Origin of the sequence: Paenibacillus sp. FSL R5-0623 (assembly GCF_037974265.1) — a bacterium.
Classification (GTDB): Bacteria; Bacillota; Bacilli; order Paenibacillales; family Paenibacillaceae; genus Paenibacillus.
In genome coordinates, this window is the sequence record NZ_CP150233.1 from 6,919,629 (window position 1) to 6,971,618 (window position 51,990).

The window sequence follows — 51,990 nt, forward strand, 5'->3', positions numbered from 1 at the left end:
TGAAGTTTGCCTTTCTGTTCAGGTTCGGCGCGTCTTGATACTTTGGTTGAATAAAAATCGTCTCCAAACAATCCCATCGTGATCCTCTCCCCTTCGTTGTCACGCATCAAGACCCTGACTGCCGCCTAAGTTGTCGCATGGATCAACGATGGAGTTCTCACATACACCACTCCGCCAACAGACGAACCTTCCGATCGCTGTTACTCACAAATTTTTTTGATCCCCTCTTCCAAGGTGAAAATTTGTTCATAGCGTATGCTTCCGAAGCAGCTTTCTTTCAGAAAGCTTTCAGGCGATCGCTCTGTTTCTTCAGGTTTCTTCTGTCGTCTTCGTTACGTGAAGACTCCACCGGTTTCCCATGCTTTTTTGCAATTTTATAAAATGGTCTTGCATATCGCCGCATCCCGGCATCAAATCAAGATACAGCGTCTATGTACAACAGAACGGACACGCCATTCTGTCAGTGACTCTATCAATCATGCTCTCGCATTCTATGACATGCCATTTCACACGCAAAACAGCCAAAATCACAATGCTCCTCATATACTAAACACGTCAAATCACAAAAAGTTGCATATTTACGAAAATTAAAGCAAATTTCCGCTATAACGCGCTTAACAATAAAGGTCCATAGTATCTATCACCACAAAATCCGGTCCGCTAAGCGCCATTTTGGCAAATTTGAAGAACTTTTTCACCCCTGCATAGTCACAGGTTCAGCATACACGTCTCATCACACAAATGTTAGCGGCAAAAAGAGGAATGTTTTCCATCAAGCCTGACTACAATAATAGTAAAAGACAATTCGAAGCTTCATAGAGGAGGATATATATGGATCGCACACGTACACTCACAGCCATGGATGAAGTTCATATGGCGGCCAAGCTGGCCGATCTCAAGGAAGAACACTATCGTAATACCCTTGCACTCAGCACCATCATTGAACTGCTTATCGATAAAGGCATTCTGACCCGCGAGGAAGTCGAGCGCAAAGCCGCCGAACTTGACAGCTTTATGGCTCACCCACCCTATCCCATGGCGTAGGACGGTCGTAATACGTATCACAGAGTTTGAACTCATGATCCCGATAAAAGCATCCACGGCTCTCCATCGCGTCGCGCACCGACATTTTCGCCAAGTCCATCATATTATGATCTCGGCTAAGATGTGCCAGATACGTGCGCTTGATGCGTCCGTTCATTAGTTCACTAAGCGCTACCCCTGCCGCTTCGTTCGACAAATGCCCAATGTCGCTCAAAATCCGGCGCTTGGTGTTCCACGGATAACGCCCCATACGCAGCAATTCGACATCATGATTCGCCTCCAGCACCAGTACGTCAGAATCAGAGATCGCATCGCGAACCTTGTCGCTCATGTACCCAAGATCTGTTGCAACAGACAGCTTCTCCGTACCATCATCGAAAGTGTACCCTACCGGCTCAGCCGCATCATGCGAGATTCCGAAGGATTCCACGCGCAGTGACCCAAAATCATGCTTTTCACCCGTCTCAAATACCCTCCGGTTTTCCTCTGGAATCGCCCCAACCGACTTCTCCAGTGCCGCCCACGTATTCAGATTTGCGTAGATTGGTAAATTATATTTCCGAGACATCGCGCCTAGTCCTTTAATGTGATCGGAATGTTCATGTGTAACCAGAATCCCGTCCAGTTCTGCCCCAGAAATCTCCCTTTCCTGAAACAGTGCATCCAATCGCTTCGCACTAAGACCCGCGTCAATCATGAGAGATGTGCCCCCATGCTGTATGACTGTGGCATTACCTGTCGAACCGCTGGATAACACGGTAAAATATATCCCCATAACGCATTACTCCCCTGGTTTGTCTGTCTTGGGACTGAATACATCCCCACTGATGCCCTGCACGTACAACACTTCGCCACTTTCCAGCACGAACCGCCATGCCGGCATCGCTACCTGTATATCTGAATTGAACAACTGGCCGTAATAGCCTAGCTGAATATCTTTGACAATTGCATCATTTGGCAAAAAGTTCTCGATCAGCGTTCCCAGCGCCTTCGACGCCGGAAGCACCTGCTGATCGCTCTCCTCTGCGGTTGTAATCCGCACTGGAGTCTGACGGTAACCCGTTATTTTCTGGTCGCTGTAGAATAGCTCCAGACTCACATTGAAGAGCGGCCATTTGCCATCCACCAGTGGGTGAAGCACAAAAGCTCCATCCTTGGCCATCAGCTGATCCAGCCGGTATGTCCCAATCTGTGGAATCTCACGCTCTAATGCATCTTCCAGTTCACTCTGCGAGAAGATCAGCTTGCTATCTACAGGCTGTTCCAGTTCCATATCCACACCAGCCTTGTCCTCTTCAATGAACTCATAGGACAACTTCGGCAGCTTCGGCGTTTCATTTGGAATCGGAGCCAGCACCTGAATGCCCTTCTCTTCCATCGCCTGCTGTGTGTTATCTGCCAGTGAGGTGAAGTCCAGATTGGCTCCGGCCGTCTCCCGCGCATCCATCCAGATCTGGTAACCCAGCACCAGATTGAGCAGCAGAAAGGCATAGATCAACACATTTTTTGCCCGTCCCCAATCCAAAACATTCACCTCCGTCCATTTGATAAAAGCAACTAATATCACACTGGCCCACTCCGCGGTCAGAACAACCTTCCGATCGCTGTTATCCCCAGATTTCTTGATTCCCTTTTCCTAAGGGAGAAATCCGGCGATAAAGGCGAAGCGTATGCTTTCGATGCAGCTTTCTTTCAGAAAGCTTTTGGCTTCGCTTCTCCAGCTTTTTTCTGCCCTCTCCGTTATCGTGTGACCTTACACCTCGCTCGGATATCGAATGACTCCATTACCCTACAACCCATCAAGAAACGGTGGTTTCCTCCCCGTTTCCAAAGCGGATCACCCATACCGGGATCAGCTTAAGTCCGTCCTCAATCGAAGAAGGACGATAAGCCGGGTATACGTCCACGACCTGGCGATTCTCACCTGCGACCTTTTTAATAAGAGCCTTCAGCTTGTCTCCGCCAGGCAACTTTACCGGTTTCTTCGTCTCTGCACCTTCGTTCAGGTATTCCAGCGATCGTTCATAACTGGATACCGTTTCCTGCTGCATCTCCATGCTGATCGTGCCAAAGCGGAACTGCATGGAATCCATAATCGGATAGCTGCCGTAATACTGCTGGAATTCAAGCTGTGTCTTGCTATCGGCGGTCTCCAGCATCATGCGCGACCTGCCTTTCCAGCCGCCATGCTGATTCACAAAATCAACCGCAGACAGTGCATCCTTTGCGGGATCAATCAGTCCCGCAGGCGGTGCCGCTGGATCAGTGTAACTGATCCAGCGCTGCTCTTGCTTCACTTGCAAACTACGTTTACTGTCCGTATAGATCTCCGACCCGTCTTTTTCCCGTATGTTCCGGGTCATGCTTGGATCGAAGAACAGACTGCGCTGCATTTGCTCAACCGTGAACTGCCCTGTTGGCACATCTGCCTCAATCGTCTCCAGAGCTTCGGCCGGGATATAATACCCGCCATCCATCAGCATATATGGCGTCCAGTTCGTACCGAAGTCAACATGCTGCTGCACGTCTTGTACTGTCAGGTCCGCCTGCGTTGCTTCGTATACCACGTCTCCCTTGGCGCTGAAGAACAGCGCATGGGCCTTCGTTTCATTTTTGGACGTATAGATCGAGATTCGGTTAATGGTCTCCCCTTGGAACAAGGAATCCGTCCCAAGCCTCATCACCCGCTGTAACAATGCTACGGGAATACCTTCTTTGAACGATAGCTCAAACCCAGGGTTCTCCTTGCGAATCTGATCCCAGTTCACCGATTGCACACTGCGGCGCTGAAAATCATCGAACGCCCGCCCCTGTAACCGCGAATAGATTAACTGATAGAACGTATTGCCAGGGTAAAATACCGTATGTTTATCCTCACCCAGATGAATAATCATCTGATCGGGGAAAATTAATTCTTCAATATTACGTTCCTGACCCATATTCTCCGTCTTCACATAGTTCGTCTCTGACGTCACAATGGAATCCCCGCCTCCAGGTAAACGGTAGATCAGGAAATAACTCTGCACCAGACTGGCGGCGACAAGGGCAGCAAGCACCAGGGATTTAATCCGTTCCTTCACGGTGCTCACCCCCTTCCTCGCGCATCGGCAGTGTGAACGTTACTGTCGTACCCAAGTCTACCTCAGACTCCAAAGAGATGCTTCCATCATGTGCCTTTACAATTTCCCGGGCAATGGACAGTCCTAGCCCTGTGCCTCCCATACTGCGGGAACGAGCCTTGTCAACCCGATAAAATCGCTCAAAAATGCGATCCAGATCGCGCTGTGGGATACCCATTCCGGTATCCGATACCGAGATGGCAAGTGTATGTTCATCACTGCGTCTAGCTGCAATCGTAATGGTGCCGCCTTCCAATGTATATTTCAGCGCATTGGACACGACATTATCCAGCACCTGATCAATCTGGTCCCGATCCAGCGGAACAGCCGGAATATCATTCTCTACAGACAACACAGGCTGAATATCCTTCTGATGCATCTGAAACGAGAATCGATCCGTCACTTCCTCCAGCATTTCCAGGATATCGGTTGGCTGTTTCCGTAGCAAAGCCTCTTTGGAATCCAGCCGAGATAGATGCAGCAGATCCGTAACCAGTCGTATCATTCGCTCCGTCTCGTTCTGAATAACACCAACGAAACGACCGGCAAGCTGCGGATCTTCCAATGCACCGTCATCCAGTGCTTCCGCGTAACTCTTGATCGTAGTCAGTGGTGTGCGCAGTTCATGGGATACATTGGCTACGAATTCACGCCGGGATGCTTCAAGTTCTTCCTGCTCCGTAACATCCTGAAGTACGGCAATCGTTCCCGTGATTCCCAGTTCACGTCGATGAACCGGTGTGAACGTCATCCGAATGACCACAGGTTCTTCTTGTCCTGCGGGTGCAATTTGCAGCAACGTTGATCCTGTGAAACCACTCGCGAGGGTTTCTGCATCCTCCGGATCAATACCGAGTAATATGGCGAAGTGTCTTCCTTCAATATCTGCAGGATGCATACCCAGAATGCTGCTGGCACGACGGTTTACGAGAATGACTTTACCGTACTCATCCGTAGCCACCACACCATCACTCATATTCGTGAGAATGGAAGTCAACTTCTCCTTCTCCTCTTCATTCTGTGAAAGTGCATCCCGAAGCCTGCTGGTCATATAGTTAAAAGCCCGACTGAGTTGACCAATCTCATCCGTGCCAAATACAGGTGTCTGCTGATCGAAGTTACCTTCTGCGACCGCTGTCGCTCTCCGCGTCACTTCCTTAATCGGCTGCGTAATCGTATGGGACAAGATCACGCCAAGCACCGCCGTTAACACCAAGGCAATCAGAATACCGGAGATAAAGATTTTGTTGATTCCCTCCATCGTGGAATACAGCTCGTTCATGGATGCCGCGATGTAGACCGCACCAATGATCTTGCCGCCGGACAGCACCGGCTTGGCGACGACCTTTTTGCGAACATTATCCTCGTCCACGATATATTCCTCATTGTCCCGAATGCCTTGCAGCGCACGGCTGACAACGGTCTGGGTATTTTTGCGCCCGACATAGTCCGAATGTGAACTTAGCGAGGTCGTCAGTACTTTGCCGCTGGCATCCAGCACCTGAATCTCGGCACCGTTAATGTTGAACAGGTTGTTCACCAACACACGCAGATTTTCCGTTTTGTCCTCGCCAGCCTCTGCTTCTCCACCCGCCATCGTCTCCCCCACGAGAACCGACAGCATTTCCGCACGCGCCTGCAAGTCTTCCGTAAAGTTGCTCGTTAGTGAGTTCTTCATCGCGCTCACAAAATAAACCCCGATCAATTGCATCGCAATCAGAATCAGCAGTACATAGATAATGATCAATTTCGCCTGAATCGTTCGGAAGAACGAAAATCGCGCGAATCGGCCCATTATATCCCCACGCTTTTGGCACTGCGCACGAGATAACCGAGCCCGCGGCGAGTCAGAATCGTTTCCGGTTTGCTCGGATTCTCCTCAATCTTCTCACGCAAACGACGGATCGTGACATCCACGGTACGTACATCGCCGAAATATTCATATCCCCACACCGCTTGCAGCAGATGTTCTCGTGTCATAACCTTGCCGGAATGCTTCGCCATATAATAGAGAAGTTCATACTCACGGTGGGTCAGATCAAGCGGTTCTCCGCCTTTATAAGCCGTATACATGTCCATATCAAAAGCCAGATCAAATAGTCGCATGACCTGCTTCTCTTCGTCTTCGTGCGCTTCTGCCGTAATCGCAAGCTTTTGCCGTCTGCGCATCTGTGCCTTCACCCGTGCAAGCAACTCACGCGTACTGAACGGCTTTGTCACGTAATCATCCGCACCCAGTTCCAATCCGAGCACCTTGTCGATCTCGCCATCTTTGGCGGTAAGCATGATGATTGGCATCTCCAGATGAGCGCGCACCTCACGACAGACATCCATACCGTCCTTGCCCGGGAGCATCAGATCCAGCAGCATCAGATCCGGTTTCTCGGATAACGCCAGTTCAACCGCACGAATGCCATCAAATGCACAGATGACCTCGTACCCCTCTTTTTCCAAATTAAACTTCAGAATGTCCGCGATGGGCTGTTCATCGTCCACCACCAAAATCTTCCCCTGCATCGGCTAAGTTCACCCCTATATCCTGCTTAATCCGCGTTAGCGTTTATATCTCTCTTCTATGTTTAGCTTGTACGAAGCCTGCTTGATTGGTTTCTCTAGTTTGTTGTTTATACTCTCTAGTTTAACATACCTGAAGCACTGTCACATCCCGATCAGGGGCTTGGAAGGTCTTTCATTTGAAAATTTTTTACAGCAGCAAAAAACAAGGCCAGCATTATAGCCAACCTTGCTCTACTTAAGCTCTATATTAGTTCAGATACGTTAACGGATTTTCTACCGTTCCATTCTTAATAATCTCAAAATGCAGATGTGTTCCAGTCGAACGACCCGTGTTGCCCATAACGCCGATACTCTCGCCTTTTTCAACCACTTGTCCAACCTTAACGCCAATGCTGTTCAAATGTCCATATAGTGTTTCGTAACCGTTACGGTGGTTAATAATGATGACATTACCATAACCGCTTTTCTGTCCTGCAAAAGTAATTACACCCTCATCAGACGCTTTCACATCGCGGTTACCTACCAGATCGACACCTTTGTGCTGGCGACCCCAACGTTGTCCAAAGCTGCTACTCATCGTTGCATTTGATACCGGCCAAGCAAATTCACCTGTGCCCTCACCAACAACTTTTGTTCCGCTAAGGACTACTTCAGTTACAGCTGCTTTAATCACTTCCTGACCAAGCCACTCTTCCTGAACCACTTCACCATTTTCTTTGGTTATACGGTACTGCATGCTTTTCAAGCCGCTTTGCCCTGGGCGCACGACTTTTGTTGTACCTGCTTTCAACTCGTCACTTTTGCGCACTTCCACTTGCGGTTTGATCTCAATCTGTTCAACAACCTGCTCAACCGACTTAACGGTTACTGCTGGTTTAGGCACGGTCAGGGTCAGCTCGTCTCCAATTTGAAGCGACGTTTCCTTGATGCCCGGATTATGCTTACGAATCTCGCTTTGTGTAATTTCATACTTGGCAGCGATCGAAGAGATTGTATCTCCTTCACGAACCACATAAGTTACAGGCGCGTCTTTACCAACGGTTAATGCTTTAACCGCCTCGGACACATCCCATATTTTGTTTGGATCAGCCTTCACTACATCCGTCGCAACATCTTCCTTGATGCCTACCGACTTCAGGGTTGTGCTTGGTCCCTCGTCTTTCTTCGAGGAGTTAGCCGATACCGACTTCGTCTTCAGCGAACTTCGCACAGCCGATGCCGATATGTATTTGCTCTGCACTTGTTCCAGGATTGCATCAGCTGTTGCCTGATCCTTCACGATACCAAGGACTTCACCGTCTACCTTGAGCTCTACACCTTTGGCGTAGGCTGTCAGCATGTCACCCAGTTTGTCTAGCGTCTCGTCACTGTTCACTTCAGGTTTGTACGCTCTTACCGTTTCGGTTGTGATGCCATCCGTGTTCAGCACCATCTCTGCATCCGGATATTTATGTTGATATTCCTCAGTTTTGTCTGTAAATAGTTGTTGTAATAGTGCCTCATCCGCAATGGTACCAATCTCGCTACCTTTAACCATTACTTTATAGTACGGTACGGTGTTTGCAGTAACATATTGTTTGCCTGCGAACCCGAGCGATGCTGCGATGAATACACCACATGCTGCTGTAATGATCCATTTGCGCGAGGCCAGAACGCGCTTCTTATTCACACTGAAGGTGGACATGCTCATGTTGTTTTTGTCTTCGGCCGTCCGGTGTTCCCCGGATTGTTCGTGTACCCGGTCTTTGCCCGGTTGGCGTATGCCTCTGAAACCTTTCATGATTCTCTCCTTTTCAGCACTTCTCAGTTCGCATTTCTGTCAAGACATCACCATCGTGTCCGTCCCATGCTCGTTGATACTTGTATTGGTTGTCCGCAAAATCGGACTTTAGCTGCGCTCTCAAAAGTGTCAAAATTTTAACCTTTTATCACACCCGTATACTTTAACACAGGTTTTACACTCATTTCAACTCTACACGTCACACCGCAAAGCCACGCCACGCTTGGTTTCCCTGTATTATCCATAAGGTAGTATGGCTGATCCATCACCCATTATGCCTCAACATCCGCTGTACTATGTACTTTTGTTCGCAAATTAAGACTAGGTTCTAAGACCCAGTGAAATATGCTTTATTTTTCATAAAAATACAAATAAAATCCCTCACCAGATCAACTCTGATAAGGGATTTCGTAAACAACCTGTTTGTGGTTTATTTTTAAACTGGATTTCATCTCATGTCACAATAGAAATTAACTTTCATGTCTCTATTCTTTGACTGCAAGAATTACAAATCGCTTCTGCTGTATTTCCCAGAATCCATTTTGCTCCATCTCCATATGAATATCCATTAACGGCTGACGGAACTGTTCTACCTTGAAATCAGGTACTTGCCACGGGATGGTCTTCAGATAATAGACCAATGCGCCTATATCATAGAAACGCTGCGCGGGAGTTGCTTCCCGTTGCTCTAGAATACGGAATCCACACTGTTCCAGCTGAAGAACAGCACGATCCAGCTCCCATCCAGCGTAATCCGCTGGCATAGGAATGCCAAGCCGCTCATTGATCTCCCTGCAGTCTGACCAACCTACCTGTTGAGTTAGAAACAGTCCACCTACCGATAGAATCCGCCTAACTTCCTGCTCATCATACGACTCATGCCGATTAAGAATCAGATCAAATTCCCCATCTGCGAAAGGAAGTTGCGAATCATCAGTCACTGGAAGCACCTTCACACCGAGCGGCTGTAAACGTTCCTCTGCAATCGGTATATTGGGGAGATATCCTTCCGTCGCACATGTGTACGAAGGAAGTGGAAGGAGCCTGGACAACATTTCTCCTCCTCCGGTACCCATGTCGAGCATTCGTTCTGTCTGATTCAACAATCGGCGCGCCATCGTTCCATAGGACCAAGGCAACATTCCGCTCTGGAGTCTGTCACTCCCGGTTACATAGCTAAAATCCCAGCCACTAAACGGTTGCTCCACCTCTTGCAGCCCTTGCTCGTATCGCTCTTTTGTTGCCTCGGCAAACTTTTTTACTGATGGTTCTGAATTAGAATGATATAAGTTCATGTTCAATACAACCTCCAATTAGTGTATTCATAAACAAAAGTCCATCGGTTACTCTTGAAAGCACCTATGAACGGAGGTCCACGAATTGGACTGGAGGTTTCTGCAATGTTGCCTAAACGTTTTTATATGTCGTGTTCTTTACCTTTATATTTCATACACTGTTCCCTCCTATAGGCATTTCCATTATTTATTTAAATAAATTATATTTAATCATCCTCGACAAGTCCATTACATTATGAATCAGGCGATGCCCGTCTATGAGCACGCCTGCTTTACCTTCCAATCTTACTCCGTTTGCAGTACTTCCATCAGGTTGTCGTACTCTTCACTGGTCAGGTACTTCGAGATCACCTGTTCAATCTCACGTAATTCCTGTTCCGTCAGGCCACCTTCCATGGCGCCTGAGATCTGCTGCATTTCTTTCTGCGGCAGCTTGTTCATTAGCAGGCTGAAGATTTTTTCTTTCTCCTCTGCTGGCAGCTTGTCCTTCGCTCCTGTAATGTCATCCGGTGATACAACAATGGCATCATTGCCTGAAGAAGCACCGTCGCTGGCCGCTCCGGTTCCATTGTCTGAAGTTGAACCACTACCCTGATCTGTTCCTGAGTCATTACCCGTGCCCGTATCCGTCCCATTGCCTGCACTTGTGCCTGAGTTTGATCCTACGGTCATATCTGTACCTGAACCTTCCCCTGTGCCCTCATTTGAGCCGCTCCCTTGGGACGCATTATTGCCTGCATCTACGCCAGATTGACCACTCTCTGTCCCATTCCCCATAACTGAAACAGCATCTTCCGGAACCTGCTCTTCGTCCGCTCCTGTCGGCTGGTCTGTCGTCCCATTTCCTGATTTGTTCCCTTCACTGGTTTTACCGCCCAAGGCACCTTGGAACATGGCGGTTAACCCCATGGGTTGACCTTCCCACTGAATATTGAAACTCGCGAGTAGCGACTTCGCATATGACTGTACAATTAATCCGGTCGTGAGCAGTGTCAGTGAACTGACCAGCAACACGGTTAGCACGATTTTAACAAACCACACAAGCAACTTCATTCCGTTCTCTCCCTCCAATTATCCCACCCGTCTAACATGCACATGTCCGGGTCTGTGACTCTACTGTTAACCAGTATTGACGGAAATCTCGGGATTATATCCGAAAAACATACAAAAAACCTCCAGTCATCGCTATAAAAGCAACAACTGGAGGCTTAACATGCCTAAGTCGGCAGAGGATTCTATTTAATAATTCAAGAAACAATCTCTCTATTTCTTCGATTACTCGTAGATTGGAAGAACTTGATTCGTTTGCTCACGGTTACGACCAACGGAGAAGATGGCAATTGGAATGCCTGTCAGTTCGGAAACACGTTTTACATAATTCTGTGTGTTCACTGGCAGGTCTTCAAGTTTCTTCGCTCCAGTGATATCTTCGCTCCAGCCTGGCATCTCTTCGTATACCGCTTCACATTCTGCCAGCATTTTGAGGCTTGCCGGATAGTGTGTGATAACCTCGCCGCGGAATTTGTATCCTGTGCAGATTTTTACGGTTTCCAGACCTGTCATTACGTCCAGAGAGTTCAGGGACAGACCTGTGATTCCACTGACACGACGCGCGTGGCGAACAACAACACTATCGAACCAACCTACACGACGTGGACGTCCAGTTACCGTACCATACTCATGTCCAGTCTCACGGATTTGGTCGCCGATTGCATCATGTAATTCCGTAGGGAATGGGCCATCTCCTACACGGGTTGTGTAAGCTTTCGCTACCCCAATGACTTGTTGAATACGAGCCGGGCCTACGCCAGAACCGATACATACGCCACCTGCGGACGGATTGGATGATGTAACAAATGGATAAGTTCCTTGATCAAGGTCCAACATAACGCCTTGTGCACCTTCAAACAATACTTTTTTGTCCTCATCAATATATTCGTTCAGAACAACAGATGTATCACGTACGTAAGGACGCAGAATTTCAGCATATCCGAGGTAATCTTGCAGAATTTCTTCCACATCAACAGGCTGGCCGCCATAGACTTGCTCGATGACACGGTTCTTTTCTTTGACCAGATGACGCAGTTTCAGTTCGAAATCTTCAGCATCCAGCAGGTCAACCATCCGAATACCAATACGAGCTGATTTGTCCATGTAACATGGGCCAATTCCTTTGCCAGTCGTACCAATTTTGTTCGGACCTTTGCTCTCTTCTTCCAGTGCATCCAATACCATGTGATATGGCAGGATGATATGTGCGCGCTCACTGATGGACAGGTTCTTCGTTGTAAAATCATTGTCATGAATATAATTAATTTCTTCGATGAGTGCCTTTGGGTTGATAACCATTCCGTTACCAATAACACACGCTTTATCTGTGTAGAAAATCCCTGATGGAATCATCGTCAGTTTATATTTTTTGTTATCAATCAGAATTGTATGACCCGCATTGTTACCACCTTGATAACGAGCCACCACATCAGCGCTCTCCGCCAAATAATCCGTGATTTTACCTTTTCCTTCGTCTCCCCATTGCGTTCCCACTACAACTACCGTTGACATAGTTAACATTCCTCCGTGGGTGCCTTGCGCACCTTTGTATTGGTCTGTCCGTCCTCTATCCCGGCAGGCATGTTACGCAATAAACCGACTGAGAAGCGTGCTAACGGACAGTAAAAATGTCCTTCCGTTACATTCAAGGGAAGGTTTGTGCTGCTTTAACGCAGCAGTATTAGTGTACCAGTACCCTTTTTCAAAGTCAAATCAAATGGCGAACAATTAGATATAGTACAACCGTAATGTTCGGGATTTACCCACTATTTCAACACAAAAAACCGGTGACTACAGTCCAAGCTTGCTTGACTGCTATCACCGGTTCAAGGATACCCATTTCAGTATAATCTATATCTGGTATTTATAAGACATATTTGAGTTTAGTTGCTCTAATGGTTGATCTTCGGGACAGACGATTTTGGCTTCTGGATCGAAGCCGTCAGCACCTGCCCATTACATCGCGAAGGCATCATTGTGTGCCCTCTCGTAATTGACGAATTTATTAAAGTTTTTCAGGAAGACCAGTTCTACCGTACCTACCGGACCGTTACGCTGTTTAGCGATAATGATCTCAATAATATTTTTCTTCTCGGTCTCCTGGTTATAGTAGTCATCCCGATACAGGAACGCTACGATGTCGGCATCTTGCTCGATCGAACCCGATTCCCGCAAGTCACTCATCATCGGACGTTTGTCCTGACGTTGCTCTACACCCCGGCTCAGCTGGGACAAGGCAATAACTGGAACTTCCAGTTCCCGGCCAATCTGTTTCAGTGTACGTGAAATCTCGGATACCTCTTGTTGACGGTTCTCCCCTGCTTTACCACGTCCACTAATCAGTTGAAGATAGTCGATGAGGATCATGCCAAGGCCTTTCTCTTTCTTCAGGCGACGGCATTTGGCACGAATATCCGCTACGGTAATCCCTGGCGTATCATCTATGAAGATATTCGCTTCTGACAAAGCTGCAATACCCATCGTCAGCTTCTGCCAGTCCTCATCACCCTTGAAGTCACCCATACGCATTACGCTGGCATCCAGGTTGGCTTCCGCACAGATCATACGTTGTACCAGCTGGGCGGCTGACATCTCCAGACTGAAGATGGCTACCGTCTCCTGTGCACGAATGGCAACGTTCTGAGCGATATTCAGGGCAAAGGCCGTCTTACCTACGGAAGGACGGGCAGCTACAATGATCAAGTCACTGCGCTGGAATCCGGCAGTCATTTTGTCCAGATCGATGAACCCGGACGGAATACCTGTTGTTGTACCCTTATTCTGATGAAGTGTTTCCACGCGATCGAATACTTCCATCAGTACGTCCTGTATGGCTATAAAACCACTACTGGAGCGACGGTTGGAGATCTCCAGAATGCGACGTTCAGCTTCTCCGAGCATCGCTGCAACATCTTCTCCGCCTGTATATCCTTCGCTCACGATCTGTGTTGCCGTACGAATCAGGCGACGCAGCATCGATTTCTCTTCAATAATCTGAGCGTAATAGTCTACGTTCGCGGCTGTAGGTACACCATGGGCTAGCTTAGCCAGATAACTAACGCCCCCGATGTCCTCCAACTCACCTTTATCCTTTAGAAGCGAAGTCAGTGTAACAAGGTCAATCGGTTGATTTCCCTCACCAAGCTGGATCATCGCTTCAAAGATTAATTGATGGGGTTTATCATAGAAATCCTCGGTTTGCACCCGTTCCATCGCTGTAATCAGGGCCTCGCCCTGCAACAGGATTGCACCCAGCACGGCCTGTTCGGCTTCCAGGTTCTGCGGGGGAATCCGGTCGAATAACATTTCTCCGCCCATCTTACTCTTCCGTTACCTGTACCTTCAAGGTTGCCTTCACTTCAGGGTGAACCTTGACAGTTACTTGTGTTACGCCGAGTGTACGAATAGGCTCGTCCAGCTCAATTTTGCGTTTGTCTACTTTCAGACCCTTTTTAGACAAAGCTTCTGCGATCTGTTTGCTGGTAATGGCACCAAATAGACGACCACCTTCGCCGGACTTCGCTTTCAGTTCAGTCACTTCTGCTTCCAGCTTTTTCGCAAGTGCTTCCGCTTCCGCTTTCTCTTCCTGTTTGAGTCTTTCTTCAGCCGCCTTCTGGTTGTCCAGTGTCTTCATGTTGCCGTCCGTTGCCAGACGTGCGATTCCCCGTGGCAATAGGAAGTTCTGTGCGTAACCCTCAGATACTTCTTTCACTTGCCCTTTCTTGCCTTGACCCTTCATATCTTTTATAAAAATGACTTTCATTCGAACAGCCCCTCTTCCTTTTCGATTTCAGCCAGTACGTTCGTCAGCCGTTTTTCTGCCTCTCCAAGCGTTCCTTCAAGCTGCACGGCAGCATTCGTCAAATGTCCGCCACCGCCCAGTCGTTCCATGACAACCTGAACATTCATGCGCCCCAGCGATCTCGCGCTGATGCCAATCAGTCCATCCGGACGCTCACTAATCACAAATGATGCGACCACGTCAGTCATGTTCAGCAATGTGTCCGCCACTTGGGCGATCATCATCTGTGAAATCTTGCTGCCAGGGTCGGTGACCGCCAGCGCAATGTTTCCATATACCATTTTAGCATGCTTTATGATTTCTGCCTTAGCAATATATTCTGACAGATCCTCTTTCATCAACCGCTGGATCATAATGGTGTCCGCACCGCTACGGCGCAAGAAGCCTGCCGCTTCGAACGTTCTGGACCCCGTGTGCAGTGCAAAATGCTTCGTATCCACCGTAATTCCGGCAAGTAGAGCCGTAGCTTCTAGCGGAGTGAATTGTACCTTATCATGAATGTATTGCAAGAGTTCGGTTACCAATTCGGCAGCAGAAGACGCATAAGGTTCCAGATAGATCAACACTGCATCATTGATGAACTCTTCACCCCGGCGATGGTGATCCACAACGACGACACGGGTAGCAGACTGTACCAGTTTTGGCTCCATGGTCATGGAGGCCTTATGAGTATCCACCACCACCAGTAACGTGTGCTCGGTCATCATCTGGGTTGCCTGTTCCGGTGATACAAATGCTTTGGACAACTTCTCGTCCTTGTTCACTTGCTCCATCATGCGTTCAATCGATGGATTAATTCCATCCAGGACAATTCGTGCTTCCACATTGTACAGACTGGCCGCTTTCCACACTCCGATGGATGCGCCGATCGCGTCCATATCCGGAATTTTGTGCCCCATGATGAGCACCCGATCGCTCTCCTGCATAAGATCACGCAGCGCGTGCGCAATAACGCGGGCTCTTACCCGTGTGCGTTTCTCCACTGCGTTAGACTTACCGCCATAGAAAGACAGGCGTTGTCCGGACTTCACGGCAGCCTGATCACCACCACGTCCAAGTGCCATGTCCAGACTGGACTGTGCCAGTTCTCCCATCTCACTGATGCTATCCGATCCAAACGCCAGTCCAACACTGAGTGTCATTGGCACTTTGAGGTCAGCAGTCATCTCCCGAACCTCATCCAAAATGACAAATCGGCTCTGCTCCAGTTCCTGCAAAGACTTATGATTCAGCATCAACAGATAACGATCAGAAGACAGACGGCGCAGGTACACTTCGTACCGCTTGGCCCAAGACGTAATTTCGCTGGTCACTCGAGCAATCAGCGCTGTACGCTGTTGATCGTCCATGCCTTGGGCAGCTTCGTCCAGATTATCCAGAACGAGAATTCCCAATGCAAGGCGTTCATTTTCATATTTATCACGAAGAATGGCTAGCTCCGTAATCTCGTATACATATACATACCGCTCCTGCGGGTTATGAATAACTCCATAATGCCGATCATCCAACTGGAATTCGTCATGCAACTCCTTGGATGAATGTTCCTTCGTCCCATCCTTCTTCTCTTTAGGCTGAGGAAGTTTGGGAAACATATTAAGTAGCGGATTACCCACCATTGTCTTCTCCTGGAACATCTCCGCGACAAAGCGGTTATGCCACTCTACCGTACGATCTTCGCTGTACAGCACAATTCCGAATGGAAGCATGCTGACCGCTTCCCCCTCCATCCGTTTGATCCGAATAGATAGGCCATTAATGTAGTCGTTAAGCTCACGGCGGAACGCGAGCTCCGCCTTAATCATGACGATTCCCAGCGCCGAAGCCAGTATCAGACTAATCAAACCAAGCGTCCAGTTATAAATGGTAACGAACATAACGAGCAACAGCAGCAGTATGAACGCCCATACGGTATAGTAGCCGTGCCAGCGTTTCTTCAGAAATTTAGGCATGACTCATCACCCTATCGTTTTGATTTCGATATTGCCTCACGAAGCGGGAACGCCAGATCGATAATTCCGATAATCCGAAGCGGACCAATGAAGAAGACCGCAGCCGCCAGGAAATATGGTATAACCGGATTCCATTTCTTTGTATGTGAGAGAAAGAAGAAGAAACCGATCGCTTGAATCATGAAGCCCAGATTAATTAACGGGGACAGATTCATGGCAATCATGGTCCAGTATGTTCCATCACTTTGTCTGGAAATCACTTCGATCAACAGTGCAAGGAAATAATACCAGATCAACGCACGCGGCATACGCCATTCTCTCGCTGGTGGCAACTTCGATACCACCACACCCATCACGTTCAGAATCGGACGAGCAATGGCGTGTGTAATGAAAGCCATTACCATCGATGTGACAACGAGAGCAAATGGAATCATAAGCTGTGTTTGTTTGGCAACATCCTCGGTCATCTCAGGTGTCCATGCAAACCCGTTGATCATCTGATTCGATGTATTGGTTAACGGTTCAATGGTCAATTTGACCACATCTTCAATATAACTGGACAGGTCGAATTGGAAAATGACACTGCCGACCAAGAGCAACAACAAGTATTCTGCCAACATCATGCCACTTCCCGCCATCAGAGCGAACAGGGCCGATTTGCGTGTTTTATACGCGTGACCCATAACGATCGCAGGCAGGGTAAAGATGAGCAATAGTAACAGATAGATGGGGTGGAATACGACCAAAATAACAGCTACGGGCACGAGATGCCATATAAATGATTTTAAAGATAATGAAGCATACAAAATAACTCCCGGAATCATCATAAAAAATATGGCAAGTACCGATAAAGGAGTTAACAGCGAAAGTAGCAAGAGCAGATAGACTGCGCTCCAAACAGCTGATTTAAAGCTAAATTTCAACAAATTCACCTCTTACGCATATGATCTTCTAGCGCGGAAATATCCTGGTACCAGTCTTCAAGCTGGTGACCTTCCTGTTTATGCTTTTTCAACTTCTCAACTAGCAGTGCATCCAGATCCTTGAAAGGAATACCGAGCCTGCGGCCCAATATGTAACTACTCATAATCAAACTGGCAAGACTGTCCCCGATTCGAGTTGTACTGCCTTCCCATAACGCCTTGAATAATCGGGATACCTGATCAAGCACTTCGGTTTTCAGCCATTCAATCACTTTAGCGCGTTTGGCTACATCCAGTTCTTTAGGCATTTGGCGAAAGTCACTCTCCCCCGAAAAAGCTTTATTCTCGATTATAGCATAAAAAGAGGGCCCGCAAAATTACCCCAAAAAGCGGAGAAGTTCTCCGAAACTGATGTCAGGTACTTATGCGGAGTCCTCCGTACATCCTAGCGACCTATATATTTGTAAAAAACTTCGAATGCGTCCCTGATTCAGGACTTCTTAAGTTTAACATGATACCGGACGGCTGTGATTATCCCTAATGACACAATAATGTTTAAATTCGTAACCACCTTACTTAGCCTTGATCGATTCTTTGGCTACAATGCCCTCACAGTACTCAATAATCTGACTCCGTCTGACAATACCAATGAACCGATCCATATCATCGACCACAGGAACAAAGTTCTGAACTTTAGCCAGATTAATCAGGTCCTCCATGTTGGCGTCAATGGATACGGGTTTAATATCCAAGCGAAGTGGAACGTCCTTGAGCAAGAACTTTGAAGCGTTTTCAAATGAAATCTTTCCCTCGGCATTCTTCATATACCACAGTAAGTCGCCTTCGGTAACGGTACCAATATATTTGCCTTCTTTATTCAAAATGGGTACCGCCGTAAAACGATGATATTCCATCCGTTCCAACGTTTGCCGCAGCGTAGAATCCGACGTCACACACGTAACCTCTTGTTTGGGTAGCAAAAAAAATGCGATGTTCATACCCTTGTGTATCCTCCTTGTGAATTTCTTCGTTCAACTTATCTCGCTCAACTTATATTATACGGATCAGAACGCAGGATGTTCCAAAAGGATAATAGTTCTCAGTACAAAGAAAAAAAACAGCAGCCCGCGAATAAACGTACTGCTGATTGTGGTCTACAACACATCATTGGTATGGAATTGGTTATTCAATCTTTTGCCGGTCAGGGATCATTACTTCACCAGCTGGGGTCGATTGATCCATCCAGTTGTTAATCAGCTCTTTGGCATATTGGACATCTTTCTCGTCAGCCTGACCATAATAGATACCGTCCTTTTTCATCCCCTCACCCAGAATGGTGAAGCTTGAAATCTGCGGTTTCTCCTGAGTAAGCACTTGTTTAGCCAGATCAATAATGAAAGAAGCTCGCATATCCGTCTGGAAGCTATCTCCCATGATCTGAATCAATTCCGGAATTTTGGCGATTTGATTCAAATTCAGCATCTCATTCGCCATCGAGTTCAGGAAAATCTGCTGCCGCTTGGTACGATTAAAATCGCTATCCTCACGGTATCTTACATAATACAGTGCTTCCTGCCCGTCATAGATCGGCTTACCGCCTTCAATCGTGAATTGCACATGATCCGGGTTCTTGTTCACAATGTCCTCATCAATTGGCAGTTTTACGCCACCAAGCGCATCAACCACTTTTTTGATTCCGTCGAAGTTGATCGTTGCATAATAACCCACATCAGCATCAAGAAATTTCTCCACCGTATTGATGGACATATTCTCCCCACCAAAAGCATAGGCATGCGCCAACTTATCATAATCATCTTCGCCGTCCTTGTTCGCATCCCGTCCTACAATCTGCACATACGTATCACGTGGAATGGATACCAGAAGCACACGGGATTCCTTGGGACGTACTACAGCATAGATAACGGTATCCGAACGTCCACGCGTTTTCTCATAGGCGCGTTTGTCCGAACCAAGCAGTAATACGGAGAATGGTTCCTTACGGTATACCGTTGGATCAGGCGTGTTATTGCCTTCTTGCGGTACATAAGAGCGGGATAACTGATCTTCTACCGAACCGGCGAGAAACAGATCAAATGCCGCTACAGCCAGTTGCTGACGGAACAAATAACCTCCGATTAACAAAACAACAAGTGAAACGAGCGTTATATATAGGCCTTTTCTTCTTTTCTTCTTATCTTTAGTTCTGCTTTTCATCCATTAATTCCTTCTTCACTATCGAAATGATACTGCCTGATATATAAGTTTCATCTAATATTTACACTAATAACGGAGAGGTCAGAAAAAACCTGAAGAAGCGTAGCGCTCGCCTTTATCACCGGATTTTTACCTTTTGAATAAGGTAATTTTAAAAAATCTGGGGATAACAGCGATCGGAAGGTTATTCTGAACTCGCAGTGATAAGTGTAACGATTCGTTCAACTTATATAATACCAATTAAACGTCTGGGTTGCCTTGTGACTCGGTGTCCTTCTGAAGTTTTCTCTCTCTGGAATCAAGACACCGCTTACGCTCGTTCTATTGTAATCATTGCAGGAGCAAGAAAAGTTACAATCCGGTTAAATTGAAAAGAACAGCGACTCCTTTTTAGCTACAAAAGGTACACTGTTCTCTTCATTTCTAACGTTATCAAATCAGCTTGTAGATACATCTTCCACATGATGACTCTTCTCTTTTTGACGCAGACGTCCCGTTATAAGCGCAGCTATCAGCGTAAGCACACTGAATACCACCGCAGACCAGAAAAGACCATTGTAACCCTGCCCTGTCGTTTGATGCACTGCCTGGAGCAACACCTCACGGATACCTTCATCAGGAATCTGGGACAGGCCCTCTGTCAGACTGGAGACATCACTCCCTGATGCCCCTCCCGAGGCATATTGTTGCAGCATCTCGGGCGGTACCTGAATTCCTTTGTCAGCGAATCCTGCCTGAATGTTTGATCCCAGATTAACGAAAGAACGTGCCAGGAATCCAGCGAAAATGGTAGGTGCAATCGCCATCGCCATCTGGCGGAATAACGAGCTGGTCGCTACCGCGATGCCTTTGTTGTTCTCCCCTGCCTGTTCTGTGACAAGTACGTTAACTGGCGCACCAAGCATCATACCGAAGCCAATACCTACGAGTGTACTCGCGATGACAAATTGCCAGATATGCTCCACCCATAGCGGAAACAGCAGGAATCCAATTGCAGATAGCAGCCCCGCAACGGATAACGTCCAGATTGGCCCTTTGCGGTCAACGAGGTATCCACCTCCACCTGCCCCGATGCCGGATGCCAGCGCGAGCGGAGTAAACCAGTACCCGGAAGCTGTATTGGATACGCCGAGATATTGTTCAACAAATCCGGGAATAAAGATCACCGAGGCCAGAATGGCTCCGGAGAAAAAGGCAATCAACAGCGTCCAGCGAAAGGACGCAATGCCCAGAAGTTGTGTCGATACAACAGGTTCACGTTCAGATCCTTCCAGCCTTTTTTCCATGAAGTAAAAGAGCACGAGAATGATCACACCTGCCAAGAAGAAACCGTAGAACATGGGTGATCCCAGGCTTTGAAGCATGTTCACACCGTCCAGATTGCTGAAGCTATACATTAAACTGAGTACACCCAACGTTAGGACAGCAATACCGCTCCAGTCCACTGCTGCACGATTCAGTTCCTGCTCTTCCTGAATAAATCGAATACCTGCAATGAATAGCAGAATGGCGATAGGTACATTGATCAGGAATAACCAATGCCAGTTGCCCGTAAGGTCCAGTATAAAAGCACCGACATTGGGTCCCAATATAGCGGCAACACCATTCATCCCTCCGAGCAGACCCAAAGCTGTACCCTGACGCTCCGCCGGGAACTTGCTTAATACGTATGAGCTGGCAATGATAAAAATCCCACCACCGCCCAAAGCTTGAATGACACGAGCAATCAGGAAAAAGGTAAACGATGTGCTCAGCGCGACGAGCAGGGACCCGATCCCAAACAACGCCACTTCAATCAAAAATAGTTTCTTGCGACCATAACGGTCCGACAGTTTGCCCGCAATAGGTACACTCACCGCAAGCCCAAGCGTGTAAAGCGTAATCGTCCATGCTCCCCATGTTGGCGACACACCAAATGATGCATTTAAGGTGGTCAGTGAAGAGGTGATGATCCCGTTATCCAGTGCAGCCATAAATACCCCTATGGCAAACAGGATTAGCGGCCATTTCATTTGTTTTTGCATCACATGTTACCTCCCGATCAGATCGTAAATTTAGTATCGTACAGTTGGTTTGATACATATATATTAAACTGAATTGAATAATAATGACTCACTGGTCATTTTAAAACAAAAGAAATCCATATGTCAATTTAATAATATGGTTATATGGCTCAATTTACCTCTGATTCGATAAAATAGAGCTACCACATGTTCAGTCGAACCTGCGGACAGCCCTCATATCTTATCTAACGTACTAACGCTTGCGTAATGCTTCAATAATCTGGTCTGACTCGGTTTCCCGAAAACCCATAGTTGAACAACTTCCGAGTCTCCACAAAACGCCCTTCACGAGTATCTGTTCCAAATACAACTGATATCAGCCTTTTGCCATCACGTTCAGCTGTCCCCACAAAATGATATCCGGAATCTTCATCATATCCGGTCTTCAATCCGTCATTCCCATCGTAAGCATACGGCCCACCAATAGAGGACAACATCCAGTTCGTGTTACTCATGTACATCCCTTTTTGGTGCATTGATACTTGCATTTGACTAGAAACTCTTAAAATCTCGGGATGGTTATTCAGCAGATATCGCGCAAGCTTGCATGCATCTATAGCCGTCATTAAGGTCTGCCCTTGTATATCCATCGGACGGTTAGGACCAAGCAGCTTTTCACTGAGGCCCGTTGAATTCGTGAATTGTGTATCCTCAGACAGCCCAATCTGAGTTGCTTTCTGATTCATCTGTTGCACAAAATTTTGCTCTGTACCACTAATATGTTCTGCAAGAGCAACCGCTGCATCATTGGCTGAATAGACAGCTACCACCTGGAACAACTCCTGAACGGTGAATTGCTCTCCCTGTTTCAAGGTCAATTGACTGCCCCCCACCGAGCTGGCATACAGACTCACATTAACAAGATCGTTCCAACCTATATCACCATTGATCACGGCCTCCATTACTAACAGTTCTGTCATCAACTTACTGACGCCTGCCGGGGCAATCTCTTCGGAGCCGTTAAAATCCATTAAGATCTGTTCAGAATTCATATCCATTAATACCGCAGATTCAGCTTTAATTCCCGGTTTGCCTACCAGCATGTCCGGTTTCACACCCAAATATATAATAAGCAAGAGAGCCAGCAGCATACCTGCCCGTTTCCACCATTTTTTCATAAGATGATCACCTCTTACCTATATAGACGAAGTAAAGAGGCTTTTTGTCTGCACTTTTTTGAAAAAAAGTTAAATTTTTTTTATTTTTTGGTTACAAAAAAACATGAACCCCATACACCCATGCCAGAGTGTACAGAATCCATGTTTTTAAAGACACTTTTTATTCATTTTCCCAGGAGAATTCTTCATTAATAATCTAGCAACCGGCTTCTTAAAGGACCCCAATCCTTACAGCTGCTAATTTAAGAATGTTTTACTGAGCTACAACTGCTTTGTCTGCATTAACTTGCAGGTCGCTCAGGTAAACGCCTGTTCCATCACCAATCGCATAGTTCATTACACGTTTGTTAACGGGTGCTACAACTGCACGATACAGTGTAGGGAATACAGGAACTTCATCTACCATGTATTGCTGCCATTGATTGTAGACCTCTTTACGCTTGTCTACATCAAATGCTTCAGCAGAGATACCTTGTGCCAGCAATTTGTCATTCTCTTCGCTGGAGAATCTGGAGAAGTTATAGAGTGCATCACGGCCATACAGACCAGATGGATCTACGTCAATACCAACGCCCCATGCTGCTTGATACACATCAATGTTTGGATCATCTTTACCTGTGTTACCTACACGGTCATAGAAGCTGTTGAACTCAACCATTTCGAGGTTTACTTTCAAACCAATAGCTGCCCATGATTGAACATAATAACGAGCCAATGGTTCAGCTGTGTCGCCACCAGTCATGGATACAAAGTTGATTTCGAGTGGTGTTCCATCCGGATTCGTACGGAATTCACCATCCAGTTTGTAACCAGCTTCGTCGAGCAATGCTTTCGCTGCTTCTGGATCATATGTTACACCCGGATTGTTGGAATCATGGAATTCTGGGTGAGATGGTGGAATCAAGGTTGTTGCGTTCCAACGCAGGCCATTATAGAAACGTTTACCAACTTGATCGTTATCTACAGCCATCCACATTGCTTTACGTAATTTTTTATCGCCCATTTTTGCTTCGGCATTGCTTACAACTTTTCCGTTCTCTTCATCCCACGTACCCAGTTTGAAACCGATGTACGTATAAGCACGATCGATTGCTCCCAGGAATTCTACATTGGACAGGTTAGCATTATCTTTGTATTGATCTGTCGGGAATGCATCCACGAGGTCTACCCCGCCAGATTTCAGTTCTTGAACAACCGTTGTCGGGTTGATAACTTTCAGAGTCACTTTGTCCAGTTTCGGAGCTCCACGCCAGTAGTCTTCGTTTTTAACATAAGTTACAGACTCACCCGGAGTGATGACATCCACTTTAAATGGACCAAAACCAATTGGTTTTTCACGTACTTCTTTGGAAGAAGACATTTTTGCTACATCCATATCTCCGAAGATATGTTTAGCCAATGGATACGTCCATACGCCACCTGTCAGCAGGGACGGAGTAGATTCTTTATACGTAATGCTGATTTGTTTGTCGCTCAGTACTTTAATACCAGAGATTGTTTTTGCTTTTCCAGCATGGAATTCTTCCATACCTACTATGCTAGTAAAGTTGGAGTCATAACGTGGACCATCATACGCTTTGTTACCAATAACTTCATAAGCAAATTGCAGATCTTCAGCCGTTACCGGCTTGCCATCATGCCAGTTTACGTTGTCACGAATGGTCAGTGTGAACGTTTTGCCATCTTCAGAAGTTTCATACGTTGCTGCACCATCGTTGGTATACACATAGTCTTTATCCCAAGTCAGCAAGCCTTCGTCGAACCATTGAAGAACCTGTACATCCGGGTTACCGGAATAGAAATTGTAGTTCAGTGTACCTTCAAAAGCAGTATCCGACACAAGTCCAAATGTAATCGATCCACCCTCGATCGCAGTACCCTCATTCGTTTTGACATTGTTGAAGTCATCAATGGAGTAAACGCCCTCTTCATTAGCAGGTTTTTCCTCCGTTTTTCCCTCTTCTGTGTTGGAAGCTGGAGCTGGAGTAGCTGCTTCTTTCTCAGAGCACGCCGCGAGCACCAATACAAAGACCAACATCATCGTGAAAAATAGTCCCCGTGAAAATAATCCCTTTTTCATGAACCTTTCCTCCCTTTTTTAACCTCTTCTTTGTCTTGCATCAGTCGCACGCTTTAGGGCTTGACCGACATTATTTATACTCAACATCAATACCAGAATCAGTACCGATGCGGGTAGCCATATCCACCATCTGGATTCCAGGGTTTGCGGATTACGTGCATAACTTACGAGTGTTCCAAGACTAGGCGTACTTTCGGGAAAACCAAATCCCAGGAAAGATAACCCTGATTCGAGGCCAATGTTGGCAGCGAGATTCAATGTCATCGTTACGATGATAATGGAGCTCAGATTCGGAAGAACCTGTGAGAGCATAATCTTCAGATGAGAAGAACCCAATGTTTTTGAAGCTTTTACATAATCCAGTTCCCGTTCCTGTAATGCTTTGGAGCGAATCAATCTGGCAATACCCATCCAGAGAAATGCCGTCATGATTAGAGAGAACGAGATGATATTGTATTTCGGTACTGCCGTAACAAACGCGATAACAATCATCAACATTGGAAGGATCATGAAGAAATCAACAACACGCATAAACAGGTTGTCTATCATTCCACCGAAATAACCGGATAAAAGGCCAATTAAGATACCTATGAAGCCAGTCATTAACGTTACGATAATTCCAATGGTCAGGGAGTTACGTGTACCGATGACCAGTTGGCCAAATACATCACGACCTCCATAGTCCGTTCCAAGCCAATACTTAGCGGATGGTGGTTCATATAAGGCAAACAGATCCACGCGTACGATATCATCCTGATTCAGAATGAGAGACGTGCCATATACCAGCAACATGACCAAGCCCAAGAAAATGAGCGAGATTAGTGCCACCTTATCTCTGACAAGCTCCCGCCATACAATACTCAAGCTGGAGGGGCTTTTATCAACCTTTTGTGAAGTTACAACTACCTCGTTGGCCTTGCTCATCTTGTTTTCACCCCGAAATCTTCAAGTTCTTACTTGATCCGTATACGTGGATCTACAATTCCTAGAATTATGTCAGACAGCAATGCCCCGAGAATGGAAGCTACGCCATACAACAATACGAGTGCAGTCACAACGCTGAAGTCACGCAATGAGATGGAACTCAGGAACAACTGCCCCATACCTGGATAACTGAATATACTTTCGATAAATACCGTGCCTCCGATAAGTCCTGTGATCTCATATCCAAAGAACGCGGCGATAGGTAATAATGAGTTCCTCAAGATATGCCTGTTGTAGATCCGGGATTCCGAGGCACCTTTGGCTCTGGCAGTAATAACGAATTCCTTATGCTTGATATCAATGATTTCACTACGTAAATATTGAACCGTAGATACCGTTGTAATTAGTGCCATGGATAATGCCGGCAATAATAGATGATAGAACTTACTCATTACGTAGCTGAATGTGCCTGGTGTAAGTCCTGGCGCAACGCTACCTCCTGTCGGGAACCAGCCGAAGTGGAATCCGAAGATCCATACCATCACCAGTGCAAAGATGAACAATGGTGCGGCAAAGCCCAGGTAGGTGTATCCCGTGATCAACCGATCAGACCAGGTATCGTTGTAACGACCACTGATGATACCCAGTGGAATAGCGATCAGGTAAGTCAGTACAAGTGTCGCCAGTGCGAGCCAGAATGTGTTTGCTACACGCTGACCGATCAGGTCCGTAACCGGCATTTTGAAACGGAAGGATTGCCCAAAATCACCTTGGATAGCGTTTTTGATCCAGTCCCAATATTGCACGTACCAAGGATTATTCAATCCCAGTCTCTCTCGCTGCGCTTCCAATGCTTTGGGATCAACGCTTGGATCAAGCAATCCCGTTAGTGCATCGCCCGGCATGGCCTTGGCCATCAGAAAGACCAAAAGACTAAGTAAAAATATCTGAGGGATCATTATGATAATTCTGCGTACTATCGTTTTCCACATATGGCCTTCAACCTTTCTGAGGTAGAGCTACTCGGTGAGTATCGGAAATGGATTTGAGCGAGTATGCAAGCCCTTCCTCATCAAAGAAATTTCGGTATGAATGTTCATACTCGGATTTGACCTGTTGACGGAAGGCTACCATTTCCTCTCGTTTGGTTGGGTCCATATCCGGAATGGCTGCAATGAGACGTTTGGTATAGATGTGTTGCGGATTCTCAAAAATATCATTTGTTGTGCCCTGTTCCACATATCGACCTTTATACATAATTCCAATCTGATCACACATATGACGGATGATACCCAGATCGTGACTGATGAACAGATAGGTCAGATTTAATTCTTTTTGAATTTCCTGCATGAAGTTGAGTACCTGAGCCTGTACCGATACATCGAGTGCAGATACAGGTTCATCCGCGATAATTAGCTTCGGCTTCAGTGCAATAGCCCGTGCAATACCGATCCGTTGACGCTGCCCCCCTGAGAATTCATGCGGATATTTGTAGATTGATTCCGGACTCAGGCCAACCTTTTCAAGTAATTCTCTTACTTGTCTTTTCTCCTCGGTAGCTGTCAGACGCTCATAGTTACGAAACGGCTCAGCGATAATATCGATAACCCGCTTCTTTGGATTCAGTGATGAATAAGGGTCTTGAAAAATCATTTGTACATCCCGCTGAAGCTGCCTGTTCTTACGTCGCTCCGTAGCCAGATTTTTGCCGTTAAACAGAATCTTGCCGTCAGTGACATGGTTTAGCCCAATAATGGCTCTGCCTGTTGTTGTCTTACCTGAACCTGATTCGCCAACCAGACCATAGGTCTGTCCTTCTTCAATGGAGAAGCTAACATCATCAACAGCCTTTACACTGCCAATTTCCCGTTTAAGCAATCCACCGCGAATCGGAAAGTGTATCTTGAGTCCTTCTACTTCGAGTAATGCCATTATGTTATTCCTCCTCAGCTTGGTCAGGGAAATGAAAGTGCTGGTAACAGGTACAACGTACATAGTGACCTGGTGCAATTTCATGCATCTGCGGGTTCTCTTCATGAGCCGAATCACTAATCCATGGAATTCGGGCCTTGAATCGGCACCCTTTGCGAGGAAGATTTTTGAGTGAAGGCACGATGCCTTGGATAACATGCAATTTGGATCTTTCTTCAGAAAGGGTAGGGATAGAGTTCAACAGTGAACGTGTATACGGATGCTTCGCATCATTCATCAACGTGAAGATATCTGCGATTTCAACAATTTCACCTGCATACATAACTGCCACGCGATCTGCCATTTCAGCCACTACACCCAAATCATGTGTAATCAGAATAATGCCTGCGTTAATCTCATTCTTCAGATCACGGATCAGTTCCAGAATCTGTAGTTGAATCGTAACGTCAAGCGCCGTCGTTGGTTCATCGGCTATGAGTAGTTCCGGTTTGTTGGCAATCGCAATGGCAATAACAATTCTCTGTCTCATACCACCAGATAGTTCGTGGGGATACTGCTTGTATATTTGTTCGGGACGTGGAATCCCTACCTGATTCAATAAGTGAATGACCTTTTCTCTCTTCTCTCTGGAAGACAGCTTGGACTGATGAAGTGTGAGAATCTCTTCAATCTGTTCACCAATAATCATTAGAGGATTTAGTGCGGACAAAGGGTCCTGAAAAATCATGCCCATTTCTTTGCCGCGTAGTTTGTTTAATTTGCTTGGGGAGATGTTGGCAATATCTTGTCCTTTATAGAGAATCTGGCCTTCGATCTTTGCTTTGTTATGCAAACCCATAAGAGAGAATGCAAAAGCACTTTTACCTGACCCGGATTCACCTACAATTGCCAACACTTCATTTTTCTTCACCGTAAGGTTAACGTGATCCACTGCTGCATAATAGTCATCTTCAATTCTGAATGATGTTGTTAGATTTCTGACTTCCAATAGCTCTGTATTCAAATCAATCACCCTAACCCCATAATTTCCGTAGATTGTATTCGTGTGTAGAGATATGCATCCACTGTATATTTCCAAGTTCTTGAAGATAACGAACAATAGCTTATACAAAATACCAAATTGTTAGGAGAAACAAGTATAAGAGACTTATATTTAGACCATTGGTCAATTAATGTTGATAATTCCTAGCGGAATTATATATCAAAATAATTAATGTAATCATACGTGTAATTTTAGCTAACGTCAATGCTTATTTTGAGATTTTTGGTATAAATGTTTTTTATACTACAGATTTGGATATTAGTAATACTATAAAGGCATATATCAGGAATTTTGAGAGGTGTTATCTTGTTTTTGGCTGTGAGGTGTACATAGGCAATTAGTCAAAATAACATATACATAACATAACAGTTACATCTAATGTATATGTATGCTTTAATTTAAGTAGACAATCTTAATTTTGCGTGAGGTAAATGTTACATATATGAGTGATGATTATATATCGATCCATAGCTGAATTTTATTGAACCGGAGCCGTTATGCTTACAATTGAAATAATATGTGCGATCAAAGCAAAAAATCTAGTTAATCTAGTATAGTTTTATTTATTTGCTAATGTAAAGACCAAATTGTCATCTTTTATCATTTATTTTACAAAAGAAAGAAAAAAGCCCTGCAAAATGCAGAACTTATCTAATATTTATTCATTTAATTGTATATAAAACACCTTTTACTAAGAATCAGGAGGTCTTTTACCACGTTTTAACTCATTAATACTCAAACCAAAATCCATCTGCAAGTGAGGATAGTCCGGAAAGTTTGCCCAATCTCCACCCCAAGTGAAACCTAACTCTTTGGCTAGATCCACAACTTCCATCCAGTCTGCCTTACCATTGCCGTTATCATCCCGTTCCATATCCCACACCACATCACCCTCAGGCGTCCTCAATGCAAAATCAATTGCTAATCCGTAGTTATGATAAGACTCACCACCACGTGCATTAGTAACGATATTGCCTGCACTTGAACGTCCTTGGTTGAATAGTGCATCTTGCTCCTCGGAACTTCGGTAACCGTGGGTGATAACAATCTCTATTCCACGTCTCGCTGCCTTACGTACCAATAATTTCTCATTCTCTGCTACCACAGGATGTAGGCCGGTGATTGGCATAGCTTCTTGGATTGTTGTCCCAGGCCACATGTTATCTATATCATCTTTTTGTTGTAACCACACATATATAATGGAAAGTAAAAGAGTAGCTATAATCCAGGTTTTCAGACTGCTCTTTTTTCTCTGTTTGCCTTTACGTTTTGATGTATTCATATCCACTCCTGATGATTATTCTGAAATAAAGCTATTCTTGCTAACTGAGCCTTTTCAGTAGATTAGACTCTATTATAATCCATTTGAGCCTTGAATGCTTCTATCACCATAGTTTGGATTCTCTAATTAGCTAGAGTGAACATGTTATTTTATTCTATACATACAAAAAAGCAGCCGGCTATAAGCCGACTGCTTCGTATGCAAGCTGAGTAAAAACTACTCAGTTGTGTATGGCAATAATGCGATTTGACGGGAGCGTTTGATTGCAATCGTCAGCATGCGTTGATATTTAGCGCTAGTACCTGTTACACGGCGTGGCAAAATTTTTCCACGTTCGCTGATAAATTTACGAAGCAAGTCCGTATCTTTATAATCGATGTGAGTAATTTTGTTAGCTGTGAAGAAGCACACTTTACGACGTTTATTACGGCCGCCACGACGTGCCGGTCTTTTATCGTTGTCTCCGCCTTCTCTTTGCTTGAAGCCCATGCTTTTCAGTCCTTTCCTATCATGTAACCCATATCTCCTAAGAGTATCAGTTCATGTTAAAATGGCAAATCATCATCCGATATATCAATCGGTTTTCCGTCATCGGAAAAAGGATCCTGATTGTTGCTACGCGAATTATTGTTATTGTTCGCGCGTCCGCCGCCTCCATAAGAAGGCTCTTCACGCATTGGTTGCCCACCGCCACCACCGCTATTATCACGGTTAGCTGACTCCAAGAAACGGACATTATCGGCAATGACTTCGGTCACGTATACACGTTTTCCTTCGTTATTCTCGTAGTTCCGTACTTGAATGCGTCCTTCGACTGCAGCCAGGCGTCCTTTGCGCAAGTAGTTCGCACAGGTCTCGGCAAGCTGTCTCCAGGTTACGACCGGAATGAAATCGGCTTCCTTTTCTCCCCCTTGGCTTGTAAACGGTCTGTCCACTGCCAAAGTAAATTGCGTAACTGCTACTCCTGCTGGAGTGTAACGCAACTCAGGATCCCGGGTTAACCGTCCGATCAGAATGACACGGTTCAACAATGTAATCCCCTCCTTCAGAGCGTATTGGTGCGTTAATCACGAGTAGTCTTAAGCAGACTTAACGTCGTTGGTAATGAGATAACGAATTACTTCGTCAGAAATCTTCATGAGACGCTCAAGTTCAGTTACAACTGCTGGTTCAGCAGTGAAATGTACCAGAACATAAAAACCATCACGGAATTTCTTGATCTCATACGCAAGACGGCGTTTACCCATAACGTCGTGAGCTGTAACTTCACCACCGCCGTTGGAGATGATGCCTTGGAATTTATCGACTGTAGCTTGAACAACTTCTTGCTCAATGTCAGGACGAATAATGTACATCACTTCATATTTGCGCATAATTTTCACCTCCTTATGGACTCTGGCCCTCAATCTAGGTTGAGAGCAAGGAACGAGCACAAACTCGAACTATATTAATATAACAAATACCGAGTTAAAGTGCAAGCAAACGTTCCCTGTACATATTGGCACATGATCAGCCCGGCTATGGAGCACACTACAGAAGCAACAAAGTAACATAATCTGCAGAGGAGGTTTTATCATGGGTGAAAAAACCGAGTTTGAACCAGGAGACAAAGCCCCAAACGATGGAGAGTACACGGAAGTTGGGGAAAAAAGCTTTGTCACGGAAATTCAGAATCCAAAGCGGGTAACGCTGCAAAAAGGTGAAGCTTTTCCCGAAACAAGCAATCATAATCGTAAGTGGAAGAAGCTGACCAAAGCCCGCGTCCATTAATCGCAATACTTTTTTGACGATCCATGTATATAAAACGGAATAAAGCACATAATACAATCAGGCGGTGCACGAGAGAGGTGTGGTTCCGTTGGACAACGAAGCCGATCATTCGCTGTTGGAGATTCATCACGTAATTTAAGAAGCAAGTGGTTATGTGTAGTAAGGCCCTTCGTCTGAAGCACGCGTATTGCTACGTGCAGTACACCAAGTTTCTGATTGTTACGACCGATTGTTTCCTAACAAACAAATGCACCGCCGGATAAAGAGCCCTTCGGGGCTCTTTGTTTTTCGTTCGAGTCATTAATGATGCATCTGATATGGATACGCGTTTCAATACATATTCAATAAAAAGTTATACCAAAAAAGACTTTCCTAATGGAAAGTCTTCTTATCGATCTTTTTATTAAACTCAATGTGTATTGAGTAAATTACAATTGAAGTGGCGGAAAGGGTGGGATTCGAACCCACGCACGCTGTGACACGCCTAACTGATTTCGAGTCAGCCCCCTTGGGCCTCTTGGGTACCTTTCCGCAGCATTATTGATTATAGCATGATCATTTACAGAACGCAACACTCCTACGGAGCCTGCATGTAAACGTTATTACGCACACTGCATACCGAATTATTGCAAGATCAGGATTCAGTGGAATCTTCGGCTGAACGCAGTACCTTCTTCATGTTTTTCTCGAATTTCGCTCTTGGAATCAACACGCTGTGTTTACATCCGACACACTTAATCCGAATATCCATACCCATACGAATGATCTCCATCTCATTGCTGCCACAGGGATGCTGCTTCTTCATCTGCACGATATCCCCAAGCTGGAAACTTTTACGCTCCACCTGTGCCATCCCCCTCATCTTTCTCCAAAGCTACTGCCTGTTCCAATACAGCTTGATGGCTCATCTCATGATACTCCAGCGTTTTCTTCACATCGCCCTGAATCTGACGCTCCACCGAAGCACGAGAGTTAGGCATACATTCAGCCACAATTCGCACCACATACTCAGATGTAGACATCGACTGTATACCGAGCACATCCGGCACCTTCACAATATTTAGGTCACGCTCTTCAATCCCAACCAAAGACTTTTTCACCAGATGTACCGACTCATCGAGACTTAAGTCCGCCTTCATCGGAATATCCACTACAGCCAGCGAATTCGACATGGAGTAGTTCGTTACACTAGCAATCGCCCCGTTTGGGATAATGTGCACCTCACCTTGCCAGCTGACCAGTTTCGTTGTTCTAAGTCCAATCACTTCAACCGTTCCCTTGTAGGTTCCCGTCTGAATAACATCCCCCACAGCAAACTGGTCCTCCAATATGATGAAGAAACCCGTAATCACATCCTTGACCAGACCCTGTGCACCAAAACCAATGGCAAGCCCGAGCACACCAGCACTCGCGAGTAGCGGTCCAACTTGGATATTGATCTCAGATAACAGTAGCAGAATCATAATAAAATTACATGTTATGGAGGTCGCATTTTTCAACAGTTCCCCTACGGTTACGAACCTGCGCGGATTTACGCGAATCTTGCCTTCCTGCTTGCGTTCCATGGAACGATCTATAATTCGATATACCACCTTAATGACAATACGGGTGATGATAAAAATAATGATGATCCGGATTGAGCTGAACATAATGTTAAGCCACATGTCAGGATCTGCAATTTTGTTCCAGACCTTATCCGTCCAACGAAGGGCTTCATTTACAGCACCAGCAGCACCGGTCTCATCCCCTTGAGCAAACTGAAATGACAACATTCATCATGCCTCCTCTACATCGGTATGTTATCATAGCTGTCTTCTGTTTTGAAATAGAGGCCTCGGATCTCTACGAACTCGTTACGAATGATCTTCTGCACTCGCTCCAGATCCTCTTTTGGAAACTGAATACATAGCGCACACCCTGCTGTAATTTCTTTTGGCGTAGGGAACAAATCAATCTCTATCTCAGCAAACTCCAGCAGCATTTCAGCACGCAGTGCCTGCTGGGTTGAATCAAATGCAATCAGCATCCAATCGTTAATCCATTCGTCCATGTCCGGCTCCTTTCGCCATACGTCCAACCCTAGAGAAAAAGCTTGTCCTCGTGAAGTATAAAACGCTCTACCTTTCCATATACTGTTACTACTATTCCAAGGGAAAGGATAGATCCTATGAATCCTACTTCGCGTTCCTTTTCATCACAAGACATGACCAGTTTGAAAATCCCACATACCGATCCAGGTATTCACTCGGCCATTACCCATCGTTTAATGTTCCATCTCTATAAAGCCCATTCTCTGCAAAATGTAGTGATTGTCTGCATCGGCACAGATCGCTCAACAGGCGACTGTCTTGGTCCTCTGGTCGGATCAGCCCTTTCCAAGTGGGACAGCCCTTTATTCCATCTATATGGTACCTTGGATGAACCAGTCCATGCGATGAACCTGCAAGATACACTCCACAACATACAGAAAACACACCATAACCCTTATGTGATTGGCATTGACGCCTGTCTCGGACAATCCTCCAGTGTGGGATGCATTCAAGTGGTGAATGGTCCACTCAAGCCGGGTGCGGGGGTAAATAAAGAATTACCGCCGGTCGGCGATATCCATCTGACAGGTATCGTTAACGTCGGCGGCTTTATGGAATACTTTGTTCTACAGAACACACGGCTCAGTCTTGTTATGCGCATGTCCGAGATTATATCCAGCAGTCTGTACTCGGCCATCCGGGAATGGCATACACGTTCTACTCTGCTTGCTGTGCCAGAGTAATAGCTTCCTTTTCCTCTGGGGACAGAGTATACGTAGACTCTCCCCCTTTAAGAGGTTTGGCATATACGTAAGAACCGTCACGGTTATATATCCCCGTAAGGATCATGCCATCCTGGCTATCGTTAATCATAGCCATGGAGAAGCTCAGATCACTGCCACGCTCTCCATATGCATTGTACCTTTTCACGCCAACTTTACCTTGAATGCGGGTCAGCTTTTGCATGACAACTTGCAGCTGATTCGTTTGCAGTTTGTGTTCGTCCTCAATGCTGTCCATCTGAAGTTTCAGATTAATCAGCAATGATTCCAGGTCCTCTACTCCACTGCCAGCCATCATGGCTTCATATTTACGTTTAAACTTTCGTAACTTTGCCCCTTGAACAATACTCACAATCAGCAGGATCACCGTAAGTAATGCCATTCCGCCAATAATCCATAACAGCTGTTCCAGAATCAGCTCGTTTAATTCAGCCATGTAATTGCAACTACCCCTCTATATTTTTGATCAGATTAACGTCTGTCCTGTAATATTATCATTCATTATAAATCAACCCGATATCCATAAGCTTAATCAAGCAACCTATATCAAATGAGTTCATCATTTCAACTCTAATCTAGTCTGCCCCAGTCAATTCCAACACTGCCTTAACGAGTGCTTCCACATGTTCTCTAGTTGAATTGTATCCCACACTAGCTCTTACTGCTCCGGTAGCGGTTGTACCAGCAGATTCGTGTGCAAGCGGTGTGCAATGAAAACCGGAGCGTACCGCAATCCCATAATTCCGATCTAATCGGAAGGCGAGTTGCGCTGAATCATATCCATCCACAGTAAAAGATACTAATCCACTGCGTGGCTGTCCAATCTCAGGACCAAGCATTCGTATACCCTTAACGGATGACAGCCCATCCATTATAAGTTGGGTCAGTTCCCACTCATGCTGGTAGATGACCGTTGGTGTCATCTCAAGTACATGTTTCACACCCGCATTCAGTCCTGCGATCCCGACAGTATTCGGCGTCCCCGCTTCATACCGATCAGGACGGACCTTTGGCTGCTCCAAAGCCTCTGACTGACTTCCTGTTCCTCCATGAAGTAAAGGCTCTATATCGAGCTCTGGAGCAATGTACAAGCCTCCTGTACCCTGAGGACCAAGCAGTCCCTTATGCCCTGGAAAAGCCAACATATCTATGCCCAATTGTTGTACATTCACAGGCATAACCCCAGCACTCTGAGCTGCATCTACCAACAAGATCGCTTGATGTTTACGACATAGGAGCGAAATTTCTCCAATAGGAAGAATACTGCCAAGCAGATTGGAACTATGTGTACATACCACCAATCTGGTATTCGAACGAAACATACGTTCCATTTGCATTAGATCAATGGCTCCCGCAGCATTAACAGGTACATAATCAATCTCCACATTTCGGAGTCTGCGCATATACTCTAGTGGTCGTCTAACTGAGTTATGTTCAGCCATGGTGGCAATCACATGGTCGCCCTCTCTGAGCGAGCCTTGAATAGCTAGATTTAGCGCTTCAGTCGTATTTGATCCGAATGCAATATCATTCGCATTTTTGATTCCAAACATATTGGATATGGATTTTCTCGCCTCGAACAATACACGACTTGCCTGAACAGCCATACGGTGACTTCCTCTGCCAGGATTGGCTCCGGCAATTTCTAATGCACTCAACATCGCATCACCGACAGCAGGTGGTTTGGGCCAAGATGTTGCTGCATGATCTAGATAGATAACTCCCTCCACCTCACAACCACCTCTGTCCCATAAATTAATAATTCCCCTGCACATATTGCACGTATAACCCTATAAACAAACAATGACATATCGTATCTCCATGGTACAGAGGCGATATGTCATGACATGAGTAAGCCCCGCATGTTGTTAATGAATCATAGACTCGACTGTTATTGTAACAATTCCAATAGCCGTTCCAGATCCTGTTGACTGTAGTAGTTGAGCTCAATTTTACCTTTATCTTTATTGTGCTTGATTTTCACTGTTGTTTTGAAACGTTCACGCAGAGATTCTTCCAATGTATCAATGAATGGATCTTTCTTTTTTAACTTCGATTTAGCTTTAGCCTCACCTGTTTTGGAGCGATCCAATTGTTGAACAGCTTCCTCCAACTCACGTACACTCCATTGCTGATCAATGGTTTGTTTAGCAAGCTGCTTCACCACAACCTCGTCTTTCACACCCACGATCGCACGTGCATGTCCCATAGATAATGTTCCACGTGAAACATGGTCTTTTACTTCTTCGGGCAATGATAACAGACGCAAGAAGTTAGCAATGTGAGAACGTGATTTACCGACTTTTACAGACAACTCTTCCTGAGTCAACGCGAATTGATCCATTAACCCCTGATAAGCAACTGCAACTTCCATGGCGTTCAGATTCTCCCGTTGCAGGTTTTCAATCAACGCAATCTCCATTACCTGCTGATCACTAAAGTTGCGGACTACAGCCGGTACCGTGGCATTACCACAATATTGCGAAGCTCTGAACCTTCGTTCTCCGGCAATAATCTCATAACCTCGTAGTACAGGACGAACAATAATGGGTTGTATGACACCATGCTGACGAATGGACTCAGCCAGTTCATGTATTGCGCCCTCATCAAATACTTTACGTGGTTGATAGGGGTTAGCCCGCAGTTGACTAATCGGGATTTCTACGACTTTATCATCGTCATTAATTGAAAGCGAAGGAATGAGGGCATCAAGACCTTTTCCAAGCCGCTTACTCATAAGAAATCACTTCCTTTGCGAGCTCTAAATACACTTCCGCCCCTCTTGAACGAGGGTCATACGTGATAATGGATTGACCATGAGATGGGGCTTCACTAAGCCGTACGTTACGCGGAATAATTGTTTGATATACTTTTTGTTGAAAATACTTTTTCACTTCTTCAATAACCTGAATTCCCAGATTGGTCCGGGCATCAAACATCGTCAGCAATACCCCTTCAATCTGCAGGGATGTATTTAGATGTTTCTGTACAAGACGAACCGTATTGAGCAACTGACTTAATCCTTCAAGTGCATAATACTCACACTGAATCGGAATGATCACCGAATCGGAAGCAGTCAACGAATTAATCGTTAACATACCAAGGGATGGTGGACAATCGATCAGTATGTAATCATAGTTTTTCTTCACCATGGCGAGTGATTTTTTCAGGCGAACTTCCCGTGATATCGTGGACACCAATTCGATCTCGGCTCCGGCAAGCTGAATCGTTGCAGGTATGATATGAAGGCCTTCAATCTGAGTCTCCACAATCGCTTCTTGAGGAGGAACCTCATTAATAATGACATCATATATACAATTAGCCACATCTGCTTTATTGATTCCGACTCCGCTGGTTGTATTCCCCTGAGGGTCAATATCGACAAGCAATACTCTTTTCCCGAGTGAAGCCAGTCCTGCACCCAAGTTAACAGATGTCGTCGTTTTCCCCACACCGCCCTTTTGATTTGCTACGGCCATAATCTTAGACAATTACTTCACCTCAAATAAAATAGGAGTCTTTTCTGTAGGTTGTGAGATATTGTTAACAAAAAGCAGGCGGCTATCGTCCACACAAACAACAACTACCGTTCCATCAATATACCGACCGTTCTTTATACATGTCAGACCTAACTTGCTTTATAGACATAAAAAGCGGCCCATTGCCGCCATAAGCTTCAATTATTTGCGTTTTGGAATATGGATAACGATCTCATAATGATCCTCATGGTCTGCTTCTTTTGTTTTGATGTCCAGACCTGAGCCAGTTACCATATCAATGGATTGGCGAATTGTATTAAGTGCAAGTCTTACATCCTTGGTAAAGGAAACACGTCTAGATTTCTTAATCTTGGAAGATTCCTTGTAAAAGGCAACACGTGCCTCTGTCTGTTTCACATTCAATTCTTTTTCGATAATCTCACCGAGCAACTTCATCTGCAGTTCTTCCGTATCGAGAGAAAGTAATGCTCTTGCATGCCGTTCAGAAATTTTGCGTTCCATCAATGCGGCCTTAATGCCTTCCGGGAGCTGTAACAACCGAATCTTGTTCGCGATAGTTGACTGGCTTTTGCCCAGTCGTTGTGCAAGACTCTCCTGTGTCAGTTGATGCAAGTCAATCAGCTTCTGATAAGCGACAGCTTCTTCAATTGAAGTCAATCCTTCACGCTGCAAGTTCTCAATCAGTGCAATGGATGCGGCCTGAGAATCATTAAATTCACGTACAATAGCCGGAATCGTATCCAAACCCAGTTTTCGAACTGCACGCCAGCGACGTTCCCCGGCAATAATCTCATATGATCCATTTCGCACGCGAACGACAATAGGCTGAATTACGCCATGTGTTTTGATCGTCTGCAACAACTCATCAATTTTATCATCATCAAAAATAGTACGGGGTTGATATGGGCTGCTCACAATTTCATTAACCGGAATCTGTTTGATCTCATCTCCGTTATTGCGCTCCGCCAAACCAAACAACTTCGAAAATTGTTCTTTCATTCCGCAGATTACCACCTAGTTTCGTAATAGCTCCCACAGTCTATGCAGGTGCTTCTTATTCAATAAGCGACCTTTCACATGCATCGTTCTTGGAATAAGTTTTGCCTTTCATAACGCTTCCTGTCATGCAACATTGGACGCAAATCCATCTATCTATACATATAATCTATGATCGCTGTGACCCAGGATCGGATACTTCTATTCTATCATCTTTTCTATCATAATCCTATGCTTACCTATTCTTTAAACTCTGCTAATTTTCCTGCTTTTTCTTTGTGAATATTGGAAATATGGCGACTTACACACATTCAAATAATGAAATTGTTCATGAGCTAATATGCGTGAGATTCATCCTTACAGGTTCTTTAAAAGATATGTAATACGAAGTATCTGTAATGTTGATCCAGTCCTCCATTTTAGAAAATAAAAAAAAGAGAATGTTTCACGTGAAACATCCTCTTCATCCATGTCTAAAATTCTATTTTGTTTTGACTTACTTCAAAACCATCACGCAACTATATCAGCGGAGTCTTCATTGGAGTACCTGGTTTACGCGGATACTTATATGGTGTCTTATCAAATTTCTGAATCAGAATGATGTGACGCTCTGATTCTTCAACCGGCAGCTGGAAAGGATGAACGGCCTTAACCCGTCCTTTCAGTTGATTGAAGCTGAACTCCGCTTCCTTCATTTCTTCACGCGGGTCTCCGCCCTTCATGGCAGCGAACATTCCACCTTTGCGAACAAAAGGAAGGCAGAATTCATTCAGCACAGCCAGCTTGGCTACTGCACGCGCCGTAACGAGATCGTAGCTATCACGATACCCTTCTTTGCGTCCAATCTCCTCAGCACGTCCATGGACCAATTCCACATCAGTCAGGCCAAGGATATCTACCACATGCTGTAGAAAGCCAATACGTTTATTTAATGAATCAATGATCGTCAGCTTAATATGCGGGAAACAGATCTTCAGTGGCAATCCCGGAAAACCCGCTCCTGATCCAATGTCAGCAAGCTTATTCACTTTGGTCATGTCAGTATAAAAAGCCAGCGATACCGAATCATAGAAATGCTTGGTATACACTTGCTCCCGATCCGTTATGCCCGTCAGATTCATCTTTTCATTCCATGATACCAGTTCCTGATAATACAGTTCGAATTGCTCCAATTGGAGTTCTCCCAGCTCTAATCCATGTTTCTTTAAGCGCCGCTGCAGTTGCTGTTGAATATCGTCCATTATTGTCCCCTTGCTGCGGTTACACGGTTATAATGCTCCAGGTAGACCAGCAGAATGGAGATGTCGGCAGGAGTAACTCCAGCAATACGAGAAGCCTGACCAATCGAGATTGGACGAATCGTAGCGAGCTTCTGTTTAGCTTCCATAGCAAGACCATGAATCTCATCATATACGATAGTGTCCGGAATTTTCTTTTTCTCCATCTTTTGCAAACGTTCCACGTGGATCAATTGTTTCTCAATATAACCCGCATATTTAATTTGTATTTCCACTTGTTCTTTCATATCTGCTGTCAGTTCTACCTCAGATGGTGAGAGCTGTTCAATCAGTTCATACCCCAGCTCCGGGCGACGCAGCAAGGTAAGCAACGTACTGCCATCCTGAATAGGTGTAGATCCGTACTCTTCCAGCTTGGCATTCACTTCAACCGGGCGAGCTTTAGCCACTTTCAGACGTGCGACTTCCTGCTCGACTTTCGCCTTTTTATCCAGGAATTTTGCATAACGCTCTTCAGGGATCAGGCCAATGTCATGTCCGATTTCCGTCAAACGCATATCTGCATTATCATGGCGAAGCAACAGGCGATACTCAGCGCGTGAAGTCAACAGACGATATGGTTCATTTGTACCCTTTGTCACCAGATCATCAATCAGCACGCCAATATAACCTTGGGAACGATCCAGTATTACCGGCTCTCTCCCCTGTACTTTGAGTGCAGCGTTGATTCCAGCCATAACACCTTGTCCTGCTGCTTCTTCATAACCGGATGTACCATTAATCTGACCCGCCGTAAACAGACCTGGTAGACGTTTAGTTTCCAGTGAAGGCCACAATTGTGTAGGCACCATCGCATCGTATTCAATCGCATAACCATTACGCATCATTTCCACTTTTTCCATACCTGGAATTGAACGTAGCATAGCCAGTTGGACGTCTTCTGGCATACTCGTAGACAACCCCTGTACGTAATACTCGGATGTGTTCTTGCCTTCCGGCTCAAGGAATATCTGATGTTTCGGCTTGTCGCTGAAACGAACAATTTTATCTTCAATGGAAGGGCAATAGCGTGGTCCGGTTCCTTCAATAAGCCCCGAGAACATCGGAGCACGATGCAGATTATCATTAATAATCTGATGTGTATCCACAGATGTATACGTCAACCAGCAAGGCAACTGCTCATTATCGGAAGACTCTGTTTCATAGGAAAAGAACTTCGGCTTGTCATCGCCAGGCTGAATTTCGGTTTTGCTAAAATCAATCGTATCCTTATGCACACGTGGTGGTGTACCCGTTTTGAAACGAACCAGATCAAAGCCCAGTTCACGCAGATTCTCTGACAATTTAAGAGAGGGTTGTTGATTGTTTGGTCCACTCTCATACATCAACTCGCCCATAATTACTTTACCGCGCAAGTATGTGCCTGTTGTCAGAACGACCGCCTTAGCCCGATACTCTGTTCCGGTCTGAGTCACAACGCCTACACATTTTCCGTCTTCAACGATTAGTGAATCAACCATACCCTGACGCATTGTCAGATTACGTTCATTCTCCATCGTTTCCTTCATTTTATGCTGGTAGGAGAATTTATCTGCCTGAGCACGAAGCGCGTGAACAGCAGGCCCTTTACCCGTGTTAAGCATCCGCATCTGAATAAAGGTTTTATCGATATTCCGTCCCATTTCTCCACCAAGTGCATCAATCTCGCGTACAACATGTCCTTTGGCCGGTCCCCCAATAGATGGGTTACAAGGCATAAAGGCCACCATATCCAGATTGATTGTAATCATTAGTGTTTTGGACCCCATACGAGCTGCGGCCAGCGCGGATTCCACACCAGCATGCCCTGCACCAACGACGATTACATCATAACTGCCGCCATCAAAAGCCATTCCCGTTTACCTCCTTATTCCGCTGCATTTGGTGTAACTCACGCAGACGGATCATGTTCTACAATAATTAAACTACTTCTAACCGTTCATCGGAACTTGCATTCCTATCTATATGAAACCAACACGTAATAGCTACAACATCATTCCATCCTTTGACAACAGGCAGAAATTGTACCCTTCCATCATACACTACGATTTAAGTCAATCTGCAGTATATTTTTTTACTTTCCTAGACAGAACTGGGAGAAAATCTGATCTATTAATGCATCATGTGCTGTATCTCCAACAATCTCGCCCAAATGCTCCCACGCCAAACGAACATCAATCTGAATCATATCGATCGGAATAAACTGCTCTGCTGCTTCATAGGCATCAACTAGGGACTGCTTTGCTTTTTTGAGCAAAGCAATGTGACGCACATTACTGACATAGGTCAGGTCTGCGGACTCCAGTTTACCACTGAAGAATAGCGTAGAGATGGCATCTTCCAGTCGATCCACACCCAGATCATCTTTCACCGACATCGGTACAAGCCGTTCTTCCGGAATGTAACGAAGCAGCACGTCACGTTCTACCTGTGGCGTTAAGTCCATTTTATTCATAATGATTATCGATTGTCTACCGCGGATTTGTTCCAATAATTCAATCTCATCGGGATGAAGTGGCTCCGCAGCATTCACAACCATCAAGATCAGATCGGCTTCACTTACTGCAGAACGAGAGCGTTCTACCCCGATCTTCTCTACAACGTCCATGGTTTCCCGGATTCCTGCCGTATCCAGCAATTTCAGTGGGATATTATTGATCGTAATGAACTCCTCGATCACATCACGAGTTGTTCCTGGAATGTCCGTGACGATGGCCCGGTTGTCTTGCGCAAGTGTATTCATCAATGAGGATTTACCTACGTTAGGTCGTCCAACGATAGCCGTCGTGATACCTTCTCGCAGGATCTTACCTTGCTCTGCTGTAGTCAGCAATTTATCAATTTCAGTCATAACCTGACTGGACTTCTCTTTAATAAAATCAGACGTTAACGACTCCACATCGTGTTCGGGATAATCGATATTCACTTCAATATGAGCCAGTGTTTCCACCAATGTATATCGTAGATCACGCAATTTGGAGGACAGCTTGCCTTCAACTTGTTTCAGTGCAACCGAGAAAGCTCGGTCCGACTTGGAACGAATAAGATCCATGACACCTTCAGCCTGAGACAGATCAATCCGCCCATTAAGGAAAGCACGCTTCGTGAACTCACCGGGTTCAGCCAGACGAATATCAAGCTGCAACAGCAGGTCCATGACCCGTTTTACGGACACCACACCGCCATGCGCACTGATCTCCACCACATCTTCTGTTGTGAACGAGCGTGGTGCTCGCATTACCGTAACCAATACTTCCTCAATCTTTTCCCCATTAACGGGATCTATGATATGACCATAATGAACCGTGTGAGATGCTGCCTGAGTTAAAGGGGTTTTACTGCGAAAAATCTTTTCCGTCTCCGACACTGCATCCGGGCCGCTGACCCGGATCACGGCAATACCCGCCTCTCCGACAGCCGTTGATATCGCTGTGATCGTATCACTGATCATGGTTATCTCTCCTTGCTCTATTTTAAAATTGCCGTCCCTCTGGGGACGCCATATCCATTTTCAAATCTATTAATGATATATCATATGACATGCTGCTTATCGTATTAAGTCCACTCTTTACTTGTTCTACGCACCTTATCAAATTGCTTCTGTACGAAAAAAGCAATGGCTTCTGCACCGGGCAGGAAGCCATTGCGTCTTCAATTTCGTGTTATTTCGTCGTAATAACCACACGCCGATTAGGCTCCTCGCCCTTACTTAACGTCTTAATCTGCGGGTGATTTTGCAGTTTTGCATGGATGACTTTTCGTTCGAGCGGAGGCATTGGTTCCAGTACAACTTCCTTACCGGTACGGATTGCTTGTCCAGCCAATCGTTCAGCCAGATCCTCCAGCGTCTTCCGCCGACGTTGACGGAAATTCTCCGCGTCGAGCACAATTCGAACGAAGCTTTCCGAATATCGGTTCGCTACAATGTTCGTTAGATACTGAAGCGCATCCAGCGTCTGTCCACGTCTGCCAATAATCATGCCCAGATCTTCGCCGGCAATATTGAAGATATGTCCATCCCGCTGTTTTTTGATATGCACTTCAACATCCAGTCCCATACCTGCTGCGACCTCTTTCAAGAAAGCAGCCGCTTCTTCATAGGGATTTTTAGCTGCGACATCCTCAAGTAATGCATCTACTTCAGATTTGTATGCAGCTGGTTTGATCGGCTGTGGAACAACTTCCGGTACAGGCAATAATTTCACTTCAACTTTGGCCGCCCTCACCCCGAACAAACCCAGGAATCCTTTTGACGGCTGCTCTAACACTTGTATCTCGACCTTGTCCCGACTTACGCCAAGCTCGGTCAATCCTTGGTTTACAGCATCTTCAACGGTTTTTCCTGACGTAATGACTTTGGTCATTTCGATTTTTTGGCCCCTTTCGACCCTTTTCCAGAGACGGTCGCTTTGCCACCGTTTTTGCGTTTAGCTCCATTTTTGGAAGAGCTATTCTGCTTCACGTTGACCTCAGCCACGATTTTATCATTATTCCGGTAAAGGAAATAGTTTTGCACGATCGTGTAGATGTTACTGTAGAACCAGTACAGCGGAAGTGCTGACGGGAACTGATAAGACATCACGAAGATCAAAATCGGGTACACCCATAGCATAAACTGCATCGGACCCACTTGCTGTGCAGGGTTCATACGCATCATCATCCATGTTTGAATGAATGTTGTAATAGCGGCCAGCACTGGCAAAATAAACAGGTGATCGGGTGATCCGAGCTGGAGCCACAAGAAATCATGCGTTCTCAGACTGGAGTTTCCGTAAATTGAGTTATAAAGTGCGATGTAAATCGGCATCTGAATGATAAGTGGCAGACAACCGGCCATCGGATTAACTTTGTTCTCCTGGAACAACTTCATCGTTTCTTGCTGAACTTTCTCAGGTGTATCTTTAAACTTGGCTTGAATCTCCTTCAGCTGCGGCTGAATGGCCTGCATAGCTTTGGAGCTACGGACTTGTTTCATTGTTAGTGGTAAAATCAATGTCCGTACAATAAGCACCATCACGAGGACGGCCAGTCCATATTCACCGTTAAACCAGTTGGCGAATGTATCCAGCGCCAGTGAGAACCAGTACACAACATTGCTTTGCCAGAATGAGCCACTATTCTTCAGATCTTCCGTAGTAACCCCGGCTCCTTGTGGAGTACATCCGGCGAGTACAGTGACCATTGCAATGACTGCAATGAGGAGAATCCACTTCCCCTTTGATGTCTTCAATCGCGACACTTCATAACCCCTCTCTTAACCATTCCATTCCATCGTAAAATCATACCATAATTAGGAGGACAAATAAACCGAAGCTTACCGCTTGCTCGACTTCAAAAGAGAGCCCTTTCGCATCGCATGTAGCAGGCTTTTTTCCATTTCCTTATAGGGCATGTCCAGTGCACCTTTTCTGACGATAAAAATCAGATCCATCTGCGTGACGATCTCATGCTCATGATGACGAACAATTTCCTTGATCATGCGTCTCATCCGGTTGCGTACGACAGCGTTTCCGATTTTCTTGCTGCATGATACACCTACCCGGAATTGTTCCGTATCTTTACGGCGACAGCCATACACCACGAATTGATGATTGGCAAACGATTTCCCATACCGGTATACGCGGCTAAAGTCCGCCCGGTTTCGTAGACGCAGTCTTTTATACACGGCGCTTCTCCTTGCTGTTCTCCATCATTGATATTGACGGAGGCCTCATTACTGATTTAGTATAGGCTTTCTTGAATGACGGTAAACCGTCTTGGCGACAACTTCATTTGGGATGATTATTAGTCAGCTACTTGAACTGATCCGCATTCATCCGGGATGAATGTTGATTGGCCATTTAAACCTATCAACGATTCATCATTATATAAGGTAAGTTTTCGAAAAATGGAAAACTCACTCAACATACATCATGTGTGTTCAGCACTTTTTCGCAGACCATTCAGACCTGATCTGTAGCAGCATCCAGTCTGATTTGAGCTAATTAAGAAAAAAAAGACCACCTCGGTGGTCTTCAATGCTTAAGCACTCAGGTTTTTACGGCCTTTAAGGCGACGTGCGGCCAAAATTTTACGGCCGTTGCTCGTGCTCATTCTTTTCCGGAAACCATGAACTTTTTTACGTTTGCTAACGTTCGGTTTGAATGTAGGTCTCAATGTATTGCACCTCCTCACAAGGAAATACTTATGTGATGAATCACTTTCATCTTCACAGAAAACACCTTTATATATTTAACCATGATCACCTGGAAAAGTCAACTGCATGGCTCAAGGCTTCTCCCTCTTTTATATACACTCTTCATCCCACCCAAAGTAATGACCACAGCTCATCCACTTCAATACCAGCACCAAGCCCCGAAGAGAGACCTGAAAGTTATCCCCAGACCCTGATCAGATCACCCTATTTCAGCATTTATAGTTATCCACAACCTCCAATACCTGCTATCTCCTTCATTATATCCTGTTTGAAGTTATTCACATGTGGATAATGGTTATAGGCTATTAATATCGTCGAATTCTAATCCGGTTGTATCCGCTTCAATTATGGTTTACAAGCTTTTGAGAAAGGTGTAGGATAAAAATCACATCTTGTATACAAGTATATGGATGAAGCTGATTTACTTACCCGCCTTTAGTAGTCCTTTGAAAAAAACATTAGCCGTTAGCTTGTAGCTACAGACTATGGATTGAACTGAATGTCCAGTCCGCAAAATAGTTATGCTATGATCAGTAATGAACTGATTACTTATTAATAGGAGCGTTAGCCATATGTTATTTCCTTCTTCCTGGCTTCAAGGGGCTTCCCGTGGTGAAGCCATTGCCTGCGAATTAAGGCTGCGGATCATCAGTGGTACCCTTCGACCTGGAGAGATTTTGTCGGAAAATCGAATTGCGGCTGATTTTGACAGCAGTCGTTCACCTGTCCGTGAAGCGTTACGGACATTGTCCAATGAAGGCCTTATTCGGCTTGAACGTATGGGTGTCGTTGTCATTGGACTAAGAATCAAGGATGTCGAAGAATTGTATGATGTCCGTTTCCTGATTGAAAGTTTTGTGCAGCAGCGACTTGCTGGTGATGTCCCAGAATCATTAATCACCCAGCTGCGTAACGTGATCGACAAAATGCAACTTGCTGGACGGCATCAGGACGCCGTCGAATTCGCCTATCAGGATCTCGTTTTCCACGAGACCATCATTGAAGCTGCTCAGCATTCCCGTATTTCACATCTATGGAAGAGTATTCGATATGTTGTGATGACCGTTATGCTGCTTACAACGCGCAGAGTATTTGTTCAAGGCGAGCAGAAAGTAAGCGCTGTAATTGAGAAACACCGTCTGCTCGTTGAAGCACTTGAATCAGGTGACAAGGTACTCATTCAGGCTGGAGTCCGCACGTATTTCCAAGATTCTGGCAAAACGCTGCACGAAAGCTTTGATTCCTAATGGGTGCAAGGCGTTTGCAATCATATCCGTCGTGAATGATTGCGACTTAACTTGTCGACAAGTATACAAAATGCGATTTTGTTTCAAATTTGGACATGATAAAACTACATTTTTTTCGCCAACATTTTCTGCAGTACTGGCACAAACTTAATCGTTGACGATAATTTCACTTGTAAGCGTTCTATATCAGAAATAAAGGAGCACACAACATCATGAGCACTCTTTTTGGACTATCCCACAACGCAACATTATTGGTTTGGACGTTAATTGCGATCGTTTTTCTGATCGTTTTGATCTCCAAGTATAAATGGAATCCCTTTATCACCCTGCTGTTGTCCGCATTAATGCTCGGTTTGCTTACAGGTATGAAACCTGCCGATGTGATCTCTTCCATTACCGGGGGACTTGGCGGCACACTTGGAACCATCGCAATTGTTATTGCTCTCGGTACAATGCTTGGTAAGATGATGGCCGAATCTGGCGGTGCCGAGCGCATTGCAACTACATTAGTTGATCGGTTTGGTGTGAAACGTGTGCACTGGGCCATGATGATTGTTGGATTTATCGTTGGTATTCCTGTTTTCTTCGAAGTCGGCGTAATTTTGATGATCCCCATCATTTTTACCGTTGCACGTAAAACCAACATGTCTTTGCTGCAGATTGGTATTCCCATTTTGGCGGGTCTGTCGACTGTACACGGTTTGGTTCCACCCCATCCAGCGCCAATGATTGCGATTGAAGCCTTCAGCGCGGATCTGGGTAAAACCATTCTGTACTCCCTTATTGTTGGTATTCCTACAGCGATTATTGCAGGTCCCTTGTTTGGTAAATTTATTGGTAAAAGAATACACACCGAACCGCCAGCAGAACTGGCTGAACAATTCGCAACCAAAACAAACAGCAACATGCCCGGGTTTGGTATTACCCTGTTTACCATATTGCTGCCGGTCATTTTGATGCTGATTGGTTCCATAGCAAGCATCATTGACCCAAATGCTACGAGCGGTTTCACCGTTTTCAGTGAATTTATCGGTCATGAGATCATTGCTTTGCTCATTTCAGTTGTATTTGCCCTCTTTTCACTCGGCTTTGCACGTGGATTCACCAAACACGATATTTCTCGCTTCACCAGTGAATGTCTGGCGCCTACGGCGACCATCATTCTCATCATTGGCGGAGGCGGTGCCTTCAAACAGGTATTGATCAATAGTGGTGTAGGTAACGCCATTGCTGAAGTCGCTACCCATGCCAACATCAACGTGATCCTGTTTGCCTGGCTTGTCGCTGCGCTCATTCGTGTAGCTACCGGTTCAGCAACCGTAGCCATGACAACAGCCGCCGGTATTGTCGCTCCAGTGCTTGCACTCACACCAGGTGCCAATATTGAGCTGGTTGTACTCGCCACAGGTGCAGGGTCACTCATACTGTCCCATGTGAACGATGCAGGATTCTGGATGATCAAAGAATTCTTTAATATGAGCGTTTCCCAGACATTGAAAACGTGGACCGTTATGGAAACACTATTATCCGTGGTCGGACTGATCTTTATTTTGCTCCTGAGTACAGTGGTATAAATGGTCTCTCTATAGTAGAAAGAAATTAAAATCTTATCGCTTTCTGAAGAAAGAAGGATTAAATACATGAACAACTACATGATTGGGATCGATATTGGTACAACCAGTACCAAATCCGTGTTATTTACCGAGCAAGGCTCCGTTGTCAGTACCTCAACACAGGAATACCCTTTGTACACCCCTGCACCCGATGTTGCCGAACAGGACCCTGAAGAGATTGTGCAAGCGGCCCTCCGCTCTGTGCGAGGGGTCATGGATCAGAGTGGTGTTGCTGCCGAGCAGATCCTGTTTGTATCCTGCAGCTCGGCTATGCATAGTGTCATTGCCATGGGAGAGGATAACAAACCCTTAACCCATTGCATCACCTGGGCGGATAATCGAAGTGCAGCTTGGTCTGCCAAGCTGCAAGAGAATGGATTGGGCCATCGCATCTACCTGCGCACAGGTACACCGATCCATCCCATGTCACCGCTGACCAAATTAATGTGGCTGCGCCACGATGAACCTGAACTTTTTGAGCGCACAGCCAAATTTATTTCGATTAAAGAATATCTGTTCTTCCGTCTATTCGGACAATATGTCGTCGACCATTCTATCGCTTCCTGCACAGGCTTACTCAATCTGGAACAACTGGACTGGGACGCAGAGGCCCTTGAGGTTGCAGGCATTACACCCGACCATCTCTCGAAGCTTGTACCTACAACATATATATTAGAAGGAATGAATCACGAATCGGCTGAAAAAATGGCTCTCTCCCCCTCCACGCCCTTTGTTATTGGCGCAAGTGACGGGGTTTTATCCAATCTCGGCGTAAACGCCATTGAACCCGGTGTTGTCGCAGCAACCATTGGAACCAGCGGGGCGATTCGCACTGTCGTGGACCGTCCGGTTACCGATCCCAAAGGTCGAACCTTCTGTTATGCCCTCACAGAGAATCTTTGGGTCGTTGGTGGACCTGTGAATAACGGTGGCATGCTGTTTCGTTGGGTACGGGATGAATTCGCTGCGTCTGAAGTGGAGACAGCCAAGCGACTTGGTATCAATTCCTATGATGTGCTGACCAAAATTGCCGAACGTGTCCGGCCGGGATCAGAAGGGCTTCTGTTCCATCCGTACCTTTCGGGCGAACGTGCCCCTTTATGGAATCCGGATGCCCGTGGCTCCTTTTTTGGCTTAACACTCCATCACCAGAAAGAGCATATGATTCGTGCTGTCCTGGAAGGGGTTATTTTCAACCTATATACGGTACTGCTCGCCATGGAAGAACAGATTGGGCAACCTACCTCCATTCAAGCCACAGGTGGGTTTGCGCGTTCTCCTCTCTGGCGCCAGATGATGTCTGATATCTTCAATCAGGAAGTGGTTGTGCCCGAGAGCTTCGAAAGTTCCTGTCTGGGTGCCGTCGTGCTTGGTTTGTACGCTACAGGGCGGATCCAATCGCTCCATGCCGTTTCATCCATGGTAGGTACAACGCATCGGCATACCCCTGTCAAAGAGAATGCTGTACTCTACCAAGAGCTGCTGCCCATCTTTATTCGGATCTCTCGCAAACTGGAGGAGGAATACGCAGATATCGCTGAATTCCAGCGTAAGATGTCCCTTCCCCGTCTCTAAATCATCAATCCATACTTCGTCCCTGCACCAAAAAAAGAGGGTGTCCTCTAAAACCAAAAATCGGTTTTAGAGGACACCCTCTTTTGCTATACACGCATAATCTTTCCTTTGAATTCATATTATACATTCATACACTTCAACCTCCATATTCGAGCATCAGCTTACCTCTTGATCCTGATAATTCACATACATATGTCTCAAAATGAAGTCATCTATGTCCATTATTCTTCTACATTGCCGATCACAGAATCACCATCTGCTCAGAAAACACACCTCTGATCTTGTTCAATTATAGGCATGAGTTTACTACCCTCTCCGTCTCCTACCCTGACACGAATTCGCAGCTTTCACCATCGCCCCATTGACAAGAAAAACACGAGGGTGAGAGGTCACACTTTTTCCGATCTTGATCATGCTTCATTTTCACTTCACGGTTATCCACAGACAGGTTATTCACAAACGAAGAATACTTTTACACACAATTTGGCATCATTTGACGGATAACCTGTGTATAAAACATTTTTGGTTTTTGGGTCATTCTGTCGAAAATTAAACAGTTTATAAACAATATATTGTGTTGTGACTAAAAATTATACACAAGTTATTGAATTTGTGGATAAAATCACGCGATACGTTGAAATGCGGGGTTTCTTTTGCTATGATTGTATTACTTTTGGATGTGAATATGTGATCTGACCCATAATATTATCAACAGCCTGTGGATAAAGTTGTGAACAATTTTCCGTTGTTCATACTTTTTTTGTTTTCGACCTGCGGGGGTTTGGGGATAAATTCAACAATATATCTCGTATTTCGACACTGCATCATGGCTTAAGCCACACTTGGAACATGTAAAAGGAGTGACAGTCT

49 protein-coding genes and 1 tRNA gene (1 of these 50 cut by a window edge) are annotated in these 51,990 nt (G+C 45.5%); 6 read left to right on the top strand and 44 right to left on the bottom strand.

Annotated elements, in window-relative coordinates:
- Positions 1-77, bottom strand: partial view of a trypsin-like peptidase domain-containing protein gene (locus tag MKY92_RS30230; RefSeq protein WP_339298688.1) — the 5' portion only. Its footprint begins 1,192 nt before the window's first position; the window shows 77 of its 1,269 coding nt (coding positions 1-77); its start codon is at positions 75-77; its stop codon lies off the left edge, out of view.
- A 754-nt stretch (positions 78-831) separates the two neighbouring features.
- On the opposite strand from MKY92_RS30230, the gene MKY92_RS30235 reads away from it, so the two are divergent.
- Positions 832-1,044 carry a hypothetical protein gene (locus tag MKY92_RS30235; protein WP_036611899.1) on the top strand — a complete coding sequence of 71 codons (213 nt, stop codon included), beginning with the start codon at positions 832-834 and terminating at the stop codon, positions 1,042-1,044.
- On the opposite strand, the gene MKY92_RS30240 is transcribed toward MKY92_RS30235, so the two are convergent.
- The 27 genes from MKY92_RS30240 to rpsF all read right to left on the bottom strand — a co-directional run bounded on the left by MKY92_RS30240 (position 1,013) and on the right by rpsF (position 31,507).
- The gene (locus MKY92_RS30240) at positions 1,013-1,819 is read right to left on the bottom strand and encodes an MBL fold metallo-hydrolase (protein WP_339298689.1); all 807 of its coding nucleotides are present in this window, start codon (positions 1,817-1,819) and stop codon (positions 1,013-1,015) included. The genes MKY92_RS30235 and MKY92_RS30240 overlap by 32 nt on opposite strands.
- Positions 1,820-1,825: 6 nt before the next feature.
- The gene (gene yycI / locus MKY92_RS30245) at positions 1,826-2,569 is read right to left on the bottom strand and encodes a two-component system regulatory protein YycI (protein WP_339298690.1); all 744 of its coding nucleotides are present in this window, start codon (positions 2,567-2,569) and stop codon (positions 1,826-1,828) included.
- Positions 2,570-2,843: 274 nt separating this feature from the next.
- Positions 2,844-4,124, bottom strand: coding sequence for a two-component system activity regulator YycH (yycH, locus tag MKY92_RS30250; RefSeq protein ID WP_339298691.1), 1,281 nt, complete (start codon positions 4,122-4,124; stop codon positions 2,844-2,846).
- A complete protein-coding gene (walK, locus tag MKY92_RS30255) occupies positions 4,108-5,958 on the bottom strand; it encodes a cell wall metabolism sensor histidine kinase WalK (protein ID WP_339298692.1) in 1,851 nt (616 codons plus the stop codon). Before walK ends, yycH begins: the two co-directional genes overlap by 17 nt.
- The gene (gene yycF / locus MKY92_RS30260; RefSeq protein ID WP_017691453.1) at positions 5,958-6,680 is read right to left on the bottom strand and encodes a response regulator YycF; all 723 of its coding nucleotides are present in this window, start codon (positions 6,678-6,680) and stop codon (positions 5,958-5,960) included. Before yycF ends, walK begins: the two co-directional genes overlap by 1 nt.
- 247 nt (positions 6,681-6,927) lie before the next feature.
- The gene (locus tag MKY92_RS30265; protein ID WP_339298693.1) at positions 6,928-8,460 is read right to left on the bottom strand and encodes a peptidoglycan DD-metalloendopeptidase family protein; all 1,533 of its coding nucleotides are present in this window, start codon (positions 8,458-8,460) and stop codon (positions 6,928-6,930) included.
- Positions 8,461-8,945: 485 nt separating this feature from the next.
- Positions 8,946-9,755 (bottom strand): class I SAM-dependent methyltransferase, encoded by an 810-nt coding sequence (locus MKY92_RS30270; RefSeq protein WP_339298694.1) that lies wholly within the window; start codon positions 9,753-9,755, stop codon positions 8,946-8,948.
- 285 nt (positions 9,756-10,040) lie between these two features.
- Positions 10,041-10,808, bottom strand: coding sequence for a hypothetical protein (locus tag MKY92_RS30275; RefSeq protein WP_339298695.1), 768 nt, complete (start codon positions 10,806-10,808; stop codon positions 10,041-10,043).
- Positions 10,809-11,030: 222 nt separating this feature from the next.
- Positions 11,031-12,317: an adenylosuccinate synthase gene (locus tag MKY92_RS30280; RefSeq protein ID WP_036671866.1), complete on the bottom strand. Its 1,287-nt coding sequence runs from the start codon at positions 12,315-12,317 to the stop codon at positions 11,031-11,033.
- 444 nt (positions 12,318-12,761) lie between these two features.
- Positions 12,762-14,123 carry a replicative DNA helicase gene (dnaB, locus tag MKY92_RS30285; RefSeq protein ID WP_036611922.1) on the bottom strand — a complete coding sequence of 454 codons (1,362 nt, stop codon included), beginning with the start codon at positions 14,121-14,123 and terminating at the stop codon, positions 12,762-12,764.
- Position 14,124: 1 nt separating this feature from the next.
- A complete protein-coding gene (rplI, locus tag MKY92_RS30290; protein ID WP_036611925.1) occupies positions 14,125-14,568 on the bottom strand; it encodes a 50S ribosomal protein L9 in 444 nt (147 codons plus the stop codon).
- Positions 14,565-16,556 (bottom strand): DHH family phosphoesterase, encoded by a 1,992-nt coding sequence (locus MKY92_RS30295; protein WP_076216655.1) that lies wholly within the window; start codon positions 16,554-16,556, stop codon positions 14,565-14,567. Before MKY92_RS30295 ends, rplI begins: the two co-directional genes overlap by 4 nt.
- 11 nt (positions 16,557-16,567) lie before the next feature.
- Positions 16,568-17,479, bottom strand: coding sequence for a DUF2232 domain-containing protein (locus tag MKY92_RS30300; protein WP_036612044.1), 912 nt, complete (start codon positions 17,477-17,479; stop codon positions 16,568-16,570).
- Positions 17,480-17,484: 5 nt separating this feature from the next.
- Positions 17,485-17,787 carry a MazG-like family protein gene (locus MKY92_RS30305; RefSeq protein WP_017691445.1) on the bottom strand — a complete coding sequence of 101 codons (303 nt, stop codon included), beginning with the start codon at positions 17,785-17,787 and terminating at the stop codon, positions 17,485-17,487.
- A 264-nt stretch (positions 17,788-18,051) separates the two neighbouring features.
- Complete coding sequence (locus tag MKY92_RS30310) at positions 18,052-18,477, bottom strand: CBS domain-containing protein (RefSeq protein WP_091035263.1); 426 nt, start codon at positions 18,475-18,477, stop codon at positions 18,052-18,054.
- A gap of 184 nt (positions 18,478-18,661) precedes the next feature.
- On the bottom strand, positions 18,662-19,693 hold the full coding sequence (locus tag MKY92_RS30315; protein WP_339298696.1) for an LCP family protein: 1,032 nt from the start codon (positions 19,691-19,693) through the stop codon (positions 18,662-18,664).
- A 437-nt stretch (positions 19,694-20,130) separates the two neighbouring features.
- On the bottom strand, positions 20,131-21,717 hold the full coding sequence (locus MKY92_RS30320; protein ID WP_339298697.1) for an MFS transporter: 1,587 nt from the start codon (positions 21,715-21,717) through the stop codon (positions 20,131-20,133).
- A gap of 251 nt (positions 21,718-21,968) precedes the next feature.
- Positions 21,969-22,874, bottom strand: a complete 906-nt coding sequence (locus tag MKY92_RS30325) for a D-alanyl-D-alanine carboxypeptidase family protein (RefSeq protein WP_339298698.1) — start codon at positions 22,872-22,874, stop codon at positions 21,969-21,971.
- Between the two features lie 253 nt (positions 22,875-23,127).
- Positions 23,128-24,954, bottom strand: a complete 1,827-nt coding sequence (locus MKY92_RS30330) for an oligopeptide ABC transporter substrate-binding protein (protein WP_339298699.1) — start codon at positions 24,952-24,954, stop codon at positions 23,128-23,130.
- 18 nt (positions 24,955-24,972) lie between these two features.
- A complete protein-coding gene (locus MKY92_RS30335; protein WP_221820229.1) occupies positions 24,973-25,878 on the bottom strand; it encodes an ABC transporter permease in 906 nt (301 codons plus the stop codon).
- Positions 25,879-25,907: 29 nt separating this feature from the next.
- Entirely contained in the window at positions 25,908-26,870 is a 963-nt protein-coding gene (gene opp4B, locus MKY92_RS30340; protein ID WP_036611942.1) for an oligopeptide ABC transporter permease, read from the bottom strand.
- Between the two features lie 7 nt (positions 26,871-26,877).
- Complete coding sequence (locus MKY92_RS30345) at positions 26,878-27,810, bottom strand: ATP-binding cassette domain-containing protein (protein ID WP_047841027.1); 933 nt, start codon at positions 27,808-27,810, stop codon at positions 26,878-26,880.
- A 4-nt stretch (positions 27,811-27,814) separates the two neighbouring features.
- Positions 27,815-28,813 carry an ABC transporter ATP-binding protein gene (locus tag MKY92_RS30350; protein ID WP_339298700.1) on the bottom strand — a complete coding sequence of 333 codons (999 nt, stop codon included), beginning with the start codon at positions 28,811-28,813 and terminating at the stop codon, positions 27,815-27,817.
- A gap of 730 nt (positions 28,814-29,543) precedes the next feature.
- Positions 29,544-30,134 carry a M15 family metallopeptidase gene (locus MKY92_RS30355; RefSeq protein ID WP_339298701.1) on the bottom strand — a complete coding sequence of 197 codons (591 nt, stop codon included), beginning with the start codon at positions 30,132-30,134 and terminating at the stop codon, positions 29,544-29,546.
- A gap of 216 nt (positions 30,135-30,350) precedes the next feature.
- Complete coding sequence (rpsR, locus tag MKY92_RS30360; protein ID WP_017691433.1) at positions 30,351-30,623, bottom strand: 30S ribosomal protein S18; 273 nt, start codon at positions 30,621-30,623, stop codon at positions 30,351-30,353.
- A 56-nt stretch (positions 30,624-30,679) separates the two neighbouring features.
- On the bottom strand, positions 30,680-31,165 hold the full coding sequence (gene ssb / locus MKY92_RS30365) for a single-stranded DNA-binding protein (protein ID WP_017691432.1): 486 nt from the start codon (positions 31,163-31,165) through the stop codon (positions 30,680-30,682).
- A gap of 48 nt (positions 31,166-31,213) precedes the next feature.
- Positions 31,214-31,507: a 30S ribosomal protein S6 gene (gene rpsF / locus MKY92_RS30370; protein WP_036611944.1), complete on the bottom strand. Its 294-nt coding sequence runs from the start codon at positions 31,505-31,507 to the stop codon at positions 31,214-31,216.
- Positions 31,508-31,709: 202 nt separating this feature from the next.
- Here rpsF and MKY92_RS30375 point away from each other — a divergent pair, with 202 nt between their 5' ends.
- Complete coding sequence (locus tag MKY92_RS30375) at positions 31,710-31,904, top strand: YjzC family protein (protein ID WP_036671877.1); 195 nt, start codon at positions 31,710-31,712, stop codon at positions 31,902-31,904.
- Between the two features lie 440 nt (positions 31,905-32,344).
- Here MKY92_RS30375 and MKY92_RS30380 read toward each other — a convergent pair.
- The 4 genes from MKY92_RS30380 to MKY92_RS30395 form a co-directional block, all read right to left on the bottom strand.
- Positions 32,345-32,435, bottom strand: a tRNA-Ser gene (locus MKY92_RS30380).
- Between the two features lie 103 nt (positions 32,436-32,538).
- Complete coding sequence (locus MKY92_RS30385; protein WP_036611950.1) at positions 32,539-32,748, bottom strand: DUF951 domain-containing protein; 210 nt, start codon at positions 32,746-32,748, stop codon at positions 32,539-32,541.
- Positions 32,738-33,676: a mechanosensitive ion channel family protein gene (locus tag MKY92_RS30390; protein WP_339298702.1), complete on the bottom strand. Its 939-nt coding sequence runs from the start codon at positions 33,674-33,676 to the stop codon at positions 32,738-32,740. Before MKY92_RS30390 ends, MKY92_RS30385 begins: the two co-directional genes overlap by 11 nt.
- A 14-nt stretch (positions 33,677-33,690) precedes the next feature.
- The gene (locus MKY92_RS30395; protein ID WP_017691427.1) at positions 33,691-33,954 is read right to left on the bottom strand and encodes a DUF3343 domain-containing protein; all 264 of its coding nucleotides are present in this window, start codon (positions 33,952-33,954) and stop codon (positions 33,691-33,693) included.
- 117 nt (positions 33,955-34,071) lie between these two features.
- Here MKY92_RS30395 and yyaC point away from each other — a divergent pair, with 117 nt between their 5' ends.
- A complete protein-coding gene (gene yyaC / locus MKY92_RS30400) occupies positions 34,072-34,677 on the top strand; it encodes a spore protease YyaC (protein ID WP_036611957.1) in 606 nt (201 codons plus the stop codon).
- On the opposite strand, the gene MKY92_RS30405 is transcribed toward yyaC, so the two are convergent.
- From MKY92_RS30405 to rpmH, 12 genes are all read right to left on the bottom strand, one after another.
- Entirely contained in the window at positions 34,652-35,152 is a 501-nt protein-coding gene (locus tag MKY92_RS30405) for a DUF4446 family protein (protein ID WP_047841029.1), read from the bottom strand. The genes yyaC and MKY92_RS30405 overlap by 26 nt on opposite strands.
- A 139-nt stretch (positions 35,153-35,291) precedes the next feature.
- The gene (locus MKY92_RS30410) at positions 35,292-36,446 is read right to left on the bottom strand and encodes an aminotransferase class V-fold PLP-dependent enzyme (RefSeq protein ID WP_339298703.1); all 1,155 of its coding nucleotides are present in this window, start codon (positions 36,444-36,446) and stop codon (positions 35,292-35,294) included.
- Positions 36,447-36,607: 161 nt separating this feature from the next.
- Entirely contained in the window at positions 36,608-37,453 is an 846-nt protein-coding gene (locus MKY92_RS30415) for a ParB/RepB/Spo0J family partition protein (protein ID WP_017691423.1), read from the bottom strand.
- Positions 37,446-38,207: an AAA family ATPase gene (locus MKY92_RS30420; protein WP_024629525.1), complete on the bottom strand. Its 762-nt coding sequence runs from the start codon at positions 38,205-38,207 to the stop codon at positions 37,446-37,448. Before MKY92_RS30420 ends, MKY92_RS30415 begins: the two co-directional genes overlap by 8 nt.
- 189 nt (positions 38,208-38,396) lie before the next feature.
- Positions 38,397-39,215 (bottom strand): nucleoid occlusion protein, encoded by an 819-nt coding sequence (gene noc, locus MKY92_RS30425; protein ID WP_091012196.1) that lies wholly within the window; start codon positions 39,213-39,215, stop codon positions 38,397-38,399.
- Between the two features lie 515 nt (positions 39,216-39,730).
- A complete protein-coding gene (gene rsmG / locus MKY92_RS30430) occupies positions 39,731-40,453 on the bottom strand; it encodes a 16S rRNA (guanine(527)-N(7))-methyltransferase RsmG (RefSeq protein WP_339298704.1) in 723 nt (240 codons plus the stop codon).
- Positions 40,453-42,342, bottom strand: a complete 1,890-nt coding sequence (mnmG, locus tag MKY92_RS30435; protein WP_339298705.1) for a tRNA uridine-5-carboxymethylaminomethyl(34) synthesis enzyme MnmG — start codon at positions 42,340-42,342, stop codon at positions 40,453-40,455. Before mnmG ends, rsmG begins: the two co-directional genes overlap by 1 nt.
- 221 nt (positions 42,343-42,563) lie before the next feature.
- Positions 42,564-43,940, bottom strand: coding sequence for a tRNA uridine-5-carboxymethylaminomethyl(34) synthesis GTPase MnmE (gene mnmE / locus MKY92_RS30440; protein WP_124118699.1), 1,377 nt, complete (start codon positions 43,938-43,940; stop codon positions 42,564-42,566).
- 211 nt (positions 43,941-44,151) lie between these two features.
- On the bottom strand, positions 44,152-44,853 hold the full coding sequence (gene jag, locus MKY92_RS30445) for an RNA-binding cell elongation regulator Jag/EloR (protein WP_036611977.1): 702 nt from the start codon (positions 44,851-44,853) through the stop codon (positions 44,152-44,154).
- Positions 44,850-45,728, bottom strand: coding sequence for a YidC/Oxa1 family membrane protein insertase (locus tag MKY92_RS30450; RefSeq protein ID WP_036671883.1), 879 nt, complete (start codon positions 45,726-45,728; stop codon positions 44,850-44,852). Before MKY92_RS30450 ends, jag begins: the two co-directional genes overlap by 4 nt.
- Before the next feature lie 75 nt (positions 45,729-45,803).
- Positions 45,804-46,154, bottom strand: coding sequence for a ribonuclease P protein component (gene rnpA / locus MKY92_RS30455; RefSeq protein WP_036611981.1), 351 nt, complete (start codon positions 46,152-46,154; stop codon positions 45,804-45,806).
- 356 nt (positions 46,155-46,510) lie between these two features.
- On the bottom strand, positions 46,511-46,645 hold the full coding sequence (gene rpmH / locus MKY92_RS30460; protein ID WP_017691413.1) for a 50S ribosomal protein L34: 135 nt from the start codon (positions 46,643-46,645) through the stop codon (positions 46,511-46,513).
- Positions 46,646-47,257: 612 nt separating this feature from the next.
- Between rpmH and MKY92_RS30465 the strand changes: the two genes are divergently transcribed.
- The 3 genes from MKY92_RS30465 (at position 47,258) to gntK (ending at position 51,120) form a co-directional block, all read left to right on the top strand.
- Entirely contained in the window at positions 47,258-47,932 is a 675-nt protein-coding gene (locus MKY92_RS30465) for a GntR family transcriptional regulator (RefSeq protein ID WP_339298706.1), read from the top strand.
- A 212-nt stretch (positions 47,933-48,144) separates the two neighbouring features.
- Positions 48,145-49,506, top strand: a complete 1,362-nt coding sequence (locus MKY92_RS30470; RefSeq protein ID WP_215078310.1) for a gluconate:H+ symporter — start codon at positions 48,145-48,147, stop codon at positions 49,504-49,506.
- A gap of 66 nt (positions 49,507-49,572) precedes the next feature.
- Positions 49,573-51,120 (top strand): gluconokinase, encoded by a 1,548-nt coding sequence (gene gntK, locus MKY92_RS30475; protein WP_339298707.1) that lies wholly within the window; start codon positions 49,573-49,575, stop codon positions 51,118-51,120.
- The last annotated feature ends 870 nt before the right edge of the window (positions 51,121-51,990 follow it).

What these genes read in the sequence shown, in the direction of transcription:
- MKY92_RS30405 (WP_047841029.1), bottom strand. Translation starts at nt 35,152, where the DNA reads ATGGCTGAATTAAACGAGCTGATTCTGGAACAGCTGTTATGGATTATT.
- MKY92_RS30470 (WP_215078310.1), top strand. Translation starts at nt 48,145, where the DNA reads ATGAGCACTCTTTTTGGACTATCCCACAACGCAACATTATTGGTTTGG.
- MKY92_RS30415 (WP_017691423.1), bottom strand. Translation starts at nt 37,453, where the DNA reads ATGAGTAAGCGGCTTGGAAAAGGTCTTGATGCCCTCATTCCTTCGCTT.
- MKY92_RS30305 (WP_017691445.1), bottom strand. Translation starts at nt 17,787, where the DNA reads ATGCCTAAAGAACTGGATGTAGCCAAACGCGCTAAAGTGATTGAATGG.
- walK (WP_339298692.1), bottom strand. Translation starts at nt 5,958, where the DNA reads ATGGGCCGATTCGCGCGATTTTCGTTCTTCCGAACGATTCAGGCGAAA.
- jag (WP_036611977.1), bottom strand. Translation starts at nt 44,853, where the DNA reads ATGACCAAAGTCATTACGTCAGGAAAAACCGTTGAAGATGCTGTAAAC.
- MKY92_RS30265 (WP_339298693.1), bottom strand. Translation starts at nt 8,460, where the DNA reads ATGAAAGGTTTCAGAGGCATACGCCAACCGGGCAAAGACCGGGTACAC.
- MKY92_RS30280 (WP_036671866.1), bottom strand. Translation starts at nt 12,317, where the DNA reads ATGTCAACGGTAGTTGTAGTGGGAACGCAATGGGGAGACGAAGGAAAA.
- MKY92_RS30395 (WP_017691427.1), bottom strand. Translation starts at nt 33,954, where the DNA reads ATGGACGAATGGATTAACGATTGGATGCTGATTGCATTTGATTCAACC.
- MKY92_RS30235 (WP_036611899.1), top strand. Translation starts at nt 832, where the DNA reads ATGGATCGCACACGTACACTCACAGCCATGGATGAAGTTCATATGGCG.
- yycF (WP_017691453.1), bottom strand. Translation starts at nt 6,680, where the DNA reads ATGCAGGGGAAGATTTTGGTGGTGGACGATGAACAGCCCATCGCGGAC.
- MKY92_RS30310 (WP_091035263.1), bottom strand. Translation starts at nt 18,477, where the DNA reads ATGAACATCGCATTTTTTTTGCTACCCAAACAAGAGGTTACGTGTGTG.
- MKY92_RS30355 (WP_339298701.1), bottom strand. Translation starts at nt 30,134, where the DNA reads ATGAATACATCAAAACGTAAAGGCAAACAGAGAAAAAAGAGCAGTCTG.
- MKY92_RS30275 (WP_339298695.1), bottom strand. Translation starts at nt 10,808, where the DNA reads ATGAAGTTGCTTGTGTGGTTTGTTAAAATCGTGCTAACCGTGTTGCTG.
- MKY92_RS30330 (WP_339298699.1), bottom strand. Translation starts at nt 24,954, where the DNA reads ATGAAAAAGGGATTATTTTCACGGGGACTATTTTTCACGATGATGTTG.
- MKY92_RS30375 (WP_036671877.1), top strand. Translation starts at nt 31,710, where the DNA reads ATGGGTGAAAAAACCGAGTTTGAACCAGGAGACAAAGCCCCAAACGAT.
- MKY92_RS30270 (WP_339298694.1), bottom strand. Translation starts at nt 9,755, where the DNA reads ATGAACTTATATCATTCTAATTCAGAACCATCAGTAAAAAAGTTTGCC.
- opp4B (WP_036611942.1), bottom strand. Translation starts at nt 26,870, where the DNA reads ATGTGGAAAACGATAGTACGCAGAATTATCATAATGATCCCTCAGATA.
- mnmE (WP_124118699.1), bottom strand. Translation starts at nt 43,940, where the DNA reads ATGATCAGTGATACGATCACAGCGATATCAACGGCTGTCGGAGAGGCG.
- MKY92_RS30345 (WP_047841027.1), bottom strand. Translation starts at nt 27,810, where the DNA reads ATGGCATTACTCGAAGTAGAAGGACTCAAGATACACTTTCCGATTCGC.
- MKY92_RS30295 (WP_076216655.1), bottom strand. Translation starts at nt 16,556, where the DNA reads ATGCCTAAATTTCTGAAGAAACGCTGGCACGGCTACTATACCGTATGG.
- dnaB (WP_036611922.1), bottom strand. Translation starts at nt 14,123, where the DNA reads ATGGGCGGAGAAATGTTATTCGACCGGATTCCCCCGCAGAACCTGGAA.
- MKY92_RS30465 (WP_339298706.1), top strand. Translation starts at nt 47,258, where the DNA reads ATGTTATTTCCTTCTTCCTGGCTTCAAGGGGCTTCCCGTGGTGAAGCC.
- mnmG (WP_339298705.1), bottom strand. Translation starts at nt 42,342, where the DNA reads ATGGCTTTTGATGGCGGCAGTTATGATGTAATCGTCGTTGGTGCAGGG.
- MKY92_RS30315 (WP_339298696.1), bottom strand. Translation starts at nt 19,693, where the DNA reads ATGAAAAGCAGAACTAAAGATAAGAAGAAAAGAAGAAAAGGCCTATAT.
- noc (WP_091012196.1), bottom strand. Translation starts at nt 39,215, where the DNA reads ATGAAAGAACAATTTTCGAAGTTGTTTGGTTTGGCGGAGCGCAATAAC.
- MKY92_RS30325 (WP_339298698.1), bottom strand. Translation starts at nt 22,874, where the DNA reads ATGAAAAAATGGTGGAAACGGGCAGGTATGCTGCTGGCTCTCTTGCTT.
- gntK (WP_339298707.1), top strand. Translation starts at nt 49,573, where the DNA reads ATGAACAACTACATGATTGGGATCGATATTGGTACAACCAGTACCAAA.
- MKY92_RS30320 (WP_339298697.1), bottom strand. Translation starts at nt 21,717, where the DNA reads ATGCAAAAACAAATGAAATGGCCGCTAATCCTGTTTGCCATAGGGGTA.
- MKY92_RS30240 (WP_339298689.1), bottom strand. Translation starts at nt 1,819, where the DNA reads ATGGGGATATATTTTACCGTGTTATCCAGCGGTTCGACAGGTAATGCC.
- MKY92_RS30390 (WP_339298702.1), bottom strand. Translation starts at nt 33,676, where the DNA reads ATGTTGTCATTTCAGTTTGCTCAAGGGGATGAGACCGGTGCTGCTGGT.
- rpsF (WP_036611944.1), bottom strand. Translation starts at nt 31,507, where the DNA reads ATGCGCAAATATGAAGTGATGTACATTATTCGTCCTGACATTGAGCAA.
- MKY92_RS30335 (WP_221820229.1), bottom strand. Translation starts at nt 25,878, where the DNA reads ATGAGCAAGGCCAACGAGGTAGTTGTAACTTCACAAAAGGTTGATAAA.
- rsmG (WP_339298704.1), bottom strand. Translation starts at nt 40,453, where the DNA reads ATGGACGATATTCAACAGCAACTGCAGCGGCGCTTAAAGAAACATGGA.
- rplI (WP_036611925.1), bottom strand. Translation starts at nt 14,568, where the DNA reads ATGAAAGTCATTTTTATAAAAGATATGAAGGGTCAAGGCAAGAAAGGG.
- yyaC (WP_036611957.1), top strand. Translation starts at nt 34,072, where the DNA reads ATGAATCCTACTTCGCGTTCCTTTTCATCACAAGACATGACCAGTTTG.
- rpsR (WP_017691433.1), bottom strand. Translation starts at nt 30,623, where the DNA reads ATGGGCTTCAAGCAAAGAGAAGGCGGAGACAACGATAAAAGACCGGCA.